The sequence below is a fragment of the Neobacillus sp. B24 genome (genome assembly GCF_055381825.1).
In genome coordinates, this window is record NZ_AP035777.1 from 4,584,918 (window position 1) to 4,640,884 (window position 55,967).

The 55,967-nt window shown below is 43.0% G+C and carries 62 protein-coding genes, 1 pseudogene and 2 riboswitches (2 of these 65 cut by a window edge); of the genes and pseudogenes, 17 read left to right on the top strand and 46 right to left on the bottom strand.

What is annotated here, in order from left to right; all coding sequences use genetic code 11:
* The 5 genes from ACZ43M_RS22815 to ACZ43M_RS22835 form a co-directional block, all read right to left on the bottom strand.
* Positions 1-161, bottom strand: the 5' portion of a protein-coding gene (locus ACZ43M_RS22815) for a DUF309 domain-containing protein (RefSeq protein WP_464504800.1). The gene continues 217 nt to the left of window position 1, outside the view; only the first 161 of its 378 coding nucleotides appear in the window; it begins with the start codon at positions 159-161; the stop codon falls past the left edge of the window.
* 75 nt (positions 162-236) lie between these two features.
* Positions 237-845: a 3D domain-containing protein gene (locus tag ACZ43M_RS22820; protein WP_464504801.1), complete on the bottom strand. Its 609-nt coding sequence runs from the start codon at positions 843-845 to the stop codon at positions 237-239.
* A 121-nt stretch (positions 846-966) separates the two neighbouring features.
* A complete protein-coding gene (locus ACZ43M_RS22825) occupies positions 967-1,290 on the bottom strand; it encodes a YuiB family protein (RefSeq protein WP_464504802.1) in 324 nt (107 codons plus the stop codon).
* Positions 1,291-1,363: 73 nt separating this feature from the next.
* Positions 1,364-1,489: a YuiA family protein gene (locus ACZ43M_RS22830; RefSeq protein ID WP_464504803.1), complete on the bottom strand. Its 126-nt coding sequence runs from the start codon at positions 1,487-1,489 to the stop codon at positions 1,364-1,366.
* A 248-nt stretch (positions 1,490-1,737) separates the two neighbouring features.
* Positions 1,738-2,955, bottom strand: coding sequence for an NAD(P)/FAD-dependent oxidoreductase (locus ACZ43M_RS22835; protein ID WP_464504804.1), 1,218 nt, complete (start codon positions 2,953-2,955; stop codon positions 1,738-1,740).
* 432 nt (positions 2,956-3,387) lie between these two features.
* Here ACZ43M_RS22835 and ACZ43M_RS22840 point away from each other — a divergent pair, with 432 nt between their 5' ends.
* Entirely contained in the window at positions 3,388-4,383 is a 996-nt protein-coding gene (locus tag ACZ43M_RS22840; RefSeq protein WP_464504805.1) for an NAD(P)/FAD-dependent oxidoreductase, read from the top strand.
* A gap of 45 nt (positions 4,384-4,428) precedes the next feature.
* Here ACZ43M_RS22840 and ACZ43M_RS22845 read toward each other — a convergent pair whose 3' ends face one another.
* Complete coding sequence (locus ACZ43M_RS22845; RefSeq protein ID WP_464504806.1) at positions 4,429-5,496, bottom strand: NAD(P)/FAD-dependent oxidoreductase; 1,068 nt, start codon at positions 5,494-5,496, stop codon at positions 4,429-4,431.
* 232 nt (positions 5,497-5,728) lie between these two features.
* Here ACZ43M_RS22845 and ACZ43M_RS22850 point away from each other — a divergent pair, with 232 nt between their 5' ends.
* Both ACZ43M_RS22850 and ACZ43M_RS22855 read left to right on the top strand, forming a co-directional pair.
* A complete protein-coding gene (locus ACZ43M_RS22850) occupies positions 5,729-5,968 on the top strand; it encodes a YuzB family protein (RefSeq protein WP_464504807.1) in 240 nt (79 codons plus the stop codon).
* Positions 5,969-6,149: 181 nt separating this feature from the next.
* Entirely contained in the window at positions 6,150-6,515 is a 366-nt protein-coding gene (locus ACZ43M_RS22855; protein WP_464504808.1) for a HesB/IscA family protein, read from the top strand.
* A gap of 34 nt (positions 6,516-6,549) precedes the next feature.
* On the opposite strand, the gene ACZ43M_RS22860 is transcribed toward ACZ43M_RS22855, so the two are convergent.
* Positions 6,550-6,876 (bottom strand): YuzD family protein, encoded by a 327-nt coding sequence (locus ACZ43M_RS22860; RefSeq protein ID WP_464508095.1) that lies wholly within the window; start codon positions 6,874-6,876, stop codon positions 6,550-6,552.
* Positions 6,877-6,932: 56 nt separating this feature from the next.
* Between ACZ43M_RS22860 and ACZ43M_RS22865 the strand changes: the two are divergent.
* Positions 6,933-7,263, top strand: a pseudogene (locus ACZ43M_RS22865) (NifU family protein).
* A 169-nt stretch (positions 7,264-7,432) separates the two neighbouring features.
* On the opposite strand, the gene ACZ43M_RS22870 reads toward ACZ43M_RS22865, so the two are convergent.
* Both ACZ43M_RS22870 and yutH read right to left on the bottom strand, forming a co-directional pair.
* Positions 7,433-8,422 carry a 2-hydroxyacid dehydrogenase gene (locus ACZ43M_RS22870; RefSeq protein ID WP_464504809.1) on the bottom strand — a complete coding sequence of 330 codons (990 nt, stop codon included), beginning with the start codon at positions 8,420-8,422 and terminating at the stop codon, positions 7,433-7,435.
* Between the two features lie 47 nt (positions 8,423-8,469).
* Positions 8,470-9,477 (bottom strand): spore coat putative kinase YutH, encoded by a 1,008-nt coding sequence (yutH, locus tag ACZ43M_RS22875; protein WP_464504810.1) that lies wholly within the window; start codon positions 9,475-9,477, stop codon positions 8,470-8,472.
* A gap of 172 nt (positions 9,478-9,649) precedes the next feature.
* Between yutH and ACZ43M_RS22880 the strand changes: the two genes are divergently transcribed.
* Positions 9,650-10,150 (top strand): phosphatidylglycerophosphatase A family protein, encoded by a 501-nt coding sequence (locus tag ACZ43M_RS22880; protein ID WP_464504811.1) that lies wholly within the window; start codon positions 9,650-9,652, stop codon positions 10,148-10,150.
* Positions 10,151-10,182: 32 nt separating this feature from the next.
* On the opposite strand, the gene ACZ43M_RS22885 is transcribed toward ACZ43M_RS22880, so the two are convergent.
* From ACZ43M_RS22885 to ACZ43M_RS22895, 3 genes are all read right to left on the bottom strand, one after another.
* Positions 10,183-10,947, bottom strand: a complete 765-nt coding sequence (locus ACZ43M_RS22885; protein WP_464504812.1) for a TIGR01457 family HAD-type hydrolase — start codon at positions 10,945-10,947, stop codon at positions 10,183-10,185.
* A 62-nt stretch (positions 10,948-11,009) separates the two neighbouring features.
* Positions 11,010-11,447 carry a DUF86 domain-containing protein gene (locus tag ACZ43M_RS22890; protein WP_464504813.1) on the bottom strand — a complete coding sequence of 146 codons (438 nt, stop codon included), beginning with the start codon at positions 11,445-11,447 and terminating at the stop codon, positions 11,010-11,012.
* 26 nt (positions 11,448-11,473) lie between these two features.
* Positions 11,474-12,775, bottom strand: a complete 1,302-nt coding sequence (locus tag ACZ43M_RS22895) for an EAL domain-containing protein (RefSeq protein WP_464504814.1) — start codon at positions 12,773-12,775, stop codon at positions 11,474-11,476.
* Positions 12,776-12,958: 183 nt separating this feature from the next.
* Between ACZ43M_RS22895 and ACZ43M_RS22900 the strand changes: the two genes are divergently transcribed.
* A complete protein-coding gene (locus tag ACZ43M_RS22900) occupies positions 12,959-13,225 on the top strand; it encodes a DUF3055 domain-containing protein (RefSeq protein ID WP_464504815.1) in 267 nt (88 codons plus the stop codon).
* A 60-nt stretch (positions 13,226-13,285) separates the two neighbouring features.
* Positions 13,286-13,579 (top strand): cytosolic protein, encoded by a 294-nt coding sequence (locus ACZ43M_RS22905; protein WP_464504816.1) that lies wholly within the window; start codon positions 13,286-13,288, stop codon positions 13,577-13,579.
* Between the two features lie 40 nt (positions 13,580-13,619).
* Here ACZ43M_RS22905 and ACZ43M_RS22910 read toward each other — a convergent pair whose 3' ends face one another.
* The gene (locus tag ACZ43M_RS22910) at positions 13,620-13,895 is read right to left on the bottom strand and encodes a YutD family protein (RefSeq protein ID WP_464504817.1); all 276 of its coding nucleotides are present in this window, start codon (positions 13,893-13,895) and stop codon (positions 13,620-13,622) included.
* Positions 13,896-14,011: 116 nt separating this feature from the next.
* On the opposite strand from ACZ43M_RS22910, the gene ACZ43M_RS22915 reads away from it, so the two are divergent.
* On the top strand, positions 14,012-14,653 hold the full coding sequence (locus tag ACZ43M_RS22915; protein ID WP_464504818.1) for a YhcN/YlaJ family sporulation lipoprotein: 642 nt from the start codon (positions 14,012-14,014) through the stop codon (positions 14,651-14,653).
* 53 nt (positions 14,654-14,706) lie between these two features.
* Here the strand turns inward: ACZ43M_RS22915 and lipA are convergent, their stop codons facing one another.
* Entirely contained in the window at positions 14,707-15,630 is a 924-nt protein-coding gene (lipA, locus tag ACZ43M_RS22920; RefSeq protein WP_464504819.1) for a lipoyl synthase, read from the bottom strand.
* A 200-nt stretch (positions 15,631-15,830) separates the two neighbouring features.
* Between lipA and ACZ43M_RS22925 the strand changes: the two genes are divergently transcribed.
* Positions 15,831-16,832 carry a M23 family metallopeptidase gene (locus ACZ43M_RS22925; protein WP_464504820.1) on the top strand — a complete coding sequence of 334 codons (1,002 nt, stop codon included), beginning with the start codon at positions 15,831-15,833 and terminating at the stop codon, positions 16,830-16,832.
* Positions 16,833-16,857: 25 nt separating this feature from the next.
* Here the strand turns inward: ACZ43M_RS22925 and yunB are convergent, their stop codons facing one another.
* From yunB to ACZ43M_RS22950, 5 genes are all read right to left on the bottom strand, one after another.
* Positions 16,858-17,646, bottom strand: a complete 789-nt coding sequence (gene yunB / locus ACZ43M_RS22930) for a sporulation protein YunB (protein WP_464504821.1) — start codon at positions 17,644-17,646, stop codon at positions 16,858-16,860.
* Positions 17,647-17,752: 106 nt separating this feature from the next.
* On the bottom strand, positions 17,753-18,055 hold the full coding sequence (locus tag ACZ43M_RS22935; RefSeq protein ID WP_464508096.1) for a YunC family protein: 303 nt from the start codon (positions 18,053-18,055) through the stop codon (positions 17,753-17,755).
* Between the two features lie 65 nt (positions 18,056-18,120).
* Positions 18,121-19,473: a bifunctional metallophosphatase/5'-nucleotidase gene (locus tag ACZ43M_RS22940; RefSeq protein ID WP_464504822.1), complete on the bottom strand. Its 1,353-nt coding sequence runs from the start codon at positions 19,471-19,473 to the stop codon at positions 18,121-18,123.
* 4 nt (positions 19,474-19,477) lie between these two features.
* Positions 19,478-20,299 (bottom strand): sulfite exporter TauE/SafE family protein, encoded by an 822-nt coding sequence (locus ACZ43M_RS22945; protein WP_464504823.1) that lies wholly within the window; start codon positions 20,297-20,299, stop codon positions 19,478-19,480.
* A 31-nt stretch (positions 20,300-20,330) separates the two neighbouring features.
* Positions 20,331-21,176 carry a DUF72 domain-containing protein gene (locus tag ACZ43M_RS22950; RefSeq protein ID WP_464504824.1) on the bottom strand — a complete coding sequence of 282 codons (846 nt, stop codon included), beginning with the start codon at positions 21,174-21,176 and terminating at the stop codon, positions 20,331-20,333.
* 164 nt (positions 21,177-21,340) lie between these two features.
* Here ACZ43M_RS22950 and ACZ43M_RS22955 point away from each other — a divergent pair, with 164 nt between their 5' ends.
* The gene (locus ACZ43M_RS22955; protein ID WP_464504825.1) at positions 21,341-22,258 is read left to right on the top strand and encodes a hypothetical protein; all 918 of its coding nucleotides are present in this window, start codon (positions 21,341-21,343) and stop codon (positions 22,256-22,258) included.
* A gap of 57 nt (positions 22,259-22,315) precedes the next feature.
* Here ACZ43M_RS22955 and sufB read toward each other — a convergent pair whose 3' ends face one another.
* The 11 genes from sufB to ACZ43M_RS23010 form a co-directional block, all read right to left on the bottom strand.
* Positions 22,316-23,713 carry a Fe-S cluster assembly protein SufB gene (gene sufB, locus ACZ43M_RS22960; protein WP_464504826.1) on the bottom strand — a complete coding sequence of 466 codons (1,398 nt, stop codon included), beginning with the start codon at positions 23,711-23,713 and terminating at the stop codon, positions 22,316-22,318.
* 173 nt (positions 23,714-23,886) lie between these two features.
* Positions 23,887-24,324 carry a Fe-S cluster assembly sulfur transfer protein SufU gene (gene sufU / locus ACZ43M_RS22965; protein ID WP_464504827.1) on the bottom strand — a complete coding sequence of 146 codons (438 nt, stop codon included), beginning with the start codon at positions 24,322-24,324 and terminating at the stop codon, positions 23,887-23,889.
* Positions 24,314-25,543: a cysteine desulfurase gene (locus ACZ43M_RS22970; protein ID WP_464504828.1), complete on the bottom strand. Its 1,230-nt coding sequence runs from the start codon at positions 25,541-25,543 to the stop codon at positions 24,314-24,316. Before ACZ43M_RS22970 ends, sufU begins: the two co-directional genes overlap by 11 nt.
* Complete coding sequence (gene sufD / locus ACZ43M_RS22975) at positions 25,543-26,844, bottom strand: Fe-S cluster assembly protein SufD (protein ID WP_464504829.1); 1,302 nt, start codon at positions 26,842-26,844, stop codon at positions 25,543-25,545. The genes ACZ43M_RS22970 and sufD overlap by 1 nt, the downstream gene beginning before the upstream one ends.
* A gap of 24 nt (positions 26,845-26,868) precedes the next feature.
* Entirely contained in the window at positions 26,869-27,654 is a 786-nt protein-coding gene (sufC, locus tag ACZ43M_RS22980; RefSeq protein WP_464504830.1) for a Fe-S cluster assembly ATPase SufC, read from the bottom strand.
* Between the two features lie 521 nt (positions 27,655-28,175).
* Positions 28,176-29,021: a MetQ/NlpA family ABC transporter substrate-binding protein gene (locus ACZ43M_RS22985; RefSeq protein ID WP_464504831.1), complete on the bottom strand. Its 846-nt coding sequence runs from the start codon at positions 29,019-29,021 to the stop codon at positions 28,176-28,178.
* 16 nt (positions 29,022-29,037) lie between these two features.
* Positions 29,038-29,706: a methionine ABC transporter permease gene (locus tag ACZ43M_RS22990; protein WP_464504832.1), complete on the bottom strand. Its 669-nt coding sequence runs from the start codon at positions 29,704-29,706 to the stop codon at positions 29,038-29,040.
* Entirely contained in the window at positions 29,699-30,724 is a 1,026-nt protein-coding gene (locus ACZ43M_RS22995) for a methionine ABC transporter ATP-binding protein (RefSeq protein WP_464504833.1), read from the bottom strand. The genes ACZ43M_RS22990 and ACZ43M_RS22995 overlap by 8 nt, the downstream gene beginning before the upstream one ends.
* A gap of 121 nt (positions 30,725-30,845) precedes the next feature.
* Positions 30,846-30,957: riboswitch (SAM riboswitch) on the bottom strand.
* A 116-nt stretch (positions 30,958-31,073) separates the two neighbouring features.
* Positions 31,074-32,390 carry an O-acetylhomoserine aminocarboxypropyltransferase/cysteine synthase family protein gene (locus tag ACZ43M_RS23000; protein ID WP_464504834.1) on the bottom strand — a complete coding sequence of 439 codons (1,317 nt, stop codon included), beginning with the start codon at positions 32,388-32,390 and terminating at the stop codon, positions 31,074-31,076.
* Positions 32,391-32,455: 65 nt separating this feature from the next.
* Positions 32,456-32,560: riboswitch (SAM riboswitch) on the bottom strand.
* 78 nt (positions 32,561-32,638) lie between these two features.
* Complete coding sequence (locus ACZ43M_RS23005; RefSeq protein ID WP_464504835.1) at positions 32,639-32,986, bottom strand: hypothetical protein; 348 nt, start codon at positions 32,984-32,986, stop codon at positions 32,639-32,641.
* 131 nt (positions 32,987-33,117) lie between these two features.
* The gene (locus ACZ43M_RS23010) at positions 33,118-34,380 is read right to left on the bottom strand and encodes an MFS transporter (RefSeq protein WP_464504836.1); all 1,263 of its coding nucleotides are present in this window, start codon (positions 34,378-34,380) and stop codon (positions 33,118-33,120) included.
* A 227-nt stretch (positions 34,381-34,607) separates the two neighbouring features.
* On the opposite strand from ACZ43M_RS23010, the gene ACZ43M_RS23015 reads away from it, so the two are divergent.
* The gene (locus ACZ43M_RS23015) at positions 34,608-35,504 is read left to right on the top strand and encodes a nuclease-related domain-containing protein (RefSeq protein ID WP_464504837.1); all 897 of its coding nucleotides are present in this window, start codon (positions 34,608-34,610) and stop codon (positions 35,502-35,504) included.
* A 607-nt stretch (positions 35,505-36,111) separates the two neighbouring features.
* Here the strand turns inward: ACZ43M_RS23015 and ACZ43M_RS23020 are convergent.
* From ACZ43M_RS23020 to ACZ43M_RS23055, 8 genes are all read right to left on the bottom strand, one after another.
* The gene (locus ACZ43M_RS23020; RefSeq protein ID WP_464504838.1) at positions 36,112-36,420 is read right to left on the bottom strand and encodes a thioredoxin family protein; all 309 of its coding nucleotides are present in this window, start codon (positions 36,418-36,420) and stop codon (positions 36,112-36,114) included.
* A gap of 26 nt (positions 36,421-36,446) precedes the next feature.
* Positions 36,447-36,809: a toprim domain-containing protein gene (locus ACZ43M_RS23025; RefSeq protein WP_464508097.1), complete on the bottom strand. Its 363-nt coding sequence runs from the start codon at positions 36,807-36,809 to the stop codon at positions 36,447-36,449.
* A gap of 140 nt (positions 36,810-36,949) precedes the next feature.
* Positions 36,950-37,186 carry a YusG family protein gene (locus ACZ43M_RS23030; protein ID WP_464504839.1) on the bottom strand — a complete coding sequence of 79 codons (237 nt, stop codon included), beginning with the start codon at positions 37,184-37,186 and terminating at the stop codon, positions 36,950-36,952.
* Between the two features lie 122 nt (positions 37,187-37,308).
* A complete protein-coding gene (gcvH, locus tag ACZ43M_RS23035) occupies positions 37,309-37,692 on the bottom strand; it encodes a glycine cleavage system protein GcvH (protein WP_464504840.1) in 384 nt (127 codons plus the stop codon).
* A gap of 65 nt (positions 37,693-37,757) precedes the next feature.
* Positions 37,758-38,117 carry an arsenate reductase family protein gene (locus ACZ43M_RS23040; RefSeq protein ID WP_464504841.1) on the bottom strand — a complete coding sequence of 120 codons (360 nt, stop codon included), beginning with the start codon at positions 38,115-38,117 and terminating at the stop codon, positions 37,758-37,760.
* Positions 38,118-38,278: 161 nt separating this feature from the next.
* On the bottom strand, positions 38,279-40,060 hold the full coding sequence (locus ACZ43M_RS23045; RefSeq protein WP_464504842.1) for an acyl-CoA dehydrogenase family protein: 1,782 nt from the start codon (positions 40,058-40,060) through the stop codon (positions 38,279-38,281).
* A gap of 62 nt (positions 40,061-40,122) precedes the next feature.
* Positions 40,123-41,298 carry an acetyl-CoA C-acetyltransferase gene (locus ACZ43M_RS23050; RefSeq protein ID WP_464504843.1) on the bottom strand — a complete coding sequence of 392 codons (1,176 nt, stop codon included), beginning with the start codon at positions 41,296-41,298 and terminating at the stop codon, positions 40,123-40,125.
* Between the two features lie 89 nt (positions 41,299-41,387).
* Entirely contained in the window at positions 41,388-43,775 is a 2,388-nt protein-coding gene (locus ACZ43M_RS23055; protein WP_464504844.1) for a 3-hydroxyacyl-CoA dehydrogenase/enoyl-CoA hydratase family protein, read from the bottom strand.
* 217 nt (positions 43,776-43,992) lie between these two features.
* On the opposite strand from ACZ43M_RS23055, the gene ACZ43M_RS23060 reads away from it, so the two are divergent.
* Positions 43,993-44,124, top strand: coding sequence for a YuzL family protein (locus ACZ43M_RS23060; protein ID WP_464504845.1), 132 nt, complete (start codon positions 43,993-43,995; stop codon positions 44,122-44,124).
* Positions 44,125-44,299: 175 nt separating this feature from the next.
* Here the strand turns inward: ACZ43M_RS23060 and ACZ43M_RS23065 are convergent, their stop codons facing one another.
* From ACZ43M_RS23065 to ACZ43M_RS23085, 5 genes are read right to left on the bottom strand one after another with little or no spacing between them, the layout of a single operon-like run.
* Positions 44,300-44,551: a DUF2573 family protein gene (locus ACZ43M_RS23065; RefSeq protein WP_464504846.1), complete on the bottom strand. Its 252-nt coding sequence runs from the start codon at positions 44,549-44,551 to the stop codon at positions 44,300-44,302.
* Positions 44,511-45,299 (bottom strand): IucA/IucC family C-terminal-domain containing protein, encoded by a 789-nt coding sequence (locus tag ACZ43M_RS23070; RefSeq protein WP_464504847.1) that lies wholly within the window; start codon positions 45,297-45,299, stop codon positions 44,511-44,513. The genes ACZ43M_RS23065 and ACZ43M_RS23070 overlap by 41 nt, the downstream gene beginning before the upstream one ends.
* Positions 45,292-46,113, bottom strand: a complete 822-nt coding sequence (locus ACZ43M_RS23075) for an ABC transporter ATP-binding protein (protein WP_464504848.1) — start codon at positions 46,111-46,113, stop codon at positions 45,292-45,294. Before ACZ43M_RS23075 ends, ACZ43M_RS23070 begins: the two co-directional genes overlap by 8 nt.
* A gap of 44 nt (positions 46,114-46,157) precedes the next feature.
* The gene (locus ACZ43M_RS23080; protein WP_464504849.1) at positions 46,158-47,213 is read right to left on the bottom strand and encodes a FecCD family ABC transporter permease; all 1,056 of its coding nucleotides are present in this window, start codon (positions 47,211-47,213) and stop codon (positions 46,158-46,160) included.
* Complete coding sequence (locus ACZ43M_RS23085) at positions 47,210-48,214, bottom strand: FecCD family ABC transporter permease (RefSeq protein WP_464504850.1); 1,005 nt, start codon at positions 48,212-48,214, stop codon at positions 47,210-47,212. Before ACZ43M_RS23085 ends, ACZ43M_RS23080 begins: the two co-directional genes overlap by 4 nt.
* A gap of 286 nt (positions 48,215-48,500) precedes the next feature.
* Here ACZ43M_RS23085 and ACZ43M_RS23090 point away from each other — a divergent pair, with 286 nt between their 5' ends.
* Positions 48,501-49,493 (top strand): ABC transporter substrate-binding protein, encoded by a 993-nt coding sequence (locus tag ACZ43M_RS23090; RefSeq protein WP_464504851.1) that lies wholly within the window; start codon positions 48,501-48,503, stop codon positions 49,491-49,493.
* 392 nt (positions 49,494-49,885) lie between these two features.
* Here the strand turns inward: ACZ43M_RS23090 and rodA are convergent, their stop codons facing one another.
* The gene (gene rodA, locus ACZ43M_RS23095) at positions 49,886-51,058 is read right to left on the bottom strand and encodes a rod shape-determining protein RodA (RefSeq protein WP_464504852.1); all 1,173 of its coding nucleotides are present in this window, start codon (positions 51,056-51,058) and stop codon (positions 49,886-49,888) included.
* 136 nt (positions 51,059-51,194) lie between these two features.
* On the bottom strand, positions 51,195-51,953 hold the full coding sequence (locus ACZ43M_RS23100) for a DUF4931 domain-containing protein (RefSeq protein ID WP_464504853.1): 759 nt from the start codon (positions 51,951-51,953) through the stop codon (positions 51,195-51,197).
* A gap of 175 nt (positions 51,954-52,128) precedes the next feature.
* On the opposite strand from ACZ43M_RS23100, the gene ACZ43M_RS23105 reads away from it, so the two are divergent.
* Positions 52,129-52,911 carry an undecaprenyl-diphosphate phosphatase gene (locus tag ACZ43M_RS23105; RefSeq protein ID WP_464504854.1) on the top strand — a complete coding sequence of 261 codons (783 nt, stop codon included), beginning with the start codon at positions 52,129-52,131 and terminating at the stop codon, positions 52,909-52,911.
* 78 nt (positions 52,912-52,989) lie between these two features.
* Here the strand turns inward: ACZ43M_RS23105 and ACZ43M_RS23110 are convergent, their stop codons facing one another.
* Positions 52,990-53,652, bottom strand: coding sequence for an FMN-dependent NADH-azoreductase (locus ACZ43M_RS23110; RefSeq protein ID WP_464504855.1), 663 nt, complete (start codon positions 53,650-53,652; stop codon positions 52,990-52,992).
* Between the two features lie 246 nt (positions 53,653-53,898).
* Between ACZ43M_RS23110 and ACZ43M_RS23115 the strand changes: the two genes are divergently transcribed.
* The 3 genes from ACZ43M_RS23115 to ACZ43M_RS23125 form a co-directional block, all read left to right on the top strand.
* Positions 53,899-54,843 carry a substrate-binding domain-containing protein gene (locus ACZ43M_RS23115; protein ID WP_464504856.1) on the top strand — a complete coding sequence of 315 codons (945 nt, stop codon included), beginning with the start codon at positions 53,899-53,901 and terminating at the stop codon, positions 54,841-54,843.
* On the top strand, positions 54,840-55,712 hold the full coding sequence (locus tag ACZ43M_RS23120; RefSeq protein ID WP_464504857.1) for an ABC transporter substrate-binding protein: 873 nt from the start codon (positions 54,840-54,842) through the stop codon (positions 55,710-55,712). Before ACZ43M_RS23115 ends, ACZ43M_RS23120 begins: the two co-directional genes overlap by 4 nt.
* Positions 55,713-55,783: 71 nt before the next feature.
* Positions 55,784-55,967 carry the 5' end (the start) of an ABC transporter permease gene (locus ACZ43M_RS23125; RefSeq protein WP_464504858.1) on the top strand. The gene runs 515 nt beyond the window's last position, so only the first 184 of its 699 coding nucleotides appear in the window; the start codon lies at positions 55,784-55,786; its stop codon lies off the right edge, out of view.

A 55,967-nucleotide genomic window follows, 5' to 3' on the forward strand; every position in this document is an offset into this window, starting at 1 on the left:
TACTCATAATGATAAATTGCCACACTCATTTGCAATAACCCTTTTAAAAATAGATTATCCTTGTCGGTCATCCACATCTCTTCGAGTAGGTCATGACAAGTGTAGTAGTCTCCTTCATTAAAACTCACAAAAAACTCATAGTATTCAATTGGGTAATCCATCGTTACGTTTCCCCTTTAGTTTTTACTACCATTGTAAAGAAAACCTCAATAAAAAAACAGGCGCACGGCCTGTTATTATTTCTTTTCTGAATTTATAAACTGCTGACGGAACACCTGCAGTGCTTTGTCTTCATTTAGGGCTTGAAGCTTTTCCTCAGTCAGTTTGCCATCGCCTTTATGTACGACATAGACTTCAACCGTCTTTTTACCCCAGTGGCGGTACACATCCTCTACCGTTTCGAAATAAAGGTCCAGCTTATTTCCTTTAATCGCCCCGCCTTTATCGGCGACAACCCCGTAGCCATACCCAGGGATAAACAAGATTGTTCCAATCGGGTACACTTTTAAATCAGCAGCAATCGTTGAAAATAAATCGCGCTTTACTTTTACGCCTGAAAAGGTAATGCCGTATTCAGGATGTCCCTGATTTTTCCCGGTTGATTCTGCACCAGCGGTATAACCAGTGGCTGTTACTGTATGTTTCGGATATTGTGACCAATCAATTGAGTTTTCTAAAGTAGGTATCGATCCGGATGCAGGCTCACTTAAGGCAATTTCATTTGCTAGTTCTGTAACAAACGTCTGGGCCTGGATGCCGGTGAGAGATTGGAACGTCACGATTAAGGCTAAAAGAAAAAGAATTGTCATTCCAAAACGCTTCGTCCAATTTTTCATCGTATGCATATTATTTTTTCACTCCTCCCAAAATATTCATTCCCAAGCTGCAATGAAATATTCAAAAAAGGTGAGAAAAAATTTCAAGTCAAGGTAAATAAAAAAGACCCTCCGGCCATGACCGAGGATCTTAGAACATTTGATATCCATTTTTTCTTAATAGTTTAATGGTAAAGCCCGCAGCAATCGCTCCCAGCAGTCCGCTTAATAGAATCAGGATATCGGCTGTTGCAAGGGTTGTAACTCTGGTGCCCAAGTCCCGAAAAGCTGTTTTACTGCTTGTGAAGTATTCAACAAAACGAACCTTATCTATAATCAAGATTGCCACAATCGGGTAAATTATCGCCATAATCCAGGACATCCTTAGCAGCATATTTAAGATAAATCCAATTCCGAAAAATAACACAAAAAATAATAACATCGAAATAATCAAAACAACAATGCTCATCTGCATTGAAATTCCCCCTTCACATCAACCTTTAGTGTACCTGAATGTGAAAGAGGGAGTCAATAATAACCCTTTTAAATTAATCCTTTTTCTTACCCGTGCCGCCACAGCAGGCGCAAGTTTCCGATCCCCCAAGTACTAGTTGGAAATAGCCGACCCCAGAGCAATAATCACAATTTTTTGTTTCCACGCTTTGTACTGTCATCTTTTTTCAACTCCTTCAAATATTAACTTAATTTTCTGATAATATATCAAAAATTTGTATATATGAAAAGGACGAAATTCGTACAAAATGAAACAAGAAAGCGGATACACCTCAAATTTTCTTTCATTTTCGAAGTGTTACTCAAATTTACAAAATATTATGAACATTTGGTGAACACTGATTTCAGTAATGCCTATTCTAGAAAAAAAAGAACAGGTTTCCCTGTCCTTTTTTCACATTAGTTCATTTTAAAATAAGTTAAATTTCCCTTTTTTCAACACAAGGCCTGCCCCGCCGATCATAAACAGGGAGCGGTTATCCACAACTTTTTTCATGAAGGATGCACTGGTTCCAGTTAGCTTCTTGCCAAACACTACCCCAATGGCATCGTGTTCACCTAACGAACAAACCGTTCCTTTATTATCGAAGCTAAATGATTCAAGATCTTGTTTGTTGCGGATCAATGCTGCCAGATTGCGTGCTACTACTTCACCCTGCTGCATTGCGATTTGAGCAGTCGGCGGGTATGGACGATTAATCTCTTCGTTGATGACAAGTGAACTGTCGCCAATAATGAAGACATCGTCAAAACCTGGGACACGAAGATCTGGTGAAACTTTAACCCGTCCTCTCATTGCCTCAAAGCCAGACTTTTCAATCACGGAATTACCTCGGACACCGGCTGCCCAGACAACTGTTCCCGCCTTGATTTGGTATGGTTCTTCTTCACCTTTACCAACTGTAACACCTTCAGGAGTACATTCCTTAATGGCAGTACCAATTTTGAACTCCACGCCTTTTCTCTCTAATTGAGAAACTGCGTAATTCACCAATTCTGGATCAAATCCCGGAAGAGCGGTTGGAGCTGCTTCAACGCAGATAACTTTCACTTTATGTGAATCAACATCATATTCGTGGCATAATTCTGGAATCCGGTCTGTCAGTTCACCAAGGAATTCAATTCCAGTGAAACCAGCACCGCCGACAACGATGGTCAAACGATGATCGTTCTTTTCTTCCTCCATATTATACGTCGCAAATTGATATTCAATATGCTCGCGTAGAAGTCGAGAGGAGTTCACATTCACAATACCGAAGGCGTACTCCTTCAAGCCTTTAATACCAAATGTTTCAGGCTCGCCGCCAAGTGCTATGACAAGAAAATCATAATCTAACTCGCCATTATCCAAGATGACCTTTTTATTTTCTTTGTCGATCTGTTCAACAGATGCTTGAACAAAATCAACCTTGCTGCGATCGATTACATCGCGAATGTCGTAACGTACCTTATCGTGATGCAGTGTACCTGCTGAAGCCTCGTGCAGCCATGTTGTTTCGTAATGGTAATCATGTTTATTCACCAAGACGATATCCGCTTCGTTTACCCCAATATGTTTTTGTAAACGAACGGTTGTCATCAATCCGCCGTAACCGGCACCGAGAATAACAATTTTTGGTTTTCTCATCTTGACCACTTCCACCCTTTTATTTTTTCTATCCTCTTTCTTTTATCTTCCACAGTTTGTTGATTATTATTTTTTAAAGAATAAAAATGTATGTGAAATCATTCACGAACGAGAATAAAATAAAGCAGCTTGTTAAGAAGTAAAAGACTTCCTAATTCCGCTGTGATATTGTTAAGAACTAGACATAAAAATGTGCTGTTTTTGTCACAAAATCTTAACAATATATCCACAATACATATTATGCTAATTCTAATGGAATATCAAGCAATTTAACCAATATATTTAAGAAAATAATATTATAAAATATTCCTAGGTTACAAAAAACTTTCGGTGCTGGAAAGCCTTGATTATTATGGTTAAAAATGTGAGGATTTTCATATTATGTGATATTATATTGAATGGAATGGTTACTACAAGTTGGGAGGGTACGGTGTGCAAGAGCCAATAGTTTATGACATTACCATCATCGGAGGAGGCCCCGTCGGATTATTCACTGCCTTTTATGGAGGCATGAGACAAGCATCCGTGAAAATAATTGAGAGTTTGCCTCAATTAGGCGGCCAATTATCCGCACTTTATCCAGAGAAATATATTTATGATGTTGCCGGATTTCCAAAAGTCCGCGCACAACAATTAATAAATAATTTAAAAGAACAAATGGCTAAATTTCAACCAACCGTTGCCTTGGAGCAGTCCGTTGAAAAAGTGGAAAAGCAGGATGATGGCACATTTAAATTAACGACTAATAAAGAGGTTCATTATACAAAAACTGTCATTATTACAGCCGGAAATGGCGCGTTCCAGCCTCGTCGTTTAGAACTTGAAAGTGCTGTCCAATACGAACGCAAAAACTTATACTACTTCATTGATGACCTCAATCAATTTGCTGGTCAGAAAGTGGTTGTTTTCGGCGGCGGCGATTCTGCGGTAGATTGGGCTCTAATGCTTGAGCCAATTGCTGAGCAGGTTACAATCGTTCATCGCCGCGACAAATTCCGAGCTCATGAACATAGTGTGGAAAATCTGTTTAATTCAAAAGTGGATGTCAAAACACCATATGTTCCTGCCGAGTTAATCGGAGATGAAAACGGCATTAAGCAAGTGGTCCTCTCTTCGGTTAATGGAGAGGAAAAAGCAGTCATAGATGTGGATGCCGTTATTTGTAACTACGGCTTCGTTTCTTCCCTAGGTCCAATCAAAGAATGGGGCCTTGAAATTGAGAAAAACTCTATAAAGGTTAACTCCAAAATGGAAACCAATATTCCGGGAATTTATGCGGCCGGAGATATTTGCACCTATGAGGGGAAAGTAAAATTAATCGCCTGCGGTTTCGGTGAAGCACCAACAGCAGTTAATAACGCAAAAGCATTTATGGACCCAAAAGCGAAGATTCAGCCATTGCACAGCTCTTCCATGTTTGATAAATAAATAACAATAAAGGCGTCCTCTGGCGGACGCCTTTTGCTTCGGTATTTACCCATTATGAAACTTATACATCCACAGCACACCTGATTTAATCAGGCGGGCAACGCGGCCGGTAAGCGGCCGGTCGGCCACCATGGCAAATCCATGTTTTTTCCCAAGAGAACCGAGGACGCCTTTTAATTTTATTTGTGGGAAGGTTTCCGGCAGTTCTTCACCAGCCCAACGTTTTTTCAGGACTTCCACAATTTGGACCGCCTGCCCCTCTGCTAGTTGAGCACTTGGTGCATGCGGCAGGCTCGCACAGTCACCGACTACAAATACATGTTTATCATCTGGCAGATGGTGGTGCGGTGTTAACTGCAGCCGTCCCAAATTGTCCTTTTCCCCTTCGAAATCACGGACGATTTTATTCGCTTGAATCCCCGCAGTCCAAACAATGACATCGCAGTGAATCGGTTGATCATGATTATATAAAATATTTTTTTCCACTTTAGTGATGTTGGCATTATTAATAACTTCAACATTATGTTTATTAAACCATTGCTCCACATAGGTACTTAATCGGTCAGGGAAAGCAGAAAGAATATGTTTGCCGCGGTCAAATAATTTAATGAAAATATCGTGCCGGCTTTCGCTTAACTCACTAGCAAGCTCTACACCACTGAGCCCAGCGCCAACAATCCCAACCACGGACCCTGGAGGAAGATTATTCAAGGCTGAATACGTTTCCCGTGACTTAGCAATACTTTGAATACTGTAAGTAAACTGGTCTGCACCTGGCACGCCATGGTATTTATCCTCACACCCCAGACCAATCACAAGGTCATCATACGCAATCGGGGCTTTATCTTTTAACAGTACCTGTTTCGCTTTTGCATCGATTCCGGTAACTTCTCCGTACTGAAATTGGACTCTGGGATGCTCGGGAAACGCAACCCTTATTTCTTTATCGGATATCGTTCCTGCGGCAAGGGCATAATATTCGGTTTTCAGACAATGATATGGAACCCTGTCAACAAGTGTAATCGTTATCTCCTCAGGCAAGTCATTTGGAAGAAGCTCACTCAAAATCTTCATCCCGCCGTATCCCCCGCCGAGAATCACTAGGTTTTTCATATTCAAATTCCCCTTTTTAAAATTCCAATACTTTTTTTATGTACCATTTGCCCATTCAAATTTTTAAATAAATATAGTTCTTTCGGTTTTTTCACACAAATTAGAGTATAACGAAAATATGGCAGAATAACAACAATTATACTGCATTCCTTGACAAAACTACCAAGAACATGATAATTGACGAGTTTATCCAAAAAGAGTAGGATTATTAATTAGTGGAGAGGTGAGAGCAATGATTCAACCGATCATAGAATTTTGTGTCAGCAATCTTGCCAGTGGCGCACAAAAAGCACTAGAAATTTTAGAAAAAGATCCAAACTTGGATATTATTGAATATGGATGTCTTGGTTATTGCGGTAAATGTGCATCCTCTCTTTATGCTCTTGTCAATGGTGAAGTGGTCACCGGTAACACTGCAGAAGAATTGGTGGAAAACATTTATCAATATTTAGAAGAGAATCCGATGTTCTAATACGAAAAGCGGAAGCGCCTTGACCAGGGGCTGAAGCTAGACAATAAATGGAGGGAGCTTTTGCCGCTCCCTTTTTTAAATACATGACATATCCTATTATAAAGTCGAATAGGTTGAGTAGTTATGAACATGTATATATACTAGTATTAAAAGCCTCAAATTTTTTATGGAGGGGATATAGATGAGTCAGGATATTGTTATTTTAACAGAAGCAGCATCACTGCAGATTAAAGATATGATGAAGCATAATGAAGAAGAAGGGGCGTTCCTGCGCGTCAGTGTAAAAGGCGGCGGCTGCAGCGGCCTATCCTACGGAATGGGCTTCGACCATGAAATGGGCGAAGATGACCAACAGTTTGAACAATTTGGCCTTAAAATTCTTGTCGATAAAGAAAGCGCACCAATTCTAAATGGCACCAAGATTGATTATAAGCAATCCATGATGGGCGGCGGATTTACGATTGATAATCCGAATGCCATCGCTTCTTGCGGATGCGGCTCATCGTTTAGAACTGCAACAGCAACTGGTACTCCTGAGGAATGTTAGATAAATGAAAACTCGCCGATTGGCGAGTTTTCATTTATACTGCTTTATATCCGAATTTTTCAAGCTCCGCGTAAATCGTTTTCAAACGCGGGTTCCCTTCGCCCACTACCTTATCCTTTATGACGACGACGGGATAAAACATATCCTCTTCAATGACTCTTTTGGCAAACTCGGATTTTTCGGACTCTTCTGGAGGCATAAAAATATCAACATAAGCCATTTTAAACGGCTGATTAGGAAACTTTCTCGTGATGGCTGCTTCCAACCACTCAAAGGTTTCTTTCGAAGACGGCAAATTCACGCAGCTTGGGCATAATTGCTCGGCACCGTAAAGGACAATTTCCACTTCCGTAAATTCCATCATTACCATTCCTTAATGTTTTTCTTTTATTTTAATATACAAAAACAATAAAAACGATGAAAATGCTTTTTTGTGTGTTTCCCCAAATTCTGAGAATGGATTTTTACTATCGTCCTCAGTATAATATAAGTAGGAAAGGAGTCGATCACGATGTCAGAACAAGAAATGTTTGAACAAGTACAAGAAGTATTAGATAAATTACGTCCATTTCTTCTTCGCGATGGCGGAGATTGCGAATTAGTTGATGTGGAAGATGGTATTGTAAAACTTCGCTTATTGGGTGCTTGCGGTTCTTGCCCAAGCTCGACCATCACACTAAAAGCTGGTATTGAAAGAGCGCTTCTTGAAGAAGTTCCCGGCGTTGTAGAAGTAGAGCAGGTTTTTTAATAGAATCATGGAAAAGCGATTGCTTGTGTAGAAGCAATCGCTTTTTTGTTGTATTTACCACGAGTTTCTGTTGGATAAATGTGTTTTTACTGTCGTATAATGCGTGTTTACTGTCACATAAAGCTGACTTACTGTCGGATAAGCCTTATTTACTGTCGCATTTCCCCATTCAGCCCTGTATTCGCGCCGACCATTCCTTATTCACCAGTGTCTTTGGCTGCCTGCCTTCTAAAACCGCTTCGATATTCTCAACACACAGCGTCATCATCCCTGTTCTCGCCCCCATTGTGGCGCTTCCGATGTGCGGCAAGGCAACAACATTCGGCAGCCCTAGCAATGGATGGTCCCCACCGATTGGTTCTTTTTCAAACACATCCAGCCCGGCGCCGGCGATTTCCCCAGTCACTAGTGCTTCAATTAACGCCTTTTCGTTAACCACCGCTCCACGTGCTGCATTAACAAAAATAGCCGAGGATTTCATGTTTTGAAAAGCTTCACGGGAAAACAGTCCCCTTGTCTCTGCAGTTAATGGTGTCAAGCATACCACATAATCCGACTTCCGCAGCAGTTCATCGAAGGAAACATACACCGCTCCAAGGCGGTCTTCCACTTCAGGCTTTCTTGTTCTGTTATGATAAAGGATGTTCATATCAAAGCCGGCTGCCCGTTTCGCGACCGTTTCGCCGATTTTCCCCATTCCGACAATCCCAATGGTTTGATGATGAATATCCTTGCCAGCCATGAATAACGGGCTCCAGTTCAGCCAGTTACCCTGTTTAACTAACTGTGCAGCCTCGACAATTCTCCGGGCAGCAGCCATGAGGAGCGCAAAGGTTAAGTCCGCTGTTGTATCCGTTAACACATCGGGTGTATTGCAAATGGCAATACCTGCTCTATTGGCTCCCTCTACATCGACATTGTCATAGCCAACAGCCATGTTGGCGACAACCTTCAGCCTATGGCCAGCTGTTAAAAGTTCTTCATCAACAGCCTCTGTCAGCATCGTAAACAATGCATCCGCCCGTGCCGCTTCCTTCAGTAATACATCGCGGGGGACAGAGATGTCCTCATGCTCCCACATGTGAACTTCGAACTTTTCCTGCAACGGATTGATGACTTCCTCTGGCAGTTTTCTTGTAATAAAAACGTATGGTTTCATTGCCGCAATACCTTCCTTGACTCATTTCTATCATTTTACCATAGAGATTATTGAAACAACCATTCAAGCTGCGGAAGGTTTAGCCGCTTAATTGGTGCTCCGGATACTTGCAGGAAGCCGGCAAGAAACCGTTCATACTCGGTCGATTGCCGTAATATTTTCGCCAACTGCTCCTCCAACAGCTTTTTTTCCTGCTCGGAGCGGGTAATATAGTAATTTTCTACACACTCAAAATAATGGAGCGGGAAAACCAAGCGTGCATAAAGAAGCCGCCATGAAAAAGGCGATAATGGAACAATACTTTGATATTCATCGAAAAATTGCTTCACTTCAACATCGTATGTCTGGTTATTGCGATGATAGCGTTCTCTTGTCCATTCAGCTAAATCACGGCTGCGATGGTCAAAGACCCATTGGAATGGGTTTTTGATATAGTGGCCGCTCCAGGTCTCTTTCGTAAACCGATGATGGCAAACCGTACCGCTATCGGTCTCAAGTGGATTATCATCAATCTCCGTATCAACTAAATACTGGATTGCATTCTCTGTTAGCCCCATATAATAAGGAAATGATTCAACAAACATTTTTTCAAACTCATCCTCTGGCGTTTGAAACAGCAGGCGGTTCCATTCCTTCTCCATTTGCTCAAGCCGCTTTTCCCAAATTACCTTCCATTGGCCAATCCGGCTTGAACGTTGAATCTGAAACGGCACTCTTCTGCCCCGCTCATGAAATTTCGCTAGTTTCCTCCCCATCTTCGTCTTACGCTGCTGCTGTTCCAGCTGGCGATTTGCCAAAACACAGTATTTATTTTGTTCCCAAGTGACAATATAGGTACTATCCTTTGTCGGTAAGAACATTGGCACACTTTGGTCGCCAAATTTCCGCAAATGTTCGGCTATGCTGCCTAGTTCCGTAATATCAGCCTCTTCCCGATTTTGTGTTGCAGCAATGAAGTATAGCCAACCGTTCCCCCTTAGTACATCATACTGATCAAGCTTAAACTGTTCCTCAGCTCTAACCCCATAATGAGTCTCAAGCAGTTTCTGCAGCATTTTTCCACCCCATTTTCATCCCTTTTCTCAAGACATGTATATGATTGGGGCCTATAAAACTTGTTGGTTTAAACAGGAAAGTCATTTTATTTGATTCTCTGACTGAAAATTGCATATCATAAGCTGAAAGAGTATATATATAGAAAAATTTACAGAAAAAGGTGATACAAGGATGGCAGCTGATAAAAAGATTAATCATGTTGAGGATAAAGCACGCAAATGGCTAAAAGAACGGGGTGTTGAGGTCCAGGACATCGCGGATTTAGTTTTTTACTTGCAGGAAAAATACCATGAGAATTTAAAAATGGAAGACTGTATTGCAAACGTGGAAAAGGTGCTATCCAAACGCGAAGTGCAGAATGCTATTATTACCGGCATTCAACTGGACATTCTTGGTGAAAAAGGTATGCTTGAGGAACCGCTGCAATCGATTATTGCTACGGATGAAAGCCTTTACGGGGTTGATGAAATTCTTGCCTTCTCGATTGTGAATGTGTACGGTTCAATCGGCTTTACCAATTACGGCTACATTGATAAACAAAAGCCTGGAATACTGGCTCGATTAAATGATAAATCTACCGGACAATGCCATACGTTTTTGGATGACATCGTCGGCGCTATCGCTGCTGCGGCTTCCAGCAGATTAGCGCACCGCGCGGCGAACGTTGAATAATGATGTTAAAAGGATGGCAGTATGCCATCCTTTTAAGGTTCCCATTGATCTAATGTGTCAACTGTATAGGTTGGCTGCTTTACATACCCCTTCAGCAGTTCTTTCGTGGTTACCCCGGTATGAACCAACAATGTATCCATACCGGCATTTATGCCGGCTAGGATATCGGTATCGTAATAATCGCCGACCATTAATGTCTCTTCCTTCGCTGTTCCCAATACTTTTAGCGCCTGCTCCATAATAATCGATTCCGGTTTGCCGATAAAAATTGGCTTAGTTTGTGTTGAAACAGCAACAACGGATGTCAGTGAGCCATTCCCAGGCAGCAGCCCTCGCTCCGTCGGAATCGCAATATCACCATTGGTAGAAATAAAAGTTGCCCCATTCCGAACCGCCAGGCAGGCAACAGCCAGTTTTTCATAATTAATGTCCCGGTCAATTCCAACAACCACAAAATCAGCGTCTTCCCCGGCGAACTTGAGGCCCTTTTCTTCAAGAGCAGTGGTGATGCCCTCTTCACCTATTACATAGACAGAAGCCTTGCTGTTTTTCTCGGAAATATAATTCGCCGTCGCCTGACTTGTGGTAAACACTAGGTCCTCGGAGGCTGGAATATCAAAATCCACCAGCTTTTTCGCTACCTGCGCCGGTGTCCGGGATGAATTATTGGTGACAAACAGATAGGGGATTCCCTTCTCTTTCAGCTTTTTAACAAAGTCGGAAGCGGCCTCAATTCGCTCTGTTCCCCGATACATTGTCCCGTCTAAATCAATTAAGTAGCCTTTGTATTTTTTCAAAAATAATCACCTCTTGTTCTAGCATTTCGCATTGAAATAAGAAAAAGACCGAATGGACGGTCTTAATTTTTAAACGCGGAAACAGGTCCCAACTCGTTTGTCAAATAATCACGGACATTTGCCGTAAACAAATCTAATGCCGGCAAATGCTTGGAGAATTCAAGAACTAATTCAGCATGGTCAATTTCTGTGTAAAATTGGACGAGCTTTTTGCGAAAGCCAATCAGGACTTTCAAACTGCTGCCAGTGTCAGTGCTGATCACCTTTTCATCCATTAAAATATCGATGATGTCTTCATAACTCCCCGGGTCACGCATGATGAACCCGTCAATCATTGCATTGCCGACATCCAAAACCGATTCTAACATCATTTGCGTCACTCGCTCCAAGGCCGCTTTTTCAAGGGCTGTCGACCATTCCTTGACCTGAGAGAAAAGTCTGGTTTGTGTCTCCAAATAAACTAAGGTGGTTTCAATTTTTTCCCGGTCAACAAAATACATGTACTCCACTTCCTTCAACATCTGTTCTACGTTGCCATATCCCTTATTAACATCGTTGGCGGAGCATAAAAATTGCCTTGAGCCAAATCAACTTTATTCCTAGTCAGAACGGATGCTTCCTCTTCATTTTCAATCCCTTCGGCGACGACGAGAGAGCCTGCTTCCTTTGCGACCAGCAACAAGCCTTTTAGCATTGATTCTTTTAAGGAATTTTTATCAATATTGGAAATTAGGGATCGGTCAATCTTGATGATATCAGGCATCACTTCACTAATTGTACTGAGGTTGGAATAACCTGCTCCTGTATCATCAATCGCAATACGGAACCCCATTAATCGTAACATTTTTATATTATAAATGAAATCTTTGAGTCCTTCGATTGAATCATTTTCCGTTACCTCAATGGTAATCTGTGTCGGAGGAATACTTCGAAAGCGCTGCAGCAGATTTTTTATATCTCTAGTAAAGCGGATATTCCCCAGTGTGAGCGGTGTGAAATTAATAAAAACATCTTGTCGGCATTTGGCTGCCTTAATTTGTTCTAGTGCTTTTTCAAAAACAATCATCTCAAGTTCGTATAGCGTTCCAGTCTGCCTGGCTACGGAAAATAACGGCAAAGGGCTTTCCAACGCCGTTCCTTTCGGGCCGCGGGTCAGCAGTTCCCAAGCGCGAATTTCATTTGTGGCGACATCGATAATCGGCTGAGCCAGCATCCTGATGTTCTTTTGCGAGATAATTTTGGTTATGGTATAAAACATACTATCATATTTGGCAGCAAGACGTTTTTCCGCCATCGCAATCGCTTGGCGCTGTGCTTTCTCAATGGACTCCTGAACCGAATAATGCTTCTTATCAACAAACATATAACCGGTTTCAAACTGAAACTGGAGGGATGGATAAAGCTTATGGAGCCTTTTCTCCCCTTGATTGGTCAGCTTATTCATAATACGGTCCATTTCCGATATATAATGGCTGTCATGATCAATCTTTATAATTAACGTAAGCCCGTCACCATAATAATCATGAAGTGAAATAATGGCATGTTCATCCAGTTGCTCCATTGTAATTTCACGGAAAGCCTTCTTTAGCTGCTTTTGTAACTGATAATGCCCGTTTGCACCAAGCATCTCAGCCAATTCAGTAACATTTTGTAGATTAAACACGATCACTGCGACTTCATGTCCTGATTGAAAGGCGGCTACGACGCCCTCTAGCACAGGGTTACGCAACACGAATTGAGGCGGGTAGTATCGTAAAGATGAAAGAGGCAAGAGGACCTTCCCCCATTGCATAAAATCTTTTACTTTTTCGATGGAGCGGCGGATCATAGATTTTCCCTCTTTGGCAACAGACATACATATTTAGCTATATTGTAACATATTTTTACATTATTCGAATTTTTTTACTGGTTTTTTTTCAGATTATGTTGGGAAAATCCTAAAGCCCTCCCATACAAAAGAATATTTTGATATGATAGAAGGTGTTCAAAAGGACTGATAAAGGAGACTGTTATGAAGGAACGTTTTTTCTTATACGATGATATGGAAAATACCAGGACAAGATTTGTCAGCTTCGTTGGTGATAACCAGCGTTATGATTTAGCCATCGTGAAGTCCGATCGTCATTACGGCAAGTCACTTGTGCTGAATATGCAGGGAAATCGGTTTGCCATTATTGGTCACGATGATTTAGAGGAAGAAGGCTATTTAGAGTACACCTTTCAGCTAAATGAAGAAGAAGCAGAGGAATTGAAGTCTTTTCTGATTGAGGTTATCTAAATTAGCACTCATGATTTTCGCCCACTTTTGGGATACTACTCCAAAAAGGAGTGAATCCTCATGGATGAAAAAGAGGCTGAAAAGTACGGTGATTTTTCCAATGTGGAAGCACAACGGAATTACCTGACGGCAGAAGAATTTCCTGATGGTCCGTTTGGGTCGCCAATTAAACAGGATCAACCTGTTGAATTAAAAAGCACCCCATGGAAGGAAGGACAGCGCCGCTACAGTAACTTTAATTATGAATTCAAATCACTGCACCAGGATTTGCCCCGGGAGTTTCCAGGTGCTCATCCACTACACGATGATAAGGCAACAGATGAACAAGCGCCGTATAATAATAATGAAGCTTAATATGACGAAAAAAACGAAGGAGCCTCAATCGCCCTTCGTTTTATTTTTTTACCTTTTTCAGCACAAAATAAGCACAGCCAAAATTACAGTATTCATAAAGATATTCGCTTAATGTACTAATTTTTGTATCAAAGGTTGCTTTTTGGTTTTGATCATCAAAGAAGCCTTTCAGGCGAAGCTGGCCGTATCCCCAATCTCCGACAATGTAATCATATCTGGACAGAATATCACTAAACCTTGCTTTAAGCGCTTCCTCATTAAAGCCTTCACGATACTCCTGCACCAATTCGTACTGTATGTTATTGATCGTTACCATACCTTGTCACCTCTTTTTGCCAGCGATTCTAAACTCCATTATAACCGATTCACCATGAATTACTAAGAAAAAAAACATCTCGCTTGGAAATTCTAATAAAAGGAGGTGTTTTATTAATGAAAAAACTAGCCGTTATTGCCGGACTTTGTACCATAACAGCACTTGCCGGCTGTCAAAAGGACATGAGCAACAACGATATCTATGAGGAAAGTGGAAATACCATTAATGTAAATAATAAGCGTCATGAGCTTTATCGAGAAGGTGCTGGCAAGGATGTTCGCAATATCAGTAGCTCCTATGGCTATGTCCGTCATCAAAAAAGTCCATTGATGAATGACAACACAGCCAATGACGGATATTCGGCACTTGACCGTGAGCAAGTGGCAAATGTCATCAGCAAGTTAAGTGTGAATCTCCCCAATGTCAATGATGTAGCGACGCTGGTAACCGACCAGGAAGTTTTGGTGGCTTATAGTACAGATTCTAAGGACCGAAACATGACGGCCGATCAAGTAAAAAGAACGGCGATGTCTGTCGTTCCAAGATATTATCACGTGTATGTCACTGACGACCGAGCCAAAATGCAGGATGTCGAAAATTTGGCCGGCTTTGATTCAACTAGCAGAAAAGCACGCGACTCGGTTAAAAATGTTATCAAAGAGATGAAGAAGTCTCCGCAAGGTTACCGTATGAGCGATAGTGAGGATGAAAACGGACTGACACCGGATGATAAGGATACATCCAAAACGAGCAGATAATAAAAAGGAGTTCAGAAAATCCGGCTGCGGACTGAACTCCTTTTTTCTGTTATCTAAGCTTCTTGAACGTTTTGTTCCTTTTCACCTAGCAGCTGTTTATGCTTGGCTGCCGCATTGACCTGCTCATCCGCATGGTAGGATGAACGCACAAGCGGACCTGCTTCGCAGTGGCTGAAGCCCTTGGTAAGGGCAATTTCCCGAAGTTCATTAAATTCATCTGGGCTGTAAAATTTTTCAACCTTCAGATGGCTTTTGGTTGGCTGCAGGTATTGACCTATGGTCATTATGTCAACATGATTGGCGCGAAGGTCGTCCATAACATCAATAATTTCTTCCTTTGTTTCCCCGAGGCCAATCATTAAGCTCGATTTAGTCGGAATGCTTGGCTGCATTTCCTTGGCACGGCGAAGGAATTCAAGAGAGCGGTCGTATTTTGCCCGGGCCCGGACTCTTGGAGTTAACCGTCTGACTGTTTCGATATTGTGGTTTAGAATATCTGGCTTAGCATCCATCAGCAGCTTTAAGTTCTCCTCTTTACCGCCCATATCTGAAGGAAGCACTTCGATGCTTGTGAATGGATTCTTGCGGCGGATAGCCCTGACGGTTTCGGCAAATACAGCTGCCCCGCCGTCCTTCAGGTCATCGCGGGCTACCGCTGTCACGACCACATGTTTCAAGTTCATAAGCTGTACCGAATCGGCTACGCGTTCTGGCTCTTGCCAATCGAGTTCTGTCGGAAGCCCCGTTTTAACAGCGCAAAAACGGCAGGCGCGGGTACAGGTATCGCCAAGAATCATGAATGTGGCTGTCCTTCTCGCCCCCCAGCATTCATGGATATTCGGACAGCGGGCCTCTTCACATACAGTATGAAGATTTTTTTCCCGCATCAATTTTTTCAGTCCAGTGTATGACTCATTTGTATTTAATTTTATTTTTAACCATTCGGGTTTACGTAAAATGTCTTCTTGCTTGCTCATGATTACACCCCTTTTATGTATCAGAACCACGTTCTTCTTTTGTCACTTTAACATACTGGGATAGGAACGACAAGGTTTGAGGCTCCTCGATCTGGTTTGGCGAATAACAAATTTGCAAGCCAAATTATAGATTACCATATATTAACCATTATGAAATTTCTTAGATTTCATAAACTAATTTTGTACATTTAAAAGGAAGGATGATTCCTGTGAGGGCTGTTCTTTTGATTGGAACGTTCCTTTTATTATTTACTTCTGCAATATCTCCAAGGGATGCTCATGCAAATGAAATCGACCCTTATCAGGAACGAATGAAGCTCTATAAAAAGGTCGAAACCGTTACTCAAATCCCTTGGTATTACTTGGCTGCGATTGACCAATATGAACGGAATGTCCGCAACGTCCGCCGTGACTTGCCTAAGCCTGACAGCACCATCGCCATCTACTTTAAGCCCGAAGTATGGGTAGGCTTAACCAACCCAAACCTGGCTGAAGATGACCCAGCAATCATTCAGTTTTTTAATGGTATGGGTGTCGATGGAGACGGTGACGGCAAGGCCAGCCTGAAGAGCGATGAGGACGTACTATATGCTTTTGCCAAATACCTGTTATCCTACGGTGTTGACCATGATAATATTAAAATTGGCTTATGGAATTACTACCACCGCGATCGATCTGTAGGGAGCATTGCCAATTACGCAAAAATATACCGCCATTACGGGCGGATAGATTTGAATACAAATGTCTTTCCAGTACCTCTACGAAGCAATCACAGCTATCGCAGCACATGGGGCGATGCCCGCGGCTGGGGCGGCCGCAGAATTCACGAAGGAACCGACATATTTGCCGGACATGGTGTTCCGGTTAGGGCCACTTGTTACGGCATTATCGAAATAAAAGGCTGGAACAAGTTTGGCGGCTGGCGGATTGGTATTCGTGACATCAACAACAATTATCATTATTTTGCCCATCTAAGCGGTTTTGCGAAGGATTTGAAGGTTGGACAAATTGTCGAACCCGGCATGCTGATTGGCGGAGTCGGAAGCTCCGGTTATGGACCTCCTGGTACATCAGGTAAATTCCCGCCACATTTACATTACGGAATGTATAAGGATAATGGCATTACTGAATGGTCGTTTGACCCTTACCCGCATCTGGCAAAATGGAAACGACTTGAACGGGCAAATGCCAAGAAAAAATAGGACTATCCCTCAACGGATGGTCCTATTATTGTCCTGATTTTTTCTTTGATTGTCTCTTATTTTCCGGCACCGGGATCGACAAGTTTGAATCCCCGCCGCTGTTATAAAATTGTGGAACTTCCCCCTGGACCAAGGTTCCGCCTACTGGTATCGTTTGCTTTAACTTAGTAATTTCTGTGGCAAATGGGGTAATGATTTGGACAGATACCTCTATTTCCACCGAAACTTTAATCCATGTATTGTTGATTCCCATTGGCTCAGTGTCAATGTGAACATCTGGTTCCACTTCCCCAATGGCATGAAACTTCACCGGAATTTTCGGGCCCAGGTTTCCCAATAAGGCAAGATTTGTCGCCTGACCAAGCGGTACATACCAAATAATCCCGTCCTCTGTAGATGTATCTTCCGTTTCAATTTCCACATCGGTTAACTGCTCAAGCGAAGCGATATTACCTGCTTTGGCTGATTTTAAATTCTTTTGTATTTGTGCCGTCGTTTCAGCAAGTACACGGTTAATTAAATCTGTATTCAATTGCGCATTTTGTTTGGAGCCATCAGCACCGGGGATGATTTGAATGACCTGATTATTATCCCCGACATTGGTTGTTCGCTTCGTAATTGCCCTATTGATTACAAGGGCAGCAATATTTCGAGTTTCAGAGGTTGCATATCGCATCAAGGTTGGCTCAATTCCCTTGTTGACAAGCAAAATCCCCATAGCTGTTGAAAAAAGAAAAAACATAATTGTTAACAGAATCACGTAGCGGAAGGGCAATGGTCCACGCTTTGTCAGCCTTCTGCGAAACTTTGCCATAAAAATCACCCCTTCAAGCTATTTGTATGCTGTAAAGGGGTGGTCTAGCCCATTTATATTTGAACAAGTCGTGCAAAAAATAAAAGTCTGCAGTTATAGCAGACTTTTATAGCATTTTCAGCAAGGCGTCTTTACCGATCATACCCTTTTTAATTCCCAAGTTTTCAGCCTCGACTGTAACTGACTCCAGCGGAGCATTTAACAACTGCTCAATCGTCCGCACTCCAACTGCCCTGCCGGCAATGACTTTGCGGTCCTTTAATTTCTCATTCAGTAACCCGACATCCAAGGCACCGCACATAATATATCCTTTATCGCTTGTCACAGCAAGCAGAGTTGTTTTTGGAAGTAACACCGAAACAGCCAAGAATGTATGGCCGTCAATTTCAATAGGTGACAGATCAATCAAAGGGTTCCACACTCCTTTCCCTACTAACACAGTATGAAAGCAGGTGAAAAAGCGTGTGTCCCGATTTAGGACATTGACTGCAGCTTCCATTTCAGCAAGTCGCGCATGAATTCAGGAAGAAAATATTTTTTTGTTTTCTTCGGAAGGACTTCCCTGAAAAAATGGCCAAACGTAAACATATCGGGCAATGCCAATGTGTACGTTTCCTCTGGATCGAGTTCCTTTTGACTAATCAGGGGGCGACCGGAGGCAAATTGAATACCGTCATACACGAATATCCCTAATTTATCTCCCCTAAAGCCAAGGCCTTTTATATGCCGCTGATGAAGGTCGCCATCCATTGACTCATTAATAATTCCATCTAATTCCTTTCCAGTTACCTCCACAACACAAGGATTAATTGGATGCGGACAAATCGACAGCAAGTCATACTCCGTTACATTGCCTGCAAGCGGGCCCAATAGCAGCCCAGCATTAATCATCGCGCAATCGGCATCGCACCATTCTCTTACAGCCTGGCACAATAATTGGGCCAATTGCGTTTCCTTAAACGCGTCGGCAGGAAGCGGCTGGCTAAGGAACGCGATTGGTTTTGATAACAGGCCTTTCCCTTTTTCGAAGTATATTTGTATCTCCTCCGCCTCATTTTTGGGAGAAGGTAATTCCTGCACGTTATAAAGTAAAGCCGATTGATTGAGGATTGTTTTTCGATCATTTAACACTAAGGTAACCTGGCCGACATAATACCCATATTTTCCAGCTGCCCCAAGAAGGGTGTTGCCAATGTGCTTTCCGGTTTCTAAAACATGATGCGTGTGCGCACCCAAAATGACATCAATTTCAGGACAATCAGCGGCAATTTTTTCATCATCACGAAGGCCGAGATGTGAAAGTAAGATAACGACGTCCGCTTCACTTCGAAGCTGCTTAATCCATTTCTTTAATTCCTGAATCGGTTCGTGCAGCTGCCATCCAAGCAAGTCATAAAGCTGGGCGAAGTTTACAGTGAGACCAATTACGCCTATTACTGTTCCTTTTTGTGTCCGGTAAAGTTTGTACGGCTTCACCCAATTAGGATGGGTGCCGTCCTCTTTATAAAGATTGGCTGCAAGGACATCAAACTTGGCACCTTGATACAGCTCATCTAAATCTTCATGAGGCAGGTTAATGCCCTCGTTGTTGCCGATTGTGACAGCCATGTAGTTGCAATCATTCAGCAGATCAGTATTTCCTCTTCCTTTTGTAGCTTCCGTGTAGGGGTGCCAACGGTCAATGAAATCGCCAATATCGAAAAGGAAATAATCTTCACCTTTTTCTTGGTGCAGTTTTTGCTGGGTAAGTAAAAATTGCTTTATTCGCGGCCAATTTTCCAAGTGACTGTGCAAATCATTGGTATGGTAAATAGTGATTTTTTCCATGGTCTTATCCTGTGATTCCTTCAAAAATTTGGCGTATGCCGACGATTACAAGAATAATCCGTAATATCCAAACAATGGTTTTACTTTTTAATCTGGTATTAAGATAGACACCGACCTTTGCGCCAATCCACGCACCAGGAACCAGCGCCAAGGCGTAAAGCCAGTTAACATTGCCTAAGCTGATATGGGTAATGGAGCTTAGGATCGAGGTTGGCAGAATCATAAACATGGAGGTTGCAGTTGCCACATGTGGCGGGAAAAAGAAAACGAGAATCATCGTTGGAACCATCAGGGAGCCGCCGCCCACCCCAAAAATACCCGACAGGAATCCAACAATAAGGGCAACAATGACCCCAACAGCTGGACTGAAGCCATATTCGTATGTTTTCCCGGCATTATCTGTAAAGGTCCTGCTGATCCCCCTGTCCTTCCGATAGGGAATCGGCTTTAGTTTATCTTTTACAAATAAAATAATGGAGACAAAAATAATAAATGATCCAAAATAAATATTGAATGAGTCCAAATCCAGCTTTTCGGTTACCCAAGCGCCAAGGATACTACCCGGACCGCTCCCGATCAGGAAGATAAGCCCGCTTTTATAATCAACTGTCTTGTGCTTCATATAGGCCAGTGTCGAGGACAGGCCTGTAAAAATCATCGTAAATAGTGATGTGCCGACAGCCACCTGGGCAGTAATATGGCTGAACCCCGAGAGAGTGGTCAAATACAATAGAGCTGGAACTACAATAATACCGCCGCCAAGCCCAATAAGCGATCCTAAAGAACTGGCAAGCAGCCCAACCAAAAGCAAAATAATCCATTCCATGTTTTCACCTTCTGTAATATGTAAATTGCATTTAAAATAAATCCAGCTGCCGTGGGGCAAGTCCGTCATACTCAATATGTAATAATTCTATCATTTGCTTGGCATTGTCTGCCGCGTCACCGCCGGAGTTATTGTTAAATAATAGGTAAACATCTTTGCATTCCTTATCTAATATAGAGATTGCTTCCACCCATTCCGTCAGTTCCTGCTGATTATACCTGTATAGATAGCGGACCTCGCGCCAATTGTCGGCGTTGCGCTTTTGCCAGCCGTGAACGTTGCGGCCGTGAAACCGAATAAGGACTTTTACCGAATGTGTGCCCTCCAACACGGTCGGAACGGATCCTTCCCCTGATTGCGGCTCGTCACAAATACTGTGAATCCAATTCTCTGTTCTCATAAAGTTCAGTGTTTGCTGCCGGTACTGTGGAACAAACCAGGATTGATGGCGAAACTCCAAAGCACAAGCTATGTCCTCCATCTCATGCTTGCACCAGCGTAAATAGTCAACATTCTCCCGTTTTAAATCAAACCAAGGCGGGAACTGAAACAATACCATTGCAAGCTTATTTTTCTCAATATAAGGCTCTAATGATTCTTTAAAAGCCAAGAACATGTCTTTTTTATTTTGAAATGGGATTTCTCCGCGCAGATGACCGGTCATGCCTTGGTAAGCCTTGACGATAAACTGAAAGCCTTCCGGTGTTTCGTTTACCCACTTCAAAGCATTCCGCTTCGGCTGGATTGCATAAAATGCAGTATCAACCTCGACAGTTGGAAAATGTCCGGCATATTCCTTCAGCTTATCCCTAGGCGAGATTTGCCCGGTATACAAACTATCATGGTCACCCCAGCCTGTTACTCCAATGTAAATCAAGCCTCCACCCCCTTAATACTTAATCATAGCATAACCTTTTTGAATATTATTACTATTTCAGAAAAATGATTTAAATGACCTGATTCATTTGTACAAGCCTTATTCTATTATCCCGCATTTATTATAGTGTAAGTCAATTTGCTTTTTTAGGAGGTGTTTTATTCATGGCAACTGTTAATATCGTCAGTATTTTTACTAGAGGTGCGCGATCAAGTGATACTCCCGAATTGCGAACTGCCAGAGCTCAAGCAGATATTAGACGGGCAAATGAAGTTTGGGGAACTGGCTTTCCACCAGGAGTAAGCTGTGAAATTAACTTTGTTTTATTTAGAGAATTTTATCGTCCGGAAATCACAATCGAAGCCGGCACCGTGACAACTGGAGTAGCCGATCCCCGAATTGCAGCCCTCATTAACGAAACGAGAGCCCAATTAAATAATGCAACAGCCATCTATGTTGTTTATTTAAGCGGCGAAACATTTAGTGGTGGGGCTGTAGGAAATGCTGGTCCATACTTTGAAAACTTCGTCAACACATCTACTAACTATACCCTTTTTGGCCGCGCAGCCTTAAGCGATGGGGCTTTCGAAACATATCTACTGGCTCATGAAGTCGGGCACGTTTTATTTGGACGCTTTTTGAGTGATGATATAGAAAGTTTTACAGTGAATGACCCATCAAACCCTGGAGATGCGCATAATAATAACCCACAAAATATTATGTTCCCATTTGTCCCTTCCATGAATCCATTCATTAATAGTGCACAATGTACTATTGCGCGGCAAAGTAAGGTGGTATTGGAAAATGTCGCTGGTACCGGCGCATCCCTGGCCGGTGGAACGATTAGCAGCACAATAGGTTTTGGATATGGACAGCGATTCGATGATGATGAATCATCGAATACAGAGGAGAGCAGCAATTCACGATCCTCACATCACCATCATCATCACCGCCACCATCATTTTGATATTGTCAAATATCTAAATAGAAATGTCGATTGTTTAGTACAAAAAATTGGGCCGGACAAGCTTAACATTTACCCTAAGATTCCAAAGAAATTTAAATTGGATTGTGACAAGTAATTTTCGAGTCATGGATAACAAAAAGGAAGCTGTTTTCCAACAGCCTCCTTTTTTATCTTAACCGATTGACCCTTCCATTTCGAACTTGATCAATCTATTCATTTCAACAGCATATTCCATTGGCAGTTCTTTTGTAAATGGCTCGATGAAGCCCATAACAATCATTTCGGTTGCTTCCTGTTCAGAAATACCGCGGCTCATCAAGTAGAACAATTGCTCTTCAGAAACCTTGGAAACCTTCGCTTCGTGCTCAAGCGAAATGTTGTCGTTCAAGATTTCGTTGTAAGGAATCGTATCGGAAGTGGACGCATTATCCATAATCAGCGTATCGCACTCAATATTGGAGCGGGCGCCGTCGGCTTTGCGGCCGAAGTGGACAATACCACGGTACGTTACTTTACCGCCATGCTTGGAAATCGACTTCGAAACGATAGTTGATGACGTATTTGGAGCCAAGTGCGTCATTTTAGCACCTGCATCCTGGTGTTGGCCCTTACCAGCAATTGCGATCGACAATGTCATACCGCGGGCACCTTCGCCTTTTAAAATAACCGCAGGATACTTCATTGTCAGCTTGGAACCGATGTTACCGTCAATCCATTCCATCGTGGCGTTCTCTTCACAAACGGCACGCTTCGTAACCAAGTTGTAAACGTTGTTGGCCCAGTTTTGGATAGTTGTGTAACGGCAATAAGCGCCTTTTTTGATGATGATTTCAACAACTGCACTGTGAAGTGAGTTCGTTGTATAAACCGGTGCTGTACAGCCTTCAACATAGTGAACATGTGCGCCTTCGTCGACGATAATTAATGTTCTTTCAAACTGACCCATGTTTTCAGAGTTAATCCGGAAGTACGCTTGTAATGGAGTATCTACCTTCACACCCGGTGGTACATAAATGAAAGAACCGCCTGACCACACTGCAGAGTTTAACGCAGCAAATTTGTTATCTGTTGGAGGAATGACTTTTGCCCAGTGCTTACGGAAAATATCTTCATTTTCGCGCAGCGCGGAATCGGTGTCCTTAAACACGATTCCAAGTGCTTCAAGGTCTTCCTTCATGTTATGGTAAACAACCTCAGATTCATACTGAGCGGAAACCCCGGCAAGATATTTTTGCTCTGCTTCAGGAATTCCAAGTTTGTCAAAGGTCGCTTTAATTTCTTCAGGCACTTCGTCCCATGACTTCTCAGATTTTTCAGATGGTTTTACATAATAAGTAATTTCATCGAAGTTTAATGAATTCAGGTCGCCGCCCCATTGTGGCATTGGCATTTTATAAAAATGCTCAAGCGATTTTAAGCGGAAGTCAAGCATCCACTGCGGTTCGTTCTTCATTTTTGAAATCTCTTCAACAATCTCACGCGTCAAACCACGCTTTGAGCGGAATATGGAAACGTCTTTATCGGCAAAACCATATTTATAATCACCGATTTCCGGCATTTTCTTCGCCATCGTCGTCTTCCTCCTATTTATTTGGAGCGGAAGTGCCTTGATCAGGGGCGACAGGCATAAGACGTGCCGGCAGGAAGGCTGCTCTTTAGCCTTCTTGACGGATTGGCTTATGACCCCGAGCCCCTAGGCGCTGGAGCTGGACAGTAGTCCACTCGCGACCGCTACTAAATTTTTTAGTCTTGTTTCTCTTCCTTCAAGCTCTTTTCCATTGCCTTCCATGCCAAAGTTGCACATTTGATTCTGGCCGGGAACTTAGCAACGCCTTGAAGTGCTTCAATATCACCTAAGTCGATATCATCATCGTGTTCTTTACCCTGCATCATATCGGAAAAAATCTTCGACAGCTTTAAAGCGTCTTCGATTTTTTTGCCTTTGATTGCCTGGGTCATCATCGAGGCTGAGGACATGGAAATTGAACAGCCTTCTCCTTCCTGCTTGGCGTCTACCACTACACCATCTTCGACCTTAAGGGTCAATTGAATGCGGTCACCACAGGTTGGATTATTCATATTAATTGTATGGCTGCCATCTTCCAAAATCCCGCGATTACGCGGGTTTTTGTAATGGTCCATAATTACTCTTCGGTAAAGTGCATCTAAATTAGAAGACATCGCTGAAATACTCCTTCGTTTTGACAAGCCCTTCAACAAGTTTATCAATATCTTCTTCAGTGTTATACAGGTAGAAGCTGGCACGTGCTGTAGCCGAAGCGTTAAGCCAACGCATCAGCGGCTGGGCGCAGTGGTGACCAGCGCGGACGGCGATACCTTCCGCATCCAATACAGTCGCGACATCGTGCGGGTGAACATCAGCCAAATTAAATGTCACCAGTCCAGCGCGTTTTGCCGGTTCGAGCGGACCGTATATGGTCATCCCTTCAACACTGCCCATTTTTTCAAGCGCATAGGCTGCAAGCTTATGCTCATGCTCGGAGATGTTATCCAGCCCAACTTCATTTAAAAAATCGATTGCAGCACCAAGCCCAATAGCTCCGGCAATGATTGGTGTACCACCTTCGAACTTCCAAGGAAGCTCTTTCCAGGTTGATTCATACAATTGTACGAAATCAATCATCTCACCGCCAAACTCAACTGGCTCCATGTTTTCAAGCAAATGCTTTTTGCCGTACAGAACACCGATTCCGGTAGGACCACACATTTTGTGGCCCGAAAACGCAAGAAAATCGCAATCTAAATCTTGAACATCGATTTTCATATGCGGTGCACTTTGCGCACCATCAACAACCATCACAGCACCATTTTCATGGGCAATCTTAGCGATTTCTTTCACCGGGTTAATCACACCAAGCACATTTGATACCTGCATGACAGAGACAATCTTTGTATTTGGTGTTACCGTTGACCGCACATCATCCAATGAAATACTTCCGTCTTCTTGAAGCGGAATATACTTCAACTGGGCTCCGGTCCTTCTTGCCACCTGCTGCCACGGAATGATGTTACTGTGGTGTTCCATGTGGGTAATGACGATTTCATCGCCTTCCTTCAAAGTCGCGGCGCCGTAGCTAGCCGCAATCGTGTTGATGGAAGTTGTCGTACCCCTTGTAAAAATAACTTCTTGAGTTGACTTGGCATTGATAAACTTACGAACCTTCTCACGGGCACCTTCGTAAGCATCAGTAGCCTTTGTTCCTAGTGTATGCACACCGCGGTGGACATTTGAATTGTATTCGCGGTAGTATTTTTCAATCGTTTCAATAACCTTAATCGGCTTTTGTGAAGTGGCTGAGCTGTCCAGGTAGACAAGCGGCTTGCCATTCACTTCTTGGTGTAAGATCGGAAATTGACTGCGAATATCCTGGATATTCATTATCTTACTTTCCTTTCGATAACTTCCGTTAATTGCTTTTTCACGTGCTCAATCGGAAGCTGGTTAACTACTGGTGCAAGGAAACCATGTATCACAAGACGCTCTGCTTCAGTCTGCGGAATCCCCCGGCTCATTAGATAATAAAGCTGCACAGGGTCAACGCGTCCGACAGAAGCTGCATGTCCGGCCATAACATCATCTTCATCAATTAACAGAATTGGGTTGGCATCGCCGCGTGCTTTTTCGCTAAGCATCAAGACACGAGAGGTTTGCTCAGCATCTGATTTTGATGCCCCGTGTTCAATTTTGCCAATTCCATTAAAAATGGAAGTAGCACTATCTTTTACGACACCATGATTTAAGATATTACCTTGTGTATGCTTACCAAAATGAACAACCTTGGTCGTGAAGTTTTGCGTTTGCTCGCCACGGCCAACAACAACAGTTTTGGTATCGCCATAAGAACCGTCACCAAGCAGGTTGGTTGTATTTTCAGAAATCGTATTGCCCTCGTTCATTAAGCCAAGCGCCCATTCAATCCGAGAGTCTCTGCCAGCCACACCACGGCGGTTCACATAAGTAGTGATCCCTTTAGCCAGATTATCAACAGCACCGTACTGTACTCTTGCATTCGTATTGGCAACAACTTCTGTTAAGATGTTTGCCAATGTATTAGAAGTTTCCACTGTAGAAATGTAGTTTTCAACGTATGTGATCGAGCTGTTATCATCACCAACAACTAGCACATGGTTAAACAGGTTTGCTTCACCATCATCGTGGACAAATACTGCCTGAATTGGTTCAGCGATTTCCACGTTCTTTGGTACGTATAAAAACACACCGCCGTTCACTAGTGCTGCATGAAGGGCTGTCAGCTTGTGCTCATCAGCATTGATAGCTTGTGTCATATAGTACTTTTTCAATAAATCACCGTGCTCTCTGGCAGCGGTAAAGATATCAGTAAAAATGACGCCTTTATCCGTTAACTCCTGGGATAATGATAGAAAAGCAGGAGTCTGGTTGTGTTGGATATATAAATTATGAGTTTCTGCATCAAGGTCGATTAACTCTTTTACTGCTTCAGGCAGCTCAGCAAGCGAAGTATAAGCAGAACTTGTAACAGTATGCTGATTAAATTGTGTAAAATTCCATTTATCAATTTTCGTTTTATCAGGTTTCGGCATTGGCAGCTCATCTAGTTGGGCCAAGGCCTTTAGGCGAAGCTCTTCAAACCAGACAGGCTCGCTCATCCCTTTTGAAAAAGAGCTGACAAAACCAGTATCAATAGTTTCGATTGTCATGTTAATCCTCCTAACTTAGGGCTTTTAAGCTTCTTGCTCAACTGTTTCATCTTCAATACCAAGCTCTTGCTTGATCCAGTCATAACCTTCTGCTTCCAAGCGTTGTGCAAGCTCTGGTCCGCCAGATTTAACGACACGGCCCTGCATCATCACATGCACATGGTCAGGAGTGATGTAGTTTAATAAACGTTGATAGTGAGTAATAATTAAGCAGCCAAAGTCATCAGAGCGCATTTGATTGACACCTTTTGATACGACCTTCAGCGCATCGATATCAAGTCCGGAGTCGATCTCGTCGAGGATGGCAATTTTCGGCTCAAGCATCATTAATTGCAGAATTTCGTTACGCTTTTTCTCACCGCCGGAGAAACCTTCGTTAAGATAACGCTGTGCCATATCGAGGTCCATTTCAAGGAATTCCATTTGCTTATCCATTTTACGGATAAATTTCATTAAGGAAATCTCATTTCCCTCGCCAAGACGGCTATTAATCGCCGAACGCAAGAAGTCAGCGTTTGTTACACCGTTAATTTCACTTGGGTATTGCATTGCTAAAAATAGACCGGCACGTGCGCGCTCATCTACTTCCATTTCCAAAACATCTTGACCATCTAAAGTAATGCTGCCGCTGGTCACTTCATATTTCGGATGACCCATGATGGCAGCGGATAATGTTGATTTACCAGTACCGTTTGGACCCATGATTGCGTGGATTTCTCCACCTTTTACTTCAAGGTTTACACCTTTTAAAATTTCTTTCCCATCGATTGCAACATGCAGGTCCTTGATAGTTAATGTTGATCCAGCCATTTTTATACCTCCGCAAAAGAATGTTTTGTATCGTATCGACAGCGTCGATAAGGTATTTCATTCTCAATCTATTCTCATTACAATCTTATAACAAATTAAATGTGTTAGCAACCTTTATGCAGTGATAACTAGTCTTTGTTTTCACTAAAGCGTTACCAATTGAGAATGATCAAGATTTTTGAAAGAAAATTCTGATAAGAATTATGTAAAATAAACTCGAATTAAATCATACCTTATTTTACAAGGAAATGCCAATGGATAAAGTGAAACTTCAATCAGTGGGGGTTTTTTCCATCCCCCACTGATTGTTAGTTGAACCAATCGGGCATTTACGGGCAGTTAACCCCCACCTATACTTCTTCGATTTGTGCAAGTATTAAGATGGGGGTTTTACTGCCCGTTAATGCGGGATAAATTGATGGTAATCCATTCTATTTTTCACTTAAAAGGGTGGATTAATGTATATGGAAAAGAGGCTGTCAAAAGCAGCCTCTTCATCTTTGTTTCTTCTTATTTAATTATTACTCGGATACCGGTACAACTGCTCCTTCATATTTTTCAAGGATAAAGTCTTGAATTTCTTTAGAGTGCAGCACTTCTACAAGCGTTTTGATTGCTTCATTATTTTCATCGCCTTTACGAACGGCAATGACGTTTACATATGGAGATTCTTTATCTTCAATCGCAATAGAATCCTTGATTGGGTTTAAGCCGCCATCAATTGCATAGTTGGAATTGATTAATACAGCATCGCCTTCGCCATTATTGAAAATCTGTGGTAATAATTTTGCTTCGTAGTTTGCATCAAACTTTAATTTTTTCGGATTGTCTACAACATCTTTAATTTCGGCCTTTGTTTTATCAATGCCTTCTTTTAGCTTAATTAAGCCCTCGTTTTCAAGTAATGATAGCAGACGGCCATGGTCAGCGACTGAGTTGCTCATAATCAGATGCGCGCCTTCTGGAAGGTCGTTAAGATCTTTGTATTTTTTTGAATAAACACCGATTGGCTCAATGTGAATTCCGCCAGCATTAACAAATCCATAGCCAAACTCTTTATTTTGTGCCTCGAGGTATGGAATGTGCTGGAAGTAGTTTGCATCCAATTCCTTTGATTGTAGAGCCTTGTTCGGTAAAACATAGTCAGTAAATGTTTTAATTTCAAGATCAATGCCTTTTCCTTTTAAAATCGGTTTTGCTTTTTCAAGAATTTCCGCGTGTGGTACAGTTGATGCTCCAACCACTAATTTTGTTGTTTCTGCTTTATCCCCGCTAGTGCCTTCAGACTTGTCTTCATCTTTAGTGCCGCAAGCAGCTAATACAAGCGCAAGTGTTAATGTTAAGAGTACGTTTAACCATTTTTTCATTTTCAAACTCTCCTTTTTATCTTTTATCTAATTTTGAAGTGATGAAATCACCAATAAACTGAATCACAAACACGATGATTAAAATAATGACTGTAGCGATGAAGGTTACATCATTCTGATTGCGTTGGAATCCATAGTTATAAGCAAGGTTTCCCAAGCCGCCGGCACCAATCGCTCCGGCCATCGCTGTATACCCAACAAGGGCAATCGCTGTAACTGTAATCCCCGAAATAAGCGCCGGCATCGATTCCGGCAGCAGCACCTTCCAAATGATGGTGCCCGTTGTGGCTCCCATTGATTTTGCTGCTTCAATGACCCCTTTATCAATTTCCCTGAGGCCAATTTCGACCATTCTCGCATAAAACGGGGCAGCACCAATTATCAGCGCAGGCAATGCGGCATCTTCACCAATCATTGTTCCGACCAAAAATGTTGTAAACGGAATTAATAACACGATTAGGATAATAAACGGGATTGAGCGAAAGATATTGACAATGCCGCTAATAACCGCATTTATCGGCTTATTTTCCCAGATGTTTCCTTTTGCTGTCAGAAACAAGATTAATCCAAGCAGCGTACCCAATATAAATGTTGCAAGAACAGATATGCCCGTCATATAAAGGGTATTTTTTGTTTCTTGCCACATAATCAGCCAATCCACATTCGGTAAATATTCCTTAATCATTTACAACCACCTCCACTCCTACCTGCTGGGAACGAATATAGGCAATGGCCTTGTTGATTTCAGCCTCGTCCCCATCGATATGAATGAACAGTGTCCCATATGAACCGCTCTGCGTTTGCGAAACTTTACCCTGCAAAATATTTATTGTTACATCGTGCTGGCGAATTAGATTCGTAATTACCGGCTGCTCTGCAGATTCGCCAATAAACGTTAATTGAGCAATTTTTCCTGAATTATAACGTTCAAGTAAGTGGTCAGCTGTTTCCTTTGTTTCCTCTGGTTCAGACACCTGCTGCACAAACCGTTTAGTAATTGGCTGCTGCGGATTTTTAAACACATCCAGTACCGAACCAAGTTCTACAATCCGGCCGCTTTCCATCACGGCAACCCGGTGGCAGATTTTCCGGATGACATGCATCTCATGGGTAATTAACACAATCGTTAAGCCCAATTTTTTATTAATATCGACTAGTAAATCGAGGATTGAATCCGTCGTTTGCGGGTCGAGAGCCGAGGTTGCCTCATCACAGAGAAGTACCTTAGGATTATTGGCAAGCGCCCTGGCAATGCCGACACGCTGTTTTTGACCTCCGCTCAATTGTGAAGGATAGGCATCTTCCCGGCCTTGGAGTCCGACAAGCTTCACCAGCTCTGCCACCCGTTTTTTTCTTTGCGGCGCGCTTACTCCCGCTATTTCCAAAGGGAAGGCAATATTTTCACTTACTGTCCTCGACCAAAGGAGGTTGAAGTGCTGAAAAATCATGCTGATTTCCTGACGGGCTTTCCGAAGCTCGCTGCCCTTTATTTTTGAAATCTCGCGACCGGCAACAGTGATACTTCCTTCGGTCGGGAGTTCCAGACCATTCAGCATCCGGATTAACGTACTCTTTCCGGCGCCGCTATACCCGATTACGCCGAAAATTTCTCCATCTTGTATTTCCAAATTGACATCATCAACTGCTTTTAGCTGGCCTTTTTTGGATTGGAAAACTTTGCGGACACTCTTAATTGAAATCATTGACTCACCTACTTTTTATCCTTGATATAGGTTTTGACTATTTTTATGAAAGGATTCTTTTTTTAGAAAAATAAAATGCCCTTCCGCACGGGCAGAAAGGCATCAGTAAATACAATCCTTTCTCCCATCTCCCAAAGCTTGACGCTTTGTGTGAATTGGCACCATTTCAGTTTCAATGAACTGACGGTTGCCGGGCTTCATCGGGCACATCCCTCCACCTCTCTTGATAAGAGCTTAAGCAATCTTATATTTAATTAAAAATATTTTCAAAAATTAATTTACGTTTGCTATCGTATCATGGATAAAAAGTCGTGTCAACGAAATAGTTTTATTATCTTACTAAACTATTTTATGCATTCGTTTTCAGTGAAGACAATCCTGTTGCCGCTTCGATTGCTTGCTCGAGATCCTCAACCAAATCCTCGACATTCTCAATGCCGATGGAAAGACGAATTAAATCTTCCGACACACCTGCTGCTTTAAGACCTTCCGTATCAAGCTGCTGGTGAGTTGTGCTTGCTGGATGAATAATTAGGCTCTTGGCATCGCCAACATTGGCCACATGTGCCCAAAGCTGGATGTTGTCGATTAATTTCGCGCCTGCTTCTTTGCCGCCCTTAATTCCGAAGACCACCATGGACCCTGCGCCTTTTGGCATATACTTTTTAGACAATTCATAATCAGGGTGTGACGGATGCCCAGGGTAAGAAACCCACTCTACCGCAGGGTGATTTAATAAGTACTGTACTACCTTTTCTGTGTTAGCGACATGCTCTTTCATGCGCACATGCAGCGTTTCAAGTCCAAGCGTAAATTGGAAAGCATTTTGTGGGCTTAATGCAGGTCCAAGGTCACGAAGGAGCTGGACACGTGCTTTAATAATATAAGCAACGGCACCTAATGCTTCTGCATAAACAAGATCATGATAGCTTGCATCTGGCGTCGTGAAACCAGGGAATTTCGGTGAATTCCAGTCAAACTTGCCGCCGTCAACTATGATGCCGCCAGTTGACGTGCCGTTACCAAGGAGCCATTTGGTCGCCGAATGGACCACAATATCAGCCCCATGCTCAATTGGCCGGCACAGGTATGGCGTAGCGAAAGTGTTATCGATGATTAACGGTACACCTGCGTCATGCGCAATCTCCGCGACTTTTTCAATATCAAGGACGCGAAGACTTGGGTTGCCGATTGTTTCCGCGAAAACCGCTTTTGTTTTTTCCGTAATGGCTGAACGGAAGTTCTCAGGATTCTCCGCATCAACGAATTTCACATTGATTCCGTATTTCGGCAGGGTTACCGCAAATAAATTATAGGTACCGCCGTAGAGGTTTCCAGCTGCAACAATTTCATCGCCTGCTTCAGCAATGTTTAAGATTGCCAGTGTGATGGCTGCCATCCCGCTTGCCACCGCAAGTGCGCCTACGCCGCCTTCCAACAGTGCCACTCTGTCTTCAAAAACAGTTGTGGTTGGATTGTGAATCCGGGTGTATATGTAGCCAGGCTCTGCTAGCGCAAACAGGTTTGCGGCATGCTCTGTGCTCTTAAATTGGTAGGCATTGTTTTGATAGATTGGCACGGCCCGTGCCCCTGTAACTGGATCTGGCGCCAAGCCGCCATGTACACTCAATGTTTCAAATCGATAGTTCTTTTGGTTTTCGGTCATCTTCCTTGCTCCTCTCTTTTTGGAAAAATAAAATCCCCACTTCATAAGAAGAGGGGATTATGCTCTTCTTATCTTTCAGAGCGAACTTGCTCTGCTGGAATTAGCACCGTATGTAAGTCACCGGTTGCCGGGCATCACAGGGCCAGTCCCTCCGCCTCTCTTGATAAGATAACTTATTTAATTGATAGAATATTTAAAAACATAATACCGCAACTTCAATTCCGAGTCAATGACTTTGAATAAAATTTTTATGATACAAGAGCGCCGTGCGGCATTGTCAAATAAAACATGGATTCAAGTAATAAGATTATTCTTAAGGGTGCTGATACCATCAGCCGACCGCTCTTTTGAAGGACTCTCAATCTTTCCCTTCCTTCTAATAGTCGTGTTATTTCCGGAGGCTGACCACTGATTTTGATGGTGGTGTGCTCCATGTCTTTTTCATTTGAGGCTGTTACCTCACCATGTTTGATTACTAGCACAATAGTTTGTTGATCTGAAATCAAGGATACCCGTAAATCAGCAGACTCTAACAACGGCTGCAACTGTCCCTGCCTTTTTACAGCCATTAGAAATGAACTTACTGCTTCCTGCATTTTCACCACTCCGAATCATTTGTCTCTACCAATACTATTCAGCAATAGCGCTTGTATTCCTTTTAGATTCGCTCGACAAATATCTGATGTGTCTGAGGAAATAATGAGATTTCCCAAGATATATGTCGGATTTATGATATTTTTGTAGAAACGGATTTATTGTTATTGGTCGAAATGCCCCTGAAGACGACCAAGAAATAGATGGAACCGATTAGATATAAAACGGCGGTTATGCTGAACACATAGGCATATCCCCAATAAGCCCCATACTGGACGACAATTCCGGTCGAGACCGGCCCCATTAGTGCCCAGCCCAAATTGAATACCATTTGGTTTATTGAGTTCGCCAGCCCCTTCATCGAGTCGTTGACCTTTGACATCATCAGCGACATTTGAATCGGATTTCCGGCGTTCATTAATGCTTGGCGAAATAAAAACCCTAGTGCCGCCAGCCATAGGTGGTTCGTATAAGCTGTTAATAGAAGAAATGGCAGCGAAGCTAATTGGAGGAACACAACAGCCCTTACTTCACCTACTTTTTTCACGACCCATGGACCAATAAACATTGCCAATGCTGTTGCCGCCTGCCCGAGCGAGATAATAAAACCAATTGAAGTTGTCGATGCGCTGAAACGATCCGAAAAATACAGATTTAAATAGGGAATCACCAGCCCTGCACCAAAACCGATCAGCATTTGGGCAATGGCAAATAAGACAATTAGTTTCATGCCGTTAGTTTTCCATATGAACGGTTTTTCCGGTGCTTTCTTTGGTTCTAGTCGTTTTTGGGTCAATGCTTGGAATTTTGTAGTAGGTATAATCGCAATCAAATAAATGACGGCACCAATAATCAGGGTCAATCTGATGCTATTGAGATCACTGACAAAAAACGAGAACACGTCAGTTAGCAAGCCGCCAAGGAGACTTCCTACTACATTGGCAGCCGTCATAAACGCAAAATGCAGACTGAATAAATTTACCCGCTGTTCCGGGGTTGAATTTTCTGCAAGCCATGGGATTCCCGAGACTTGCAGAAAGGCCATTGCCAGACCGCTGATGAACGCAAAAGTAATTAATAATTGTTGGCCGGAAACGACACTTCTAGCAAGCAGGATTACCCCTGATAAGAGTATTCCGTATAAAATGACTTTCTTACGGCTGTAGCGGTCACTGATGATTCCCGCTGGGATAAGGATCAGTGCCGTCGCTAACGAGGTCATCGAGATGACTTGCCCGTTGACGGCCTCCGAGTAGCCAAGCTTTCGAATATAGAAATTGTAAATGACCATAAAAACTCCAAGACCTATTTGCGCAAGAATATTTGCCATAAAACTTAGTTTGATATTTCGGTTATATGTACTAATTTGGGCTGCCCAATTATGATAAAAGGCCATTGCGTTATGCTCCTTTGGTAGTTTGAGAGTAGGGGTTTGCGGTGATATTTCGCTTCCCTAAGTATCATAATCCAGTGGCCAAGTTTTTGTAAATAAGGAAGGGTTATATTTTTGGGAATTTTGGGAATCGACAAAAGTTAACAAAGGTTTCATTTATTCCGGCTTTATTGGTGGGGATTTTTTGTAAAATTAAGGTTGGTACTTTATATTTAAAGGATGGTGGATTTATGCTGAAAAAGCAGCGGTTAGTGCCGAAGGAATTATCAATGACGAGGTTATTGAATGCGAGAATGAATGTACTCAATGACGAAAAATGGAGATTAGAAAAGGGCTTTGCTGGGGAGGTTAAATTTGATTCCATGACTGATGGAATGCTCCAGAATAAATGCAACATTATAAATGGATTGTGGCTCAAGTCTGGCGATAGCATTTTTCAGATTGATAAGGTCTTGACTTTTCAGAAAAAAATTTATCTTATTGATGTAAAAAACTACGAAGGCGAATACTGCTATGATTCTGATGGGCGGTTAAGGAAAGCTGACAAATTTTTAAAAAATCCTTTGAATCAGTTACAACGTGCCGACGACCTATTCCACCAATTAATCCAACAATATGGACTTCATTTTACGATTGAATCTTACTTGGTTTACATCAACCCCGAATTTACTTTATATGCTCCTAAAAATGAATCTGTTATACTCCCAACACAAGTGAATTGGTTTTTGAGAAAATTAAATACGGAGTACTCAAAGCTCAACGACGGGCTTGAGAAGCTGTCAGATTTGTTGGTGTCGCTCGATCTGGTGGATTCGCCCTTTGCGACATATCCTCCTTATGACTTTGGGATGATGAAAAAGGGTAACAGTTGTGGTACGTGCCACAGGCTTTCAACTTTTGTGAAAGGGAATAGGCTTGTTTGTCGAGATTGTGGAGCTGTAGAGCATATTGATACTGCCGTTGTAAGGAATGTACAGGAGTTGAAGATGCTATTTCCTGAGATGAGGGTAACGACGGCTTTAGTTCGTGAATGGTGTGGTGACGTATTATCCCAAAGAGCTATTAAAAGAATTTTGATTCAAAACTTTAACAGTGTCGGGGAAAAGAAAAATCGGTATTATACCTAAAATACTTTTTAATGACAGCTTTGGCTGAAGGTTCTTCTCATACGGGTTATTAAGCACCTCCTTATGACATCTTTGGCTGAAGGTTGTTCTCAAACGGGTTATTAAACACTCCCTTATGACAGCTTCGGCTTAAGATTCTTCTCAAACGGGTTATTAAACACTCCCTTATGACAGCTTCGGCTTAAGAATCTTGTCAAACGGGTTATTAAATACTTCCTTATGACAGCTTCGGCTTAAGATTCTTCTCAAACGGGTTATTAAACACTTCCTTATGACAGCTTCGGCTTAAGGTTCTTCTCATACGGGTTATTAAACACTTCCTTATGACAGCTTCGGCTTAAGGTTCTTCTTAAACGGGTTATTAAACACTCCCTTATGACAGCTTCGGCTTAAGATTCTTCTCAAACGGGTTATTAAACACTCCCTGATAACAGCTTCGGCTGCAGATTCTTCTCAAACGGGTTATTAAGCACTCCCTTATGACACCTTCGGCCGAAAATTCCTATCAAGAGGGGTTATAAACCCTTTTCTTCAGTCCAAGTTTTTCTCTTGAAGTAGCAGCATGCCTACAAAAAAGCAGCCGCCCAATAAGCGTCTGCTTCAAAAACTAACCCAAATGTTCTTTTATTTTCTCCAGCAAATACGGCACCGAGCGAAAGGCATAAATTGTGTCGACCACTTCTCCCGCCCGGATAAACAGCAAACTTGGTACGCTCTCAATCGCATACTCTACTGCCAATCCGGGATAGAAGTTCAGATTCATTTTGCCAATCTCCACATCCACCATCTGATCCACAATTTCAAGCATTCTCCCCGCAACCTGGCAGGTTCCACACAGGGGTGTATAAAAGTAAAGCAGCCCGGTCCCGGCACCGCCGAGAAGGGCCGATAACTCTTCTTGATCCCAATCTTTCATAACAGTTACCCATTTCTAAAATTTCCTCAAACTATCCCATTTTCCAAATACTCCGTATGAACATCAATATTCGCACCAATCAAAACGGTCGCCAAATGATGCTCCGGGGCCGTGGCGACCTCGCGGTACATCCGGTCTATATACAAATGCTCGGCATTTGGAAATTCGCGTTTAAACAGCTTACGAAGTTTTTCACCTGCTTCGTCGGCATCGACCAGAATATAGACATCCTTGTCTTCAAGGATCTCAATCCATTCGTCCAATTTCGAGTGACTGATCGTGCCATTGGTACAAATGATTTCCACTGGTTCCTTAACGATTCCCTTAACCTTATTCTTATCCGATTTTCCTTCGACAATCAAAACCTTGTCAACATACGATTCATTCATCATCCATCACCTGAGAGAGTCTGTTTTATGTTAACATATTCTGAATTTTGTTATGTGTGACCGCTTGTTTGATATGTTAACTATAGCATCATTGTTATTCTAAAAATAGGGATTTGCTCACGAATGATGAATATGAATCTTTAGCACCATCCACCATCATCACAATCGGTATACTTGGCATCATGTCCCTCTGTCGTGGTGACATGCTTATAAATTTTTTGCTGTTCTGCTTCAAAATGATGGTCGAGTTCTGGTTGGATATGGTCATCCAGTTTTATGTTCCCAATGAGTTCATTCTCCAAATAAAGCTCGATAGCCCTATTTTTCAGCTTTCCAACGACACGATCCGTAACATCTATTTTCTGCTGCTTAAGCACCCTATTTCCACCTTCCAATAAGTTTTGTGATTAGATTCCCCTAATTTAACCGTAGAAAAAGTGGTAATAAATGAAAGCAAAAGAAAAGCGCCTCCGCAAAGGGGCGCTTTTAGCAAATTTAATTAATCTTCGTTAGTCATTGCATCATATTGTTCAGCAGTTAACAGTTTTTCCACTTCGCTGTTGTCGGAAACCTCAACGACGATCATCCATGCTTTTTCGTATGGTGATTCGTTGACAAATTCAGGGCTGTCACCTAAGTCTTCATTGACCTCTACAACTTTACCGCTGACAGGCGCGTAAAGCTCAGAAACCGTTTTAACTGATTCAACGCTGCCAAATGGGTCGCCTGCTGTTACTTCATCGCCCACTTCCGGAAGCTCAACGAAAACAATGTCTCCTAATTCATGCTGCGCAAAGTCAGTTATACCAATGCGCACTTTGCCGCCTTCAACTTTTACCCACTCATGGTCTTCAGAATAACGCAATTCTTTTGGTGCACTCATCGCTAATCCCTCCATTATTTTTTCAAAAAATCTATCATCGAAAAAATTCGATTCCCCTAATAAGATTACTTCAACCACATTTTCTCATACTCATCTTCTTTAAAACCAACCGTAACATGTTCGCCGTCCGTTAATATCGGCCGTTTCAATAACATGCCGTCAGATGAGAGCAAATCCAGCAGTTCATCCTCGCTGGCGGTTTTCAATTTATCCTTGATGCCGAGTTCGCGATATTTCATCCCGCTTGTGTTGAAAAATTTCTTTAGCTCTAAACCACTTTTTTGGTAGTAATCTTTTATTTCCTCGCGCGACGGAGGATTGTCCACAATATGTACCGCTTCATAAGCAAGCTGGTGTTGGTCCAGCCATTTCTTTGCGTTTCGACAGGTCCCGCATTTCGGATACCAGTAAAAAGTCAGAGACACCCGTTTCACCGCCTTTACTATATCAGTCCCAATTGAATCTTACCATAACCACTTTCAAAAGAAAAAATATCCAAGAATAAATATTCGACGAATTTCGTAAAAATCCTTCCTTTTTTAAAAAAATAAAAGGGCCCCCATGTTCAAATGAGGGCCCATAAATATTAAACTACATAACGCTCTGCTGCAATAATCACATCAGCTGCTTCACGTTTCTTACCAATCACATTGATTGGAGTGTGGCGAGTCAGCTTGCGAAGTGTAGACAGCATCATGCGCAGCATGTCGCCTTCTTCAACCGCAACAAGCGTTTCTTTGGCAATAGCTTCAATCGCATTGAAAGCTTCTTGACAGAAAATTTGTGTGTAGAGCAGCTTTTGCTTGTTCTTTTCTGCCCCATTGTTGGCAATTGCCTTTTCCGTACGTAACACGACAGATTCCATTGCATACACGTAAGAAACGATATCCGCAACATTTGCAAGGATTTCTTGCTCTGCTTCAAGCTTTTTGCCGAATTTTTGAGCGGATAGGCCGGCAGCAACCAGTGCAAGCTTCTTCGCTTGGCGTACTAGATATTTTTCTTGAGCAAGCGGCTCGTCACCTGGCTCTTCAGGCATTAACATCATTAGCTCTTCTTGAAGCGCCATGGCTTTCTGGAATAGTGGCAGTTCACCTTTCATTGCTTTTTTTACAAGGGTTCCTGGAACAAGCAGACGGTTGATTTCGTTTGTTCCTTCAAAAATACGCTGAATTCGGGCATCGCGGTAGGCTCTTTCAATTGGATACTCTTGCATGAATCCGTATCCGCCGTGTATTTGCACGCCTTCGTCTACCACGTGAGCAAGAACCTCACTGCCGAAGAATTTGTTTAATGAACACTCGATAGCGTATTCGGCAATCGAATCAGCCAGCTTTTTAATATCCTTTGTTTCTTCATCCGAAAGTTTGCCTTGGTTTTCCTCGTATAAGCCGATTGTACGCCATACAGAGCTTTCAGCCGCATAAATTTCGGAAGCAAGAGTACCGAACTTTTCTTTAGTTAGATTAAATTGTGCGATTGGTGTTTTGAATTGTTGACGGCCATTTGCATATTTGACAGTCATGTCAAACGCTTTCTTAGAACCGCCGACTGCACCGATTGCAAGCTTATAACGGCCGATATTTAGAATGTTAAACGCAATTACGTGGCCTTTGCCGATTTCGCCTAATAGGTTTTCAACAGGGACTGCCACGTCTTCTAAAATTAACGTACGAGTAGACGAGCTCTTGATTCCCATTTTCTTCTCTTCTGCGCCAGTTGATACGCCTGGAAGGTCGCGGTCTACGATAAAGGCAGTAAACTGTTCGCCATCAATTTTTGCATAAACAACAAATACATCAGCAAAGCCTGCATTGGTGATCCATTGCTTTTCACCATTTAGGATGTAGTGGGTGCCTTCTGCATTTAATTTGGCAGTTGTTCTAGCGCCAAGGGCATCAGAACCTGAACCTGGCTCAGTTAATGCGTATGCAGCCAATTTTTCACCTGAAGCAAGGGCTGGTAAATAACGCTTCTTCTGCTCTTCGTTACCGAATAATACGATTGGCAGTGAGCCAATCCCAACGTGGGCACCGTGAGAAAGTGCGAAACCACCGCCGCCAGCCATTTTTTCCGTAATTAAAGAAGAAGTAATTTTGTCCAAGCCTAATCCTTCATACTCTTCAGGAACGTCTGCCGCTAAAAGTCCAAGCTCGCCAGCTTCCTTTAAAAGCTTAACGGTAATATCGAACTCATGGTGCTCAAGACGCTCAAGTACTGGCTGAACTTCTTTTTCAACGAAGTCTTCTGCAGTCTTAGCAATCATTAAATGCTCTTCGGTAAAATCCTCCGGTGTAAAAACTTGGTCAAACGTAACATCTTCGATTAAAAAGCTTCCGCCTTTTACAACTTTTTTCGTTTCAGTCATGAAAAATTCCTCCTAATAAAATAGTTTAGGGAGGGGAGCCTGCAGCGGCCCCCGAAAACTTATTACAATAATTCAAACACGCCGGCAGCGCCCATTCCGCCACCGATACACATCGTAACGACACCGAATTGCTGTTGTCTGCGTCTTAATTCGTTTAATAAAGTTAAAGTCAATTTTGCACCAGTACAGCCGAGTGGGTGACCTAATGCAATCGCGCCGCCGTTAACGTTAACCTTTTCTTCATTAAGGCCGAGCTCGCGAATGACTTGGATGGATTGTGATGCAAATGCTTCGTTTAATTCAAACAGGTCAATATCGGAAACTTCTAAGCCAGCAAGCTTCAAGGCCTTCGGAACAGCGACAACCGGACCGACACCCATGATTTCCGGTGGTACGCCGCCAACTGCGAACGAACGGAATCTTGCCAAAGGCTTCAAACCGAGTGCTTCCGCTTTTTCACGATCCATCACCATCACTGCAGCAGCGCCGTCGCTTGTTTGCGAAGCATTACCTGCAGTAACGGATCCTGTAACTGAGAATGCTGGGCGAAGCTTTGCCAATGTTTCCAGATTTGTTTCTGGACGAACACCTTCATCCACAGAAAATTGAACTGTTTTTTCAACCAGTTTGTTGTCCTTGCCAACGGACCGGAACGTGACATCAACTGGAACAATTTCATCAACAAACTTGCCTTGCTGGATGGCTCTAAACGCACGCTGGTGGCTTCGTACTGCAAATGCGTCTTGCTCTTCGCGGGTGATGCCATATTTCTTGGCAACCTCTTCCGCTGTATGACCCATTCCCATGTAATATTCAGGGGCACTTTCAACCAATTTCACGTTTGGACGAATTACATGTCCGCCCATTGGCAGCAAGCTCATCGACTCAACACCGCCGGCGATTGCCGTGTCAGTGTGACCGAGCATAATCGATTGTGCTGCATAAGCAATCGCTTGTAATCCTGATGAACAGAAACGATTGACTGTGATAGCTGGAACTGTGTGCGGCAGTCCCGCCAAGGCTCCAATATTTCTTGCCACGTTCATGCCTTGCTCTGCTTCTGGTGTAGCACAGCCTATAACTAAATCATCAATATTTCCTTCGTATCCACCGGCACGCTTTAACGTTTCTTTTACAACTAAAGCTCCCAAATCGTCAGGGCGTACTTGGGCAAGCGTTCCTTTCTTTGCCTTGCCAACCGGTGTTCTTGCTCCGGCAACGATTACCGCTTCTCTCATGCAAGTTCCCTCTCTTTCTATCAATTTTAAAAAATACCAATCTATTTCTGGCCAAGGGCTTAAGTAAGCCCCCGGCAGTCAATTTATTATTAGTTTCTTAATGGCTTTCCTTTTACCAGCATGTGCTGCATGCGCTGCTGTGTTTTTGGCTCTTTAATTAGGCTTAAGAACGCTTCCCTTTCAAGGTCTAAGAGATATTCCTCATCTACTTCAGTACCATAAGGTACTTTGCCGCCGGCAATGACGTAGGCAATTTTCTTGGCAATCTTTAGGTCATGCTCCGATACATACCCGGATAAACGCATTCCTTCTGCACCAAGTAGAAGTGTTGCATAACCGGTTTCACCGACAACCGGAACCTTTTTCTTCACTCTTGCTTTGTAGCCTTTTTCATGCAGTGCGAGTACAGCCTGTTTTGCATCGTATAGTTGATGGTCGCTGTTGACGCTGATGCCGTCAGACTTGCTTAAGAAGTTATTTTCACGTGCTTCCTCAGCAGAAGTCGAAACTTTTGCAGTCGCGATCATTTCAAACACTTTATTGGCCACTTGCTGCAGGTCAAACGGAACACCGTTTGGCATGTTTTCTAAGTGCTTGATATAAAGCTCTTTGTTTCCGCCGCCGCCAGGCAGTAAGCCTACACCGACTTCAACAAGACCCATATATGTTTCGGCAGATGCTTGGATATGTGCAGCAGGCAAGCAAACCTCAGCACCGCCGCCAAGTGTCATCGCAAATGGAGCAGCAACAACCGGCTTCGAGCTGTATTTGACTTTTAACAAGGCTTTGTGAAGCTGGCTGACAACCATATCAAGCTCCCAATAGTTATCATCCTGTGCTTCCATCAACATCATTGCCAGGTTAGCACCGACACAGAAGTTCTTGCCTTGGTTCCCGATGACGAGCCCTTTATAGTTTTTCTCGACTTCATCGACAGCAAAATTAATCATTTGCACGGTATCCATGCCAAGAGCGTTGTTTGGAGAATGGAATTCTAATAATGCTACACCGTCGCCGATATCAATTAGGCTGGCACCGCTGTTTTTCTTGATAACACCTTTTTGTTTCTTGATTTTCTTCAGGTCAATGACCTTTGGATTGAATGGTACCAGCTTATATTCACCTTTATCATAGTAATAAAGCTCGTTGTTTTCTTCTTTATAGAAGGAGGTGAAGCCATTTTCAAGCATTTCCGTTACCCAGGCCGGAACTTCCATGCCAGACTCCTTCATCTTGGCGACTGATTTTTCCACGCCAATCGCATCCCACGCTTCGAATGGACCATGTTCCCAGCCAAAGCCCCATTTCATCGCACGGTCGATGGACACAATATCATCGGCAATATCGCCTAGAAGTTTGGCAGCGTATACAAGATTTTGCGAGTTCGTGTTCCACAGGAATTGCCCAGCGCGGTCATTGCTATAAACGAGCGCTTTCAATTTGTTGGCAGTGCCTTTTTCCTGCTTGGCAAGTTCCATGGACGGAGTGGACAACTTTTTACGCGGACCATATTCTAATGTATTTGGATCTAATTCAAGAATTTCTTTACCTTTTTTCAAGAAAAATCCTTGACCGGATTTGCTTCCAAGCCAGCCGTTTTCAACCATTTTCTTCATGAATGCTGGAACTTCGAACACTTCTTTTTCGTGGCCTTCGACTTTCTCATAGACGTTGTTAGCAACATGATAGAACGTGTCGAGACCGACAACATCAAGGGTACGGAAGGTGGCACTCTTGGCACGGCCGATTAATGGACCGGTAATCGAATCAACTTCACCAACACTGTAGCCGCCTTTTAGCATTTCACGAACGGTTACAAGCAAACCATAAGTTCCGATGCGGTTAGCGATAAAGTTTGGTGTATCCTTCGCTTCCACAACACCTTTACCAAGTACATCTTCACCAAAAGTTTTCATGAAGGAGAGCACTTCAGGGTCTGTGTACTGAGTCGGAATGATTTCTAGTAGTTTCAGATAACGCGGCGGGTTAAAGAAGTGTGTTCCAAGGAAATGCTTTTGGAAATCCTCTGAACGGCCTTCAACCATTGCTTCGACAGAGATACCGGAAGTGTTAGAGCTGATGATGCTGCCAGGCTTGCGGTATTGGTCCACTTTTTCAAAAACTTGCTTTTTGACATTCAGGTTTTCGACTACTACTTCAATGACCCAGTCAACATCTTTTAGCTTTACTAGGTCGTCTTCGAGGTTACCTGCTTCAATCAGGGCGATGTTCTTTTTCGCTGCTAGCGGTGCCGGCTTTTGCTTGAGCAATTTTTGGATGTTTCCTGCGGCGATGCGGTTGCGAACTACTTTATCTTCTAGTGTAAGTCCTTTTGCTTGTTCTTCCTTCGTCAATTCACGTGGCACAATATCCAATAATAGTGTCGGAATGCCGATATTGGCTAGGTGGGCTGCAATTCCTGATCCCATGACTCCAGAACCGAGGACAGCCGCTTTTTTGATCAATTGGTTCAACATTGTCTCCCCCTTCAAACGTTTGAATGAATACTCATTCATTTTTTTGTCAAAAAAAATTCACATTTAGAATGAGCTTTACTATTACAACTATAAAATATTTCGAAAAATTGTGCAATTGGTAAACGTGGAAAATTGAAATTTTTTTGAAAAATGACTTTTCTTCTCATTTATATATATTTTTTGAGGCTGGGCATCATATGTGTTGAGGTGATAAACGATGGCAAAAATGAAGAAAGACCCGTCCAAAGCTGGTGTCAGCGCCGCTAGCGTAAAGGGTAATGCCGGTCCAGGGCGCGAAGCAAGCGGAATCGACAAGCAGAACAGCCAGAATAGCCAATATAAGAGATAATTTGTTTAAAAAAGGTGCTCTGGACTTAAATTGGAGCACCTTTTCGTCTGGGTTAGCACCCGCAGCGAAGTTTATTTACGGCTTTTGCCGTTTTATTTGTGATTTTCAGTGTTTTATTTGCGATTTTGGTTCTTTTATTTGCGAAAATCTCAACTTTATTTGCGAATCGCAAAATTTACTTTTGTATCGAATTACGATGCTTCTCATTCAGAACCTTAATTTCATTAATGATTTCTTTCATTTCTGCTCGGGCCTCGGGATAAAGGGCACTCCAGTGACTGATTAGCGCTGGCATCGATTTAGCAATGTGGCTATACATTGCCCAAGCCTTCACCTTTTCTTTTGTTTCCTCGCTAGTTTCGCCCACTAGAAGCTCGCTATATTTTTCAAGCAAGGCCTCGAGCTGGTCCGCAAAGGTCTTCTCCATAAGCACACCTTCCATCTTTGGCGATATGGGCACACGGGCAGGTTTTGCAGCGCTTTGTGCTGCCTTCAAGCTGATAAGTGAAGCAGCAGGTTTTCCGCTTCCTGACCTCTTCGCCGCTCTCCTCCACGTACACCTTTTCACCATAATATTTTTGAATCGGATTTAGTTTATAGCGGCCGAACAACGACCCGTCAGCATCAAATAGCAAATACCTAAAGTCACCATTATCCATTTCCTTTAATTCTGTTTCATATATCCAGAATAAATAGACCGCGATATTTTCCCACAAAATAAAGCGGGAAATTCCAAATGTTTTTTCTAACTTTACAATGATTGGATAAATATTTTTTGCAAAAAGTTCGCTAATGACGGCTTTCCGCCACTCAGAGCGGTCTACACCAGGATTCCATTCCTCCGCTTTCAGCACATTTAACGCAAACGACGGGAGCCAGTTTGATCCTTTAGTCGGTGTTTCCATTCTAATGTTATTTAAGCTGATATCTAGTTTTTTATTCCAAGCAGTCATCGCAAACATGGAGATCACCGCTAAAAACGCATATCTTTTGATAAAGATGGATGCCGCCACTTTTTCATTTGGTGAGCCAATTGCCCCGGTCAAAGTTTTCATAAATTCCCTAAGAGATGCGTCGTCAAGCAAATCAGCTACGGCAAAGGAGTTTGTAACGTCTTGGTTTAACCTAAACCTTTGCAGCGCCAGGATTTCTGTTTCCGTCAGCAGCTTAGCCATGGGCAGCGACCGCCTTATCCAAAATGCATCTGCCCTTGCCATACGGAATGCATAGCGGAGTGCCGAAAAGGGGATCGATTGTTACTTCACAATCCATACCAAACACATTCTTCACCAGGCTGCAGTTGATAACATACTCAGGTTTCCCTTGGGCGAAAACATTTTGATCCCTAATGGCGACAATATTATGGGCATAGCGGCAGGCTAGGTTCAGGTCGTGCAGCACCATAACCACCGTACGTTTTTTCTTCTCATTTAATTCAAACAGAAGATCGAGAATTTCAATTTGATGTGTCATATCCAAATAAGTAGTAGGCTCATCCAACAAGATAATCTCTGTGTCCTGGGCCAATGTCATCGCAATCCATGCGCGCTGGCGCTGTCCACCAGAAAGTGAATCAACCGGCCGGTCCTTTAAGTCTTCCAGTCTGGTCGCTTTCAATGCATCATTGACCATTTTTTCATCCTCTTCGGACCACTGTCTCAGCCACGATTGATGCGGATAGCGGCCTTGTTTGACGAGCTGCAGAACAGTCAGCCCTTCCGGAGCGGATGGAGACTGCGGCAGAATCGCCATTTTTTTTGCTATTTCTTTAGTTGAAAGTTTAGAAATTGCTTTCCCATCTAGGAATACAGAGCCCGATTTTGGCTTTAATAGACGCGCGATTGACCGAAGAAGCGTCGATTTTCCGCAGCCGTTTGCGCCAATAAACACAGTAATCTCGCCCTTTGGAATTTTCAAGTCCAATTCATTGATAATGAGCGTCTCCCCATATGAAATCGATAAATCTTTCGTTTCAATCGCATTCGTCATCAATGCCAACTCCTTTTTGTTACTGAGGAAGCCCTCGCTTTATGTTATGCATTTCTAGTTTTAAAAAGCAGGTAAATAAAATAAGGGGCACCGATTCCGGCAGTAAAAACTCCAGCCGGTACCTCGAGCGGTGAAAACATCGTCCGCCCAATCAAATCAGCAAGCATGACGAGAATCCCGCCGAGAAGCGCCGAAGTCGGCAGCAGTGCACCGAATGACGAGCCCACTAATCGTCGCGCCATATGCGGCGCCATCAGTCCGACAAACCCGATACCCCCGGCAAACGCAACCGCCCCGCCGATTAGAGCCGTGCTAATCATTAGTAAGAGAAACCGATGCTTCTGTACCTTTTCACCCAACCCAGTCGCAACGTCATCACCAAGTTCTTGAATGTTCAAGGTCCTGGCAGTCATGATGGCAATAATCAGAAAAAACACTGCCCATGGAACAAGAATCGCAACATTTTGCCAATTAGAGCCGTAAACTGTGCCAGTAATCCAAATATTCGCCTGACTGGCTTGATAAATCGGGCCGGACACCATTAGGAATGTTGTCAATGCCTGCATCAGCGTGGAAATCCCTATACCAATCAACACCAGTCTGATTGGTGACACACCGTTTTTCCAAGCAAGAAAATATACTAGAAATGCCACCACCCCTGCGCCAATAAATGCGGCCAACGGCAGCCATGCGATACTTACGGTCAACGAATGGTTTTTATCACTAAAAATCGCCAAAAATCCAACGACCGCTGCGGCGGCACCGCCAGTAATTCCCAAGATGTCGGGGGAAGCCAGTGGATTCCGAATCATCCCCTGCAAAATCCCGCCGGCCATCGCTAACGACATGCCGACTATTAGAGCGACAATGATTCTTGGCAGGCGGAACGAGGTAATCACCAAGGTTTCCATTTCCGGGCCTGCACCAAATAATACTTTTACCACAGTCAGTGGATTGATTTTCATTTCACCTGATCCCGTACTAATAATAAAAACAGCAAACGAGATTAGGGCAAGGATGATTAAAACAAAGCTCGCTTTCCGATCAATTAATACTGAAAACTTGCCGCCAAACAGACGAAAATTTTTATATTTGCTCATCGTGCATTGAACCCCTTTCTCGCAATGTAAATAAAGAATGGAGTTCCAATGATTGCTGTCATGACACCAACCGGGACTTCTGACGGCATTAATAGATAACGTGCGGCAATATCAGCTATCAATAGTAATATCGCACCTAGTACACCCGCGAACGGTATGACCCAGCGATGGTCAATCCCGACAATTGACCTGGTCAGGTGCGGAATGACAATTCCGACAAAGCCTATTGGCCCCGCTGTGGCGACTGCTGCTCCAGCTAGTAGTATGACGATTACACCAATAGCCATTTTTAAAAAGCCTGTGTTTACCCCAAGGCCCTTGGCTACATCTTCCCCCATGGCCAGTATATTCATTTTTCCGGAGATTAATAGAGCACCTGCCCAGCCTATACCGATATATGGAAGAACTGAAACCAACGTTTCGAGCTTCCGGCCGGAAACAGAACCTGCAAGCCAGAACAACACCTGATCGAGCAACGCTTCATCAAGAACAAGCAGCCCCTGTGTAAATGAGGAAAACATCGCCGAAATTGCGGCCCCGGCTAATGTCAGTTTCATCGGAGTTAATCCTTCGCGTCCAACAGAGCCAATGACGTAGACACTGATAGCGGCGATGGCTGCTCCGAGGAAAGCCAATGCATTAAAACCTTGCATATTATTAACAGAAAATATTGTAATCGCGACAACTACGGCAAAGCCCGCGCCAGCATTGATGCCGAATATCCCAGGTGAGGCCAACGGGTTTTTCGTTAATGTCTGCATCAGCACGCCGGCAATCGCCAGGCTTGCCCCCACTGCAGACGCAATTAACGCTCGAGGCAGTCGAACAGTTTCAATAATGATATGTTCATTGGAACCGTTGTTATTTGTGAACGCATCAATTGCCATCCTCAGGCTTGTGTCGGTGTAACCAAACACTATACTGGCAGCCATTAACAGCAGCATGATTAGGATCGCGATCAGAAACCCGGTCCATTTTAATGAAGTACTTTTTAAAAGCATTGTAGTTAACCTTTCTTAATGGTTGTCTTACTTTCAGTCTAGCTGTAATTGATAATGATTGTCAATGGACATGATAATCATTTTCAATTAACTTTTTCAAAAAATAGGTTACATATTTGATAATCCTTTTCAATTATACTATGAATGGCGAGTTAATATTTAATGATTTTGAAAATCATTTTCATTTAAGCGTTGACATTATGATGTCGCCATTTTATGATATGGTTGTAGGTCGTAAATGAAAATGATTATCATTAACAATTAGCTAAGGAGGCTACATAATAGTATGAAAGCATTAAAATCATTCCTTACCCTTCTCTCCGTTATGACTGTTGTTCTATTAGCGGCATGCGGCGGCGGTGGTTCCGAAGAGAAAACTGGGGAAAAAGCTGAACCGAGCAACACGGAAGAAAAGTCGTATACAGTTGAGCATGCAATGGGGTCGACTACTATTAAAAGTACACCGAAACGCGTTGTGATTCTGACAAATGAAGGTACAGAAGCATTACTAGCTATGGGTGTGAAACCGGTTGGTGCCGTACAGTCATGGCTTGGTGACCCTTGGTACGAACATATCTCGAAAGATATGGACGGGGTTGAAGTGGTCGGAACAGAAAGTGAAGTTAACGTCGAAAAAATTGCGACGTTAAAGCCTGATTTAATCATTGGCAACAAGATGCGTCAGGAAGCTGTCTACAATCAACTTAGCTCGATTGCCCCGACTGTATTTGCGGAAACACTAAGAGGCGATTGGAAAGATAACTTTAAATTATATGCAAAAGCAGTAAATCTTGAGGAAAAAGGAAACTCAGTGTTAGCGGATTATGACAAACATGTTGCTGATGTAAAAGCTAAACTTGGTGATAAGGTAAATAAAGAGGTATCTGTGGTCCGCTTTATGGCTGGAAAATCCCGTATTTATTATACAGACTCTTTCTCCGGTGTTATTTTTAATGAATTGGGCTTTAAACGCGCGGCTCAGCAGGCAGACCTGTTCACACCGCAAAACAAGCTGGGGAACCTGGCCGTTGAGGTTGGAAAAGAAGTGATTCCGAAAATGGATAGCGATTATCTATTCTACTTCACTTATGCGCCAAACGGTGACCAAACAGCGTTGAATACAGCGAAAGAATGGACAAATGACCCGTTGTGGAAAAATTTAAACGCAGTAAAGAGCGGTAATGCTTTTGAAGTGAGCGACGCCATCTGGAACACTGCCGGCGGCGTGCTTGCAGCTAATTTAATGCTGGATGACCTTGAGAAAAAGCTAGTTAAGTAACGAGTTTTAAAATACCTTCCTATATATGAAGAAACGAGGCTTGCCATAGCCTCGTTTTTTATTTCGTTTGGATATTTCGCCGAATTGTTGTTAGATTCCGCGAAACTTGGGAGGAATTTCGCAGGAATCCTGTTTAATTTCGCCAAACTTATCAGGTATTTCGCCGATTTTTCGTTTTATTTCGCGAAACTGATTTTTAGGTACCTCTTTTTAATAATACCTTACCCAGTTTGAGCAGCGTTGGAGAGATTTCGCGGAAATCTCGTTGTATTTCGCTAATCATGTCACTTATTTCGCAGAATCCTTGTTACATTTCGCTAAACTGGCTACCTATTTCGCCAAACACCATTTCAGACCACAAAAAAAGAGCAACTCCCAAGAAGTCACTCTGTTTATGCCGTCGTCGAAAACATATACTTTTTATAATGGTACCTGATCGAAAAGATGAGTCCCAGCCCCATCATGTTCCCCAACAAGGCACTTCCCCCGTAGCTGATGAACGGGAGTGGAATCCCGGTAATCGGCAGCACGCCGATGGTCATACCGATGTTTTGGAATACGTGGAAGGTAATCATGCTGATAACCCCGACACAGATATACGTGTAAAAGTGGTTCTTTGTTTCCATTCCGACCTTGGTAATATGGTAAATCAGCAGGAAGAATAAACTGATCAGCACGCTTGCACCGATAAAACCGAATTCCTCGCCGACGACACTGAAAATAAAGTCGGTGTGGCTTTCCGGTAAATACACCTCGCGATTGCCGTAGCCCTTCCCGCCGGTTTGTCCGGAACCGATTGCCAGAAGCGATTTCGTCAACTGATAGCCTGCCGAACTTTGGAAGTTATACGGGTCGAGCCACGAATAAATCCGACCGAACTGGTATTGCTTAACGCCGAGATATTTTTCCAGTATCTCCGGTTTCAATAACACAAAATAAAAGATAGTCGAAATAAGCGTGATTCCCACGGAAAAAATCGGTACAAGCAGCTTCCAAGAGATTCCGGCAATAAAGACCATTCCCAGCAAAATCGCCAAGAACACAAGAGATGTACCCAAGTCCGGCTGCTGCATAACCAACAGCAATGGAAGCATCGTGGTAAGGCCCAGCTTTACTAACAGCCATAAATCAGTCTGGAGTGTTTTAACCTGGTATTTCAGATGATGGTCATCTATGACCCTCGCCAGTGCAAGAATGATAAATATTTTAACAAACTCTGACGGCTGCAATGAGCCAAAGCCCGGCACCTTGTACCAACTCTTAGCCCCGTTAATGACTGGCGCGATGCTGGTCGGCGCCACAATCAAAAAGCCAAGCAGAAAAATTCCAAACCCGTAAGCATACCAGGTCAGCTTGCGCAGTTGATCAGAATCAAGTGTCATGACGGCAGTGATAATGCCGCCCCCCACTGCGTACCAAACAATCTGCTTGATTAAGAAGTTTTCCTTATATTGCCCGCTCGCCTGCGCGCTATAAATCGAGATACAGCTCGCCAAAAACAATAACATTACTATTAAAACTAAACTGTAGTCGAGCTTAGAATTTGTGTTTTTCGTTGAAGTCACGTTGAAAGTCCCCACCTTAGATGAACTTGTCCATTTCTCCATTATATTTTTATTGGGACGAAATCACAACTTCCAAGTCAGGGTTGGATTTATTTACAAATTAGGCCGGCATCCACTTGGGAAACCAGCCCATTTTTTAAAAATAAATCTCTTTCACACGATCCGCCATCCAATTAAGGTTGTTCGGAACCTGCGGCAGACCATAGCCAATGTATAGCGGAGTCGTGATAAACCGCGGGACAACCTTGGCGTAAATTTTTTCATCAAGATGATAGAAAAAGATATTATAGCTACTAGCTCGAAATGGGAAATGGTGCAGAATGTAATGGGCAGCGATTTGGATAAAGTCAGCGAATCGGTCGGTAAAACTCAAATCCGCCATGGCAATATTAAACTCGTAAAAGCCGACTCGAGGTTTCGTTGATAGTGTGAATGAGACACCGGTCTCCTCGGCAAGTAATAGTCCTTCAAACATTTCATGGTTCACTTTTTCATCATAATCAAGGTCATGCAAGCCAACAATCTGCATATGCGGATGGGCAAGCGTGCCCCCAGACAATGGGCCATGATTTTTGAAAAAAATAACCGATTTGTAGCTGCCTGTTTCCTCCATTTCCAGCCAATGTCTAAGACCAAAACTGATCAACCGATGCAAATGCTCTTTGGAGTAGGTCGATAGTTCTGCATGACAGTCGTCCGTTTCAATCAGTACTGTTTGATAGGCATTCTCCAGAACAGGGAATTTATTTTTCAATAGAATAATCGGACCATCGACCTCTATCAGGTCGGTCAACTCGTCACGCGCGCAAAAGGGGCAGGCCTGCTCCTTGTTACGGTAATTCTCCGGCTTTTTGACACCGATGGAAGTATTAAAATGAAGATGTTTATTTTCCAAACCCGCATCCCCTCTCAAAATCTATACTTCTATTTTATGGGAGAACGCTCCACCTTTGCACATAATTTGTTTGGGATGTTACGATCCAAATGGTAAAATATTAGTGAATTTCATGAATATGGACAAACTGGCATATTAATAAAATAGAAATATAACAGGAATGAGAGGGAACGCCATGTTAACGAAACTCGAAGCATTCATCCTTGGGATTATCCAAGGATTGACTGAATTTTTGCCGATTTCCAGTACCGGCCATCTTTATTTGGGGAGAAATTTATTTGGCCTTCAGGAAGCCGGGCTCCTGCTTGATACGATGCTCCATGTGGGCACATTGCTGGCTGTGTTTGTTTTTTATAAGGATGAATTTATTAAAATCATTAAGAACCCGTTTAGCAAATTGACATTTTTACTCGTCATCGGGACGATTCCGGCTGTGATTTTCGGACTGGCGTTCAAGGATTATATCGATGAAATCTCGAAGACCGGGGTAACAATTGGATGGGAGTTCTTAATTACGGGGCTTTTCCTATGGCTGGCTGATTCGGCGAAAAATGGCCATAAGCATATGGATGACATCAGCTATAAGGACGCCTTTATTATCGGGACGTTCCAGGCGGTGGCGATTATGCCAGCGATTTCCCGTTCCGGCATGACAATTGTCGCTGCCCTGTGGCGCAAGCTTGACCGTGAAACAGCGGCATACTTCTCCTTCCTATTATCAACGCCAGCGATTGCCGGTGCGATTGTGCTGCAAACAAAGGACTTGTTTGGTGGCGGCGGAGAGGAAATCTCATTATCCGCCCTTGTCGTCGGAATCGTTGCCTCCGCCGTGTTCGGCTATATCGCAGTGAAATGGATGATTGGCTACTTGAAGAAGCATTCATTAAAGCCATTTGCAATATATGTATGGGCACTTGGGCTGCTCGTACTGTTCTTCCAGTTTACAGGCCGGTTCTAATTTAAAAAAGAGGCCAGGGGGACGGTTCTGGTGGGGCCTATAGCCCCACCAGAACCGTCCCCCTGGCGCGCGTTTTACTTATAATGTAACTTCTAATTTTGCCATTTCTCTTGCAGCTGCGGCTGCTTTTTCTTTTGCGGCTGCCATGATTTCCGGAATTTGTTTCGGGAAATGGTCTAAGCCTTCTGCATAAATTGTTTCCATCAAATCAAAGCCGAGGAATTCAAGTGCCTTTGTTAAATAACGGTCGCCCATTTCAAAATCGACCATCGGCCCAGTGGAGTAAACACCGCCGCGGGTTTGGATGTGAATCGCTTTACGGCCAGTCAACAGGCCTTGTGGACCTTCGACAGTATTGGTGAACGTTTTTCCGTGAAGGAACATGCAATCCATGAACGATTTCAAAATCGGCGGTGCCCCAAGGTTCCATATCGGGGTAACGAACACATAGTAATCAGCAGCGATAAAGCGGTCGGCTAGAGCATGCATTTTTTCAAGCTTGGTTCGCTCGCCTTCAGACAGCTGATCCTTTGTGTAACCCATGAACGACAACTTTGCCCGGCCATACAATAAATCCATGTCAATTTCCGGGATATCCATGCTGTATAAGTGCATGTGCTCAACTTCTATGTCCGGCTGAACCTTTTTAAATTCCTCTAAAAACACTTCGCCGATCTGTGCTCCCTTTGAAAGCTTGGCATCACTTTTCGGATTGGCGGTTATATATAATAGCTTGGCCATTAGTATCCCTTCCCTTTAAAAAAGATATTTTTTCCTACCTTCAATACTACACTAATTTTTCATGTTCACCGTTGAACAATAAGTGAAGTTTATGAAAAAATTGTGAAATCGATTCTATTAAATTGAACAATTCGTGACATTTCCAAACAAAACCCCATTAAACTCAATAAAACTTAACAATACTTAACAAAAATCATATTCAATATGTTATGATTTTTTTAAAATATGGAAAAAGGAGGAGTTCAAATGGAGGACAAGGCCTATACTCCCGATGAAGTCGCCCAGATTTTTCAGATTTCCAAACACACCGTATATGAGCTTATCAAACGTGGAGAGCTCCAGGCCTTCAAAATCGGAAATAAAATGAGAATTGAGCATGCCGAGCTGGAAAGATTCAAAGAAAACACGAAAGCGCCGGCAAAGAAAAGTCTGGCAGAACCAGCACAAACTGCCCATAATCCGGTTGCGCCGATTCGCTTGTCCGGCAGCCACGACTTTCTGGTCGAGCATTTTACCAAACAGGCAGCTAGTGCCTTAAACCTGCAAATCCAGCCTTCTTACATCGGAAGTCTAGAAGGGCTGATGCTGCTGTATCGCGGCCAATCGGATATTGCCGCCATGCACTTACTAGATCCGACATCACATGAATATAACCTCCCATTTATCCAGCAGCTATTTATTTACGAAAAGATTCTAGTGATGCGGCTGGCAGCACGGGAACAGGGATTTATCGTCGCAAAAGGAAATCCGAAGAGCATTTTGAATTTTTCCGACCTGACGCGAAAAGACGTGCAGTTTATTAACCGGCAAAAAGGTGCAGGAACGCGATTTTTGCTAGATTCCAAGCTTTCAAGTCTTGGGGTTAATCCTAGTAAAATTAACGGCTATGACAACGAAGAATGGAACCATCTATCAGCGGCCTCTTATATAAGCAGAGGAATTGTCGATGTTGCCTTCGGAATTCAGTCTGCCGCCAGTCAGCTGGGGCTTGATTTCATTCCGGTAGCAAGAGAAAATTTTGACCTTGTATTTCGTTTTGCTGATGAAAACAAACAAAGTCTTACTGACCTGATTCATTATTTGCAATCCGACACCTTTAAAAACAGCCTAACCTACCTAGAAGGCTATGACGTTACAGAATTAGGAAAAGTCATTTATCAAACCACAACGGCGGAGGAATTATTCCTATGAGGAGAAATCGTTTATCGATTACCCTGTTTGCGTTCATGCTGCTAGTCTTATCAGCATGCGGAAACAGCACCGACAAAAATACAACAGCAGCAAAGGAAAAGAAAGAGCCTGCGACAAAAGCCGAACAAACCGAAATGATCCTAGCAACAACAACAAGTACACAGGACTCAGGCTTGCTTGATGTCATCCTGCCAATTTTTGAAAAAGAAAACAACGTGAAAGTGAAAACAATCGCCGTTGGTACGGGACAAGCCCTGGAAATGGGGACAAAAGGTGAAGCTGATGCACTGCTTACCCACGCTCCTGCTTCTGAAAAAGCTGTTGTTGACGCTGGTGATGCCATTAACTACAAGCGTGTTATGTATAACGATTTTGTTTTAGTAGGACCTGCTGAAAACCCTGCCGGTGTAAGCGGCGACGATATTAAAGCAGCGTTAAAAACGATTTCCGAATCAAAAGCTGTTTTCGTTTCCCGAGGCGATGATTCCGGTACACACAAAAAAGAACTTAGCATCTGGACTGCTGCCAACATTAAGCCAGAAGGCGATTGGTACGTTTCAACCGGACAAGGTATGGGACAAACCCTTCAAGTTGCTGCCGAGAAAAAAGGCTATGTGTTAACGGACCGCGCAACATGGCTTGCTCAAGAGAAGAATATGACTGACCTAAAAATCGTGGTTGACGGCGGCAATGATTTAAAGAACATCTACCACGTTATGCAGGTTAACCCAGAAAAACACCATTTGGTGAATAGCAAAGATGCTGAAAAATTTGTAGAATTTATGGTAGATTCAGAAACTCAAAAAGTCATTGAAGACTTTGGTAAGAAAGAATACGGACAATCATTGTTTATTAGCTATACTGAATAATTTTTTAGAGGCCGGCACAGATAAGGGCGCCGGCCTTTGACCAACTTTAGAAATGAAATCTGGAGGGCATTATGGAACTGCTAATCGATGGACTTAAGAAAGCAATAGAGATGATACTTACAGGCGATCCCGAAGTTTTTGCGATTGCGTGGCTGACTCTAAGAGTTTGTCTGTTTGCCATTTTGATTAGCACCCTCATCGGTTTGCCGCTCGGACTACTGCTTGGATTAACAAGATTCCGTGGACGCCGGGCGT

Excerpts from the sequence above, each read along its gene's own strand:
- ACZ43M_RS22820 (WP_464504801.1), bottom strand. The coding sequence starts at position 845 with ATGCATACGATGAAAAATTGGACGAAGCGTTTTGGAATGACAATTCTT.
- ACZ43M_RS22825 (WP_464504802.1), bottom strand. The coding sequence starts at position 1,290 with ATGCAGATGAGCATTGTTGTTTTGATTATTTCGATGTTATTATTTTTT.
- ACZ43M_RS22830 (WP_464504803.1), bottom strand. The coding sequence starts at position 1,489 with ATGACAGTACAAAGCGTGGAAACAAAAAATTGTGATTATTGCTCTGGG.
- ACZ43M_RS22835 (WP_464504804.1), bottom strand. The coding sequence starts at position 2,955 with ATGAGAAAACCAAAAATTGTTATTCTCGGTGCCGGTTACGGCGGATTG.
- ACZ43M_RS22845 (WP_464504806.1), bottom strand. The coding sequence starts at position 5,496 with ATGAAAAACCTAGTGATTCTCGGCGGGGGATACGGCGGGATGAAGATT.
- ACZ43M_RS22850 (WP_464504807.1), top strand. The coding sequence starts at position 5,729 with ATGATTCAACCGATCATAGAATTTTGTGTCAGCAATCTTGCCAGTGGC.
- ACZ43M_RS22855 (WP_464504808.1), top strand. The coding sequence starts at position 6,150 with ATGAGTCAGGATATTGTTATTTTAACAGAAGCAGCATCACTGCAGATT.
- ACZ43M_RS22860 (WP_464508095.1), bottom strand. The coding sequence starts at position 6,876 with ATGGAATTTACGGAAGTGGAAATTGTCCTTTACGGTGCCGAGCAATTA.
- ACZ43M_RS22870 (WP_464504809.1), bottom strand. The coding sequence starts at position 8,422 with ATGAAACCATACGTTTTTATTACAAGAAAACTGCCAGAGGAAGTCATC.
- yutH (WP_464504810.1), bottom strand. The coding sequence starts at position 9,477 with ATGCTGCAGAAACTGCTTGAGACTCATTATGGGGTTAGAGCTGAGGAA.
- ACZ43M_RS22880 (WP_464504811.1), top strand. The coding sequence starts at position 9,650 with ATGGCAGCTGATAAAAAGATTAATCATGTTGAGGATAAAGCACGCAAA.
- ACZ43M_RS22890 (WP_464504813.1), bottom strand. The coding sequence starts at position 11,447 with ATGTATTTTGTTGACCGGGAAAAAATTGAAACCACCTTAGTTTATTTG.
- ACZ43M_RS22895 (WP_464504814.1), bottom strand. The coding sequence starts at position 12,775 with ATGATCCGCCGCTCCATCGAAAAAGTAAAAGATTTTATGCAATGGGGG.
- ACZ43M_RS22900 (WP_464504815.1), top strand. The coding sequence starts at position 12,959 with ATGAAGGAACGTTTTTTCTTATACGATGATATGGAAAATACCAGGACA.
- ACZ43M_RS22905 (WP_464504816.1), top strand. The coding sequence starts at position 13,286 with ATGGATGAAAAAGAGGCTGAAAAGTACGGTGATTTTTCCAATGTGGAA.
- ACZ43M_RS22910 (WP_464504817.1), bottom strand. The coding sequence starts at position 13,895 with ATGGTAACGATCAATAACATACAGTACGAATTGGTGCAGGAGTATCGT.
- ACZ43M_RS22915 (WP_464504818.1), top strand. The coding sequence starts at position 14,012 with ATGAAAAAACTAGCCGTTATTGCCGGACTTTGTACCATAACAGCACTT.
- lipA (WP_464504819.1), bottom strand. The coding sequence starts at position 15,630 with ATGAGCAAGCAAGAAGACATTTTACGTAAACCCGAATGGTTAAAAATA.
- ACZ43M_RS22925 (WP_464504820.1), top strand. The coding sequence starts at position 15,831 with ATGATTCCTGTGAGGGCTGTTCTTTTGATTGGAACGTTCCTTTTATTA.
- yunB (WP_464504821.1), bottom strand. The coding sequence starts at position 17,646 with ATGGCAAAGTTTCGCAGAAGGCTGACAAAGCGTGGACCATTGCCCTTC.
- ACZ43M_RS22940 (WP_464504822.1), bottom strand. The coding sequence starts at position 19,473 with ATGGAAAAAATCACTATTTACCATACCAATGATTTGCACAGTCACTTG.
- ACZ43M_RS22945 (WP_464504823.1), bottom strand. The coding sequence starts at position 20,299 with ATGGAATGGATTATTTTGCTTTTGGTTGGGCTGCTTGCCAGTTCTTTA.
- ACZ43M_RS22955 (WP_464504825.1), top strand. The coding sequence starts at position 21,341 with ATGGCAACTGTTAATATCGTCAGTATTTTTACTAGAGGTGCGCGATCA.
- sufB (WP_464504826.1), bottom strand. The coding sequence starts at position 23,713 with ATGGCGAAGAAAATGCCGGAAATCGGTGATTATAAATATGGTTTTGCC.
- sufU (WP_464504827.1), bottom strand. The coding sequence starts at position 24,324 with ATGTCTTCTAATTTAGATGCACTTTACCGAAGAGTAATTATGGACCAT.
- ACZ43M_RS22970 (WP_464504828.1), bottom strand. The coding sequence starts at position 25,543 with ATGAATATCCAGGATATTCGCAGTCAATTTCCGATCTTACACCAAGAA.
- sufD (WP_464504829.1), bottom strand. The coding sequence starts at position 26,844 with ATGACAATCGAAACTATTGATACTGGTTTTGTCAGCTCTTTTTCAAAA.
- sufC (WP_464504830.1), bottom strand. The coding sequence starts at position 27,654 with ATGGCTGGATCAACATTAACTATCAAGGACCTGCATGTTGCAATCGAT.
- ACZ43M_RS22985 (WP_464504831.1), bottom strand. The coding sequence starts at position 29,021 with ATGAAAAAATGGTTAAACGTACTCTTAACATTAACACTTGCGCTTGTA.
- ACZ43M_RS22990 (WP_464504832.1), bottom strand. The coding sequence starts at position 29,706 with ATGATTAAGGAATATTTACCGAATGTGGATTGGCTGATTATGTGGCAA.
- ACZ43M_RS22995 (WP_464504833.1), bottom strand. The coding sequence starts at position 30,724 with ATGATTTCAATTAAGAGTGTCCGCAAAGTTTTCCAATCCAAAAAAGGC.
- ACZ43M_RS23000 (WP_464504834.1), bottom strand. The coding sequence starts at position 32,390 with ATGACCGAAAACCAAAAGAACTATCGATTTGAAACATTGAGTGTACAT.
- ACZ43M_RS23005 (WP_464504835.1), bottom strand. The coding sequence starts at position 32,986 with ATGCAGGAAGCAGTAAGTTCATTTCTAATGGCTGTAAAAAGGCAGGGA.
- ACZ43M_RS23010 (WP_464504836.1), bottom strand. The coding sequence starts at position 34,380 with ATGGCCTTTTATCATAATTGGGCAGCCCAAATTAGTACATATAACCGA.
- ACZ43M_RS23015 (WP_464504837.1), top strand. The coding sequence starts at position 34,608 with ATGCTGAAAAAGCAGCGGTTAGTGCCGAAGGAATTATCAATGACGAGG.
- ACZ43M_RS23020 (WP_464504838.1), bottom strand. The coding sequence starts at position 36,420 with ATGAAAGATTGGGATCAAGAAGAGTTATCGGCCCTTCTCGGCGGTGCC.
- ACZ43M_RS23025 (WP_464508097.1), bottom strand. The coding sequence starts at position 36,809 with ATGAATGAATCGTATGTTGACAAGGTTTTGATTGTCGAAGGAAAATCG.
- gcvH (WP_464504840.1), bottom strand. The coding sequence starts at position 37,692 with ATGAGTGCACCAAAAGAATTGCGTTATTCTGAAGACCATGAGTGGGTA.
- ACZ43M_RS23045 (WP_464504842.1), bottom strand. The coding sequence starts at position 40,060 with ATGACTGAAACGAAAAAAGTTGTAAAAGGCGGAAGCTTTTTAATCGAA.
- ACZ43M_RS23050 (WP_464504843.1), bottom strand. The coding sequence starts at position 41,298 with ATGAGAGAAGCGGTAATCGTTGCCGGAGCAAGAACACCGGTTGGCAAG.
- ACZ43M_RS23055 (WP_464504844.1), bottom strand. The coding sequence starts at position 43,775 with ATGTTGAACCAATTGATCAAAAAAGCGGCTGTCCTCGGTTCTGGAGTC.
- ACZ43M_RS23060 (WP_464504845.1), top strand. The coding sequence starts at position 43,993 with ATGGCAAAAATGAAGAAAGACCCGTCCAAAGCTGGTGTCAGCGCCGCT.
- ACZ43M_RS23065 (WP_464504846.1), bottom strand. The coding sequence starts at position 44,551 with ATGGAGAAGACCTTTGCGGACCAGCTCGAGGCCTTGCTTGAAAAATAT.
- ACZ43M_RS23070 (WP_464504847.1), bottom strand. The coding sequence starts at position 45,299 with ATGGCTAAGCTGCTGACGGAAACAGAAATCCTGGCGCTGCAAAGGTTT.
- ACZ43M_RS23075 (WP_464504848.1), bottom strand. The coding sequence starts at position 46,113 with ATGACGAATGCGATTGAAACGAAAGATTTATCGATTTCATATGGGGAG.
- ACZ43M_RS23080 (WP_464504849.1), bottom strand. The coding sequence starts at position 47,213 with ATGAGCAAATATAAAAATTTTCGTCTGTTTGGCGGCAAGTTTTCAGTA.
- ACZ43M_RS23085 (WP_464504850.1), bottom strand. The coding sequence starts at position 48,214 with ATGCTTTTAAAAAGTACTTCATTAAAATGGACCGGGTTTCTGATCGCG.
- ACZ43M_RS23090 (WP_464504851.1), top strand. The coding sequence starts at position 48,501 with ATGAAAGCATTAAAATCATTCCTTACCCTTCTCTCCGTTATGACTGTT.
- ACZ43M_RS23105 (WP_464504854.1), top strand. The coding sequence starts at position 52,129 with ATGTTAACGAAACTCGAAGCATTCATCCTTGGGATTATCCAAGGATTG.
- ACZ43M_RS23110 (WP_464504855.1), bottom strand. The coding sequence starts at position 53,652 with ATGGCCAAGCTATTATATATAACCGCCAATCCGAAAAGTGATGCCAAG.
- ACZ43M_RS23115 (WP_464504856.1), top strand. The coding sequence starts at position 53,899 with ATGGAGGACAAGGCCTATACTCCCGATGAAGTCGCCCAGATTTTTCAG.
- ACZ43M_RS23120 (WP_464504857.1), top strand. The coding sequence starts at position 54,840 with ATGAGGAGAAATCGTTTATCGATTACCCTGTTTGCGTTCATGCTGCTA.